This is a genomic window from Pseudomonas sp. B3G-3 (assembly GCF_028640915.1).
Classification (GTDB): Bacteria; Pseudomonadota; Gammaproteobacteria; order Pseudomonadales; family Pseudomonadaceae; genus Aquipseudomonas; species Aquipseudomonas chlororaphis_I.
The window spans coordinates 1-57671 of the sequence record NZ_JAQZAB010000067.1 but is presented as its reverse complement, the minus strand read 5'-3'; the positions used below and the strand labels follow the sequence as shown (position 1 = coordinate 57671).

Annotated in this window: 46 protein-coding genes and 1 pseudogene (1 of these 47 running past the window's edge); 15 read left to right on the top strand and 32 right to left on the bottom strand. The window is 64.5% G+C overall.

Annotated elements, in window-relative coordinates:
- The 5 genes from PVZ80_RS06580 to PVZ80_RS06560 all read right to left on the bottom strand — a co-directional run.
- Positions 1-531, bottom strand: partial view of a type I secretion system permease/ATPase gene (locus PVZ80_RS06580; protein ID WP_273863563.1) — the 5' end (the start) only. The gene continues 1296 nt to the left of window position 1, outside the view; the window shows 531 of its 1827 coding nt (coding positions 1-531); its start codon is at positions 529-531; the stop codon falls past the left edge of the window.
- A 238-nt stretch (positions 532-769) separates the two neighbouring features.
- Complete coding sequence (locus PVZ80_RS06575; RefSeq protein ID WP_009049219.1) at positions 770-1153, bottom strand: AprI/Inh family metalloprotease inhibitor; 384 nt, start codon at positions 1151-1153, stop codon at positions 770-772.
- A 105-nt stretch (positions 1154-1258) separates the two neighbouring features.
- Positions 1259-2707: a serralysin family metalloprotease gene (locus PVZ80_RS06570; protein WP_016705117.1), complete on the bottom strand. Its 1449-nt coding sequence runs from the start codon at positions 2705-2707 to the stop codon at positions 1259-1261.
- Positions 2708-3006: 299 nt separating this feature from the next.
- Positions 3007-4107 carry a DmpA family aminopeptidase gene (locus PVZ80_RS06565; RefSeq protein WP_273863562.1) on the bottom strand — a complete coding sequence of 367 codons (1101 nt, stop codon included), beginning with the start codon at positions 4105-4107 and terminating at the stop codon, positions 3007-3009.
- Between the two features lie 9 nt (positions 4108-4116).
- Positions 4117-5481: an APC family permease gene (locus tag PVZ80_RS06560; protein WP_273863561.1), complete on the bottom strand. Its 1365-nt coding sequence runs from the start codon at positions 5479-5481 to the stop codon at positions 4117-4119.
- Positions 5482-5711: 230 nt separating this feature from the next.
- Between PVZ80_RS06560 and PVZ80_RS06555 the strand changes: the two genes are divergently transcribed.
- Positions 5712-6515, top strand: a complete 804-nt coding sequence (locus PVZ80_RS06555; RefSeq protein ID WP_009049223.1) for a helix-turn-helix transcriptional regulator — start codon at positions 5712-5714, stop codon at positions 6513-6515.
- Positions 6516-6684: 169 nt separating this feature from the next.
- Here the strand turns inward: PVZ80_RS06555 and feaR are convergent, their stop codons facing one another.
- The 4 genes from feaR to PVZ80_RS06535 form a co-directional block, all read right to left on the bottom strand.
- Positions 6685-7623, bottom strand: a complete 939-nt coding sequence (gene feaR, locus PVZ80_RS06550; protein ID WP_038632688.1) for a transcriptional regulator FeaR — start codon at positions 7621-7623, stop codon at positions 6685-6687.
- A gap of 148 nt (positions 7624-7771) precedes the next feature.
- On the bottom strand, positions 7772-8365 hold the full coding sequence (locus PVZ80_RS06545) for a DUF3156 family protein (RefSeq protein ID WP_273863560.1): 594 nt from the start codon (positions 8363-8365) through the stop codon (positions 7772-7774).
- Positions 8331-9857 (bottom strand): APC family permease, encoded by a 1527-nt coding sequence (locus PVZ80_RS06540; RefSeq protein WP_273863558.1) that lies wholly within the window; start codon positions 9855-9857, stop codon positions 8331-8333. Before PVZ80_RS06540 ends, PVZ80_RS06545 begins: the two co-directional genes overlap by 35 nt.
- A gap of 224 nt (positions 9858-10081) precedes the next feature.
- Complete coding sequence (locus PVZ80_RS06535; RefSeq protein ID WP_016703853.1) at positions 10082-11569, bottom strand: aldehyde dehydrogenase family protein; 1488 nt, start codon at positions 11567-11569, stop codon at positions 10082-10084.
- Positions 11570-12160: 591 nt separating this feature from the next.
- Here PVZ80_RS06535 and PVZ80_RS06530 point away from each other — a divergent pair.
- The 6 genes from PVZ80_RS06530 to PVZ80_RS06505 all read left to right on the top strand — a co-directional run bounded on the left by PVZ80_RS06530 (position 12161) and on the right by PVZ80_RS06505 (position 19061).
- Positions 12161-13495, top strand: a complete 1335-nt coding sequence (locus PVZ80_RS06530) for an aspartate aminotransferase family protein (RefSeq protein WP_009049228.1) — start codon at positions 12161-12163, stop codon at positions 13493-13495.
- 161 nt (positions 13496-13656) lie between these two features.
- Entirely contained in the window at positions 13657-14346 is a 690-nt protein-coding gene (locus tag PVZ80_RS06525) for a helix-turn-helix transcriptional regulator (RefSeq protein ID WP_124340263.1), read from the top strand.
- A 91-nt stretch (positions 14347-14437) separates the two neighbouring features.
- The gene (locus tag PVZ80_RS06520; protein WP_273863556.1) at positions 14438-15253 is read left to right on the top strand and encodes a molybdenum cofactor biosynthesis F family protein; all 816 of its coding nucleotides are present in this window, start codon (positions 14438-14440) and stop codon (positions 15251-15253) included.
- A gap of 220 nt (positions 15254-15473) precedes the next feature.
- On the top strand, positions 15474-16856 hold the full coding sequence (locus PVZ80_RS06515; protein ID WP_273863555.1) for an aspartate aminotransferase family protein: 1383 nt from the start codon (positions 15474-15476) through the stop codon (positions 16854-16856).
- Entirely contained in the window at positions 16853-17617 is a 765-nt protein-coding gene (locus PVZ80_RS06510; RefSeq protein WP_273863554.1) for an SDR family oxidoreductase, read from the top strand. Before PVZ80_RS06515 ends, PVZ80_RS06510 begins: the two co-directional genes overlap by 4 nt.
- Positions 17618-17858: 241 nt before the next feature.
- Entirely contained in the window at positions 17859-19061 is a 1203-nt protein-coding gene (locus PVZ80_RS06505) for an MFS transporter (RefSeq protein ID WP_273863553.1), read from the top strand.
- Between the two features lie 44 nt (positions 19062-19105).
- On the opposite strand, the gene PVZ80_RS06500 is transcribed toward PVZ80_RS06505, so the two are convergent.
- The 4 genes from PVZ80_RS06500 to PVZ80_RS06485 are packed head-to-tail and all read right to left on the bottom strand — an operon-like array spanning position 19106 to position 22917.
- Positions 19106-20200, bottom strand: coding sequence for a polyamine ABC transporter substrate-binding protein (locus tag PVZ80_RS06500; RefSeq protein WP_009049234.1), 1095 nt, complete (start codon positions 20198-20200; stop codon positions 19106-19108).
- A 47-nt stretch (positions 20201-20247) separates the two neighbouring features.
- Positions 20248-20589, bottom strand: coding sequence for a cupin domain-containing protein (locus tag PVZ80_RS06495; RefSeq protein WP_096374420.1), 342 nt, complete (start codon positions 20587-20589; stop codon positions 20248-20250).
- 54 nt (positions 20590-20643) lie between these two features.
- Positions 20644-22050 carry an NAD(P)/FAD-dependent oxidoreductase gene (locus PVZ80_RS06490; protein ID WP_273863552.1) on the bottom strand — a complete coding sequence of 469 codons (1407 nt, stop codon included), beginning with the start codon at positions 22048-22050 and terminating at the stop codon, positions 20644-20646.
- A gap of 51 nt (positions 22051-22101) precedes the next feature.
- Complete coding sequence (locus PVZ80_RS06485) at positions 22102-22917, bottom strand: helix-turn-helix domain-containing protein (RefSeq protein WP_009049237.1); 816 nt, start codon at positions 22915-22917, stop codon at positions 22102-22104.
- 278 nt (positions 22918-23195) lie between these two features.
- On the opposite strand from PVZ80_RS06485, the gene PVZ80_RS06480 reads away from it, so the two are divergent.
- Positions 23196-23465, top strand: a complete 270-nt coding sequence (locus tag PVZ80_RS06480) for a DUF1652 domain-containing protein (RefSeq protein WP_007924808.1) — start codon at positions 23196-23198, stop codon at positions 23463-23465.
- Positions 23466-23527: 62 nt separating this feature from the next.
- Here PVZ80_RS06480 and PVZ80_RS06475 read toward each other — a convergent pair whose 3' ends face one another.
- A complete protein-coding gene (locus PVZ80_RS06475; protein WP_273863551.1) occupies positions 23528-25987 on the bottom strand; it encodes a UvrD-helicase domain-containing protein in 2460 nt (819 codons plus the stop codon).
- Between the two features lie 278 nt (positions 25988-26265).
- Here PVZ80_RS06475 and PVZ80_RS06470 point away from each other — a divergent pair, with 278 nt between their 5' ends.
- The gene (locus PVZ80_RS06470) at positions 26266-26961 is read left to right on the top strand and encodes a pirin family protein (RefSeq protein ID WP_009049239.1); all 696 of its coding nucleotides are present in this window, start codon (positions 26266-26268) and stop codon (positions 26959-26961) included.
- A gap of 207 nt (positions 26962-27168) precedes the next feature.
- Here PVZ80_RS06470 and pgm read toward each other — a convergent pair whose 3' ends face one another.
- The gene (gene pgm, locus PVZ80_RS06465; protein ID WP_273863550.1) at positions 27169-28812 is read right to left on the bottom strand and encodes a phosphoglucomutase (alpha-D-glucose-1,6-bisphosphate-dependent); all 1644 of its coding nucleotides are present in this window, start codon (positions 28810-28812) and stop codon (positions 27169-27171) included.
- Between the two features lie 237 nt (positions 28813-29049).
- On the bottom strand, positions 29050-30072 hold the full coding sequence (locus tag PVZ80_RS06460) for a zinc-dependent alcohol dehydrogenase family protein (RefSeq protein ID WP_009049241.1): 1023 nt from the start codon (positions 30070-30072) through the stop codon (positions 29050-29052).
- 269 nt (positions 30073-30341) lie between these two features.
- Here PVZ80_RS06460 and PVZ80_RS06455 point away from each other — a divergent pair, with 269 nt between their 5' ends.
- On the top strand, positions 30342-31256 hold the full coding sequence (locus tag PVZ80_RS06455; RefSeq protein WP_273829383.1) for a LysR family transcriptional regulator: 915 nt from the start codon (positions 30342-30344) through the stop codon (positions 31254-31256).
- A gap of 223 nt (positions 31257-31479) precedes the next feature.
- Here the strand turns inward: PVZ80_RS06455 and PVZ80_RS06450 are convergent, their stop codons facing one another.
- From PVZ80_RS06450 to PVZ80_RS06440, 3 genes are read right to left on the bottom strand one after another with little or no spacing between them, the layout of a single operon-like run.
- Positions 31480-32820 carry an MFS transporter gene (locus tag PVZ80_RS06450; RefSeq protein WP_101282596.1) on the bottom strand — a complete coding sequence of 447 codons (1341 nt, stop codon included), beginning with the start codon at positions 32818-32820 and terminating at the stop codon, positions 31480-31482.
- A 44-nt stretch (positions 32821-32864) separates the two neighbouring features.
- Positions 32865-34406 carry a class I adenylate-forming enzyme family protein gene (locus tag PVZ80_RS06445; protein ID WP_273863549.1) on the bottom strand — a complete coding sequence of 514 codons (1542 nt, stop codon included), beginning with the start codon at positions 34404-34406 and terminating at the stop codon, positions 32865-32867.
- Positions 34407-34408: 2 nt separating this feature from the next.
- Complete coding sequence (locus tag PVZ80_RS06440) at positions 34409-35587, bottom strand: acetyl-CoA acetyltransferase (RefSeq protein ID WP_028682599.1); 1179 nt, start codon at positions 35585-35587, stop codon at positions 34409-34411.
- Positions 35588-35737: 150 nt separating this feature from the next.
- On the opposite strand from PVZ80_RS06440, the gene PVZ80_RS06435 reads away from it, so the two are divergent.
- On the top strand, positions 35738-36310 hold the full coding sequence (locus tag PVZ80_RS06435) for a LuxR C-terminal-related transcriptional regulator (protein WP_038632737.1): 573 nt from the start codon (positions 35738-35740) through the stop codon (positions 36308-36310).
- Here PVZ80_RS06435 and PVZ80_RS06430 read toward each other — a convergent pair.
- The 3 genes and pseudogenes from PVZ80_RS06430 to PVZ80_RS06420 all read right to left on the bottom strand — a co-directional run bounded on the left by PVZ80_RS06430 (position 36303) and on the right by PVZ80_RS06420 (position 38279).
- Entirely contained in the window at positions 36303-36455 is a 153-nt protein-coding gene (locus PVZ80_RS06430) for a hypothetical protein (protein WP_158250317.1), read from the bottom strand. The two genes, PVZ80_RS06435 and PVZ80_RS06430, sit on opposite strands and share 8 nt — an antisense overlap.
- A 91-nt stretch (positions 36456-36546) precedes the next feature.
- Positions 36547-37606 (bottom strand): annotated as a pseudogene (locus PVZ80_RS06425) (chitinase).
- A gap of 37 nt (positions 37607-37643) precedes the next feature.
- The gene (locus PVZ80_RS06420) at positions 37644-38279 is read right to left on the bottom strand and encodes a lytic polysaccharide monooxygenase auxiliary activity family 9 protein (protein WP_038632739.1); all 636 of its coding nucleotides are present in this window, start codon (positions 38277-38279) and stop codon (positions 37644-37646) included.
- A 352-nt stretch (positions 38280-38631) separates the two neighbouring features.
- On the opposite strand from PVZ80_RS06420, the gene PVZ80_RS06415 reads away from it, so the two are divergent.
- Complete coding sequence (locus PVZ80_RS06415) at positions 38632-39543, top strand: LysR substrate-binding domain-containing protein (protein ID WP_028682595.1); 912 nt, start codon at positions 38632-38634, stop codon at positions 39541-39543.
- A 59-nt stretch (positions 39544-39602) separates the two neighbouring features.
- Here PVZ80_RS06415 and PVZ80_RS06410 read toward each other — a convergent pair whose 3' ends face one another.
- The 10 genes from PVZ80_RS06410 to PVZ80_RS06365 all read right to left on the bottom strand — a co-directional run bounded on the left by PVZ80_RS06410 (position 39603) and on the right by PVZ80_RS06365 (position 51101).
- Entirely contained in the window at positions 39603-40643 is a 1041-nt protein-coding gene (locus PVZ80_RS06410; protein WP_273863548.1) for an ABC transporter substrate-binding protein, read from the bottom strand.
- 54 nt (positions 40644-40697) lie between these two features.
- Entirely contained in the window at positions 40698-42080 is a 1383-nt protein-coding gene (locus tag PVZ80_RS06405; protein WP_053269179.1) for an aspartate aminotransferase family protein, read from the bottom strand.
- The gene (locus PVZ80_RS06400) at positions 42077-43513 is read right to left on the bottom strand and encodes an APC family permease (protein WP_273863547.1); all 1437 of its coding nucleotides are present in this window, start codon (positions 43511-43513) and stop codon (positions 42077-42079) included. The genes PVZ80_RS06405 and PVZ80_RS06400 overlap by 4 nt, the downstream gene beginning before the upstream one ends.
- Positions 43514-43570: 57 nt before the next feature.
- Positions 43571-45094, bottom strand: coding sequence for an aldehyde dehydrogenase (locus PVZ80_RS06395; RefSeq protein WP_435307285.1), 1524 nt, complete (start codon positions 45092-45094; stop codon positions 43571-43573).
- The gene (argE, locus tag PVZ80_RS06390) at positions 45091-46254 is read right to left on the bottom strand and encodes an acetylornithine deacetylase (protein WP_273863545.1); all 1164 of its coding nucleotides are present in this window, start codon (positions 46252-46254) and stop codon (positions 45091-45093) included. Before argE ends, PVZ80_RS06395 begins: the two co-directional genes overlap by 4 nt.
- On the bottom strand, positions 46247-46921 hold the full coding sequence (locus PVZ80_RS06385) for a DUF1028 domain-containing protein (protein ID WP_273863544.1): 675 nt from the start codon (positions 46919-46921) through the stop codon (positions 46247-46249). The genes argE and PVZ80_RS06385 overlap by 8 nt, the downstream gene beginning before the upstream one ends.
- Before the next feature lie 10 nt (positions 46922-46931).
- Positions 46932-47342, bottom strand: coding sequence for a RidA family protein (locus PVZ80_RS06380; protein WP_007924833.1), 411 nt, complete (start codon positions 47340-47342; stop codon positions 46932-46934).
- Complete coding sequence (locus PVZ80_RS06375; protein WP_273863543.1) at positions 47342-48658, bottom strand: flavin-containing monooxygenase; 1317 nt, start codon at positions 48656-48658, stop codon at positions 47342-47344. The genes PVZ80_RS06380 and PVZ80_RS06375 overlap by 1 nt, the downstream gene beginning before the upstream one ends.
- 144 nt (positions 48659-48802) lie before the next feature.
- Positions 48803-50122: an LLM class flavin-dependent oxidoreductase gene (locus PVZ80_RS06370; protein WP_273863542.1), complete on the bottom strand. Its 1320-nt coding sequence runs from the start codon at positions 50120-50122 to the stop codon at positions 48803-48805.
- Between the two features lie 16 nt (positions 50123-50138).
- Positions 50139-51101, bottom strand: coding sequence for an ABC transporter substrate-binding protein (locus PVZ80_RS06365; RefSeq protein ID WP_028682587.1), 963 nt, complete (start codon positions 51099-51101; stop codon positions 50139-50141).
- A 506-nt stretch (positions 51102-51607) separates the two neighbouring features.
- On the opposite strand from PVZ80_RS06365, the gene mexE reads away from it, so the two are divergent.
- The 3 genes from mexE to PVZ80_RS06350 are packed head-to-tail and all read left to right on the top strand — an operon-like array spanning position 51608 to position 57477.
- A complete protein-coding gene (gene mexE, locus PVZ80_RS06360; RefSeq protein WP_009049255.1) occupies positions 51608-52864 on the top strand; it encodes a multidrug efflux RND transporter periplasmic adaptor subunit MexE in 1257 nt (418 codons plus the stop codon).
- A 15-nt stretch (positions 52865-52879) separates the two neighbouring features.
- On the top strand, positions 52880-56059 hold the full coding sequence (locus PVZ80_RS06355; RefSeq protein WP_273863540.1) for an efflux RND transporter permease subunit: 3180 nt from the start codon (positions 52880-52882) through the stop codon (positions 56057-56059).
- Positions 56056-57477 carry an efflux transporter outer membrane subunit gene (locus PVZ80_RS06350; protein WP_009049257.1) on the top strand — a complete coding sequence of 474 codons (1422 nt, stop codon included), beginning with the start codon at positions 56056-56058 and terminating at the stop codon, positions 57475-57477. Before PVZ80_RS06355 ends, PVZ80_RS06350 begins: the two co-directional genes overlap by 4 nt.
- Positions 57478-57671: the final 194 nt, after the last annotated feature.

Genomic DNA, 57671 nt, shown 5'->3' with positions numbered 1-57671 from the left:
CATGGCCTCGTTGAGGTACGCCAGGGCGATCAGCAAGACCGCGCCCGCAGTGGCGAACACCCCCAACCAGGTATTGAACAGGAAGATCACGAACAGGTAGACGGGGAACCAGGGCGCGTCGAAGAAGGCGAACAACGCAGGTCCGGTGACGAACTGGCGGATATGGGTCAGATCGCCCAAGGACTGCCCGGCATGCCCTTCGCCGCGAAACAGGTTGCGCTCGAACGCCGCCTGGTAGACCCGCAGGTTGAAACGCCGCTCCAGCTGGCTGCCGATGCGGATGACGATGAAGCTGCGCACCACCTCCAGCAGGCCGATGAACGCGAAGAACCCGACCACCATCAGCGACAGCATCGCCAGGGTGGTTTCGTTCTGCGAGGAAAGTACCCGGTCGTAGACCTGGAGCATGTAGATCGAGGGGACCAGCATCAGCACGTTGATCAGGGCGGTGAAACACCCGACGCTGATCAGAATGCCTTTGTAATCGCCCAGTGCCTTGAACAGCGGTGCAGTGGTCTTCGCCATCTTCATTGGTCTTTCCTGAGCTGTATATCCCGTGCCAGGGGCGCAGGACAAATAAACCGCCCGTACTTGAGTCGGGACATTATTGGATTATTGTGGCGGACAGGCGAAAGGACTCTACCGCCAGACGAAACGGAGTTCTAGTTATTTAGTTGTCTTTAATCGAACGAAGGACATCGCGTATATGGCACTGCCTTATACGCTTATCCATACAGATACATTTAAAGATGCATACAGCCGCGATTGTTCAGGGGGCTCGCTGCAATATAATCGTTATGCCTGATTTCAAAGTGCCTTGATATAAGCCTTCTTTCTGGCGACTTAAAAAGATGATCTTCGAGCCCTCTTTGCCGGTCACGGCAATACCGTCCGGCTCGGGAAACCAGCCGATGGCCGAATCGCCCAGCCAGGCGGAAAAACACTCGGCGCCGGCGCCCAGGGTGCCGTTCAGCTCAAGGTCCAGGGCACAGTGGCTGGCAGGTTGTGCCGGCTGCGACAGTTGCCAGTGTCCGGCCAGTTCCGCGGGGTCCGCCAATCTCAGGCTGCTTGCCATGCTTGTCTCTCCATAAAACATCATCAGCGTCGCGATCAGGTACGCGCCGGCCTTAGCGATCAAGGCAGTTCGAATCATAAGGGGGTCACTCCGGGGCACAGCCTCAGGCAGTTCGCCAGTCAATGCAAGGTCGGAGGGCGACGCCTGGGCGCCACCCTCCTTCCTTTACTTTACCGCAATGACTCAGGCGACGATGTCGGTGTAGGCCGCCTGGCCGACGGTGCTGACCAGGAAGTCCGCCACGCCGTGCCCGGAGAAGTCCACCGACAAGGTGCTGTTGCCAGCCGAGGTGCTGAGGATCGCGTCGCCGGCATTACCGGTGAACGCGTTCACGAAGTGCAGCCCGGCGCCCTTGGTGATGCCGGTCAGATCGATCTTGTCCAGGCCGCTGACAAAATCCAGGATCTGGTCGGCGGCACCCGGAGCGGAGTCCGAGCTGGCACCGAAGACGAAGGTATCGGCACCCGAGCCACCCCAGAGTTTGTCCGCCCCACCACCGCCGTAGAGGATGTCGTTGCCGGCACCGCCCTTGAGCTCGTTGGCCACCTTGTTGCCGATCAGCAGATCGCTGCCGGAACCGCCGATGGCGTTCTCGACGGTGACGCCCTTGGCAATGGACACGTTGCCCACCAGGCCGCCAACGTCGGAGAACGAGGTTTCATTGAGGTTGATCTTCTGGTTCTGGGTAAAACCGGAGAAGTCCAGGGTGTCCTTGCCGCCCGCGTCCCATACCGAGAACACCAGCTTGTCCGCCGACGAGGTCGCGCTGAGGAAGTCGCGGCCGGTGTTGGAGTTGAAGCCGTAGGTGGTGTCGCCGGTACGGGTGGTGGTGTTGGCCCCGTAGAGCTTCTGGATCGCCGCGATATCGTCCATCAGCGGGCCGGACGAATAGGCTTCGACGCCGGCCTTGCTGAAGTTCTGGCTGGTATTGCTTTCGCTCCAGTAGCTCATGACGCTGTAACCGCGCGTGTCCTGTCCGTAGGTCGCGTCGTTATAGGTCGGGTTGCCATTCCCGGCGTTGTAGTCGCCAGGGTGAGCCAGGCCCAGGGTGTGACCGATCTCGTGGGTCAGCGTCTGCCGGCCGTAGTTGTTCAGATCGGGGTTCTTGTTCTGGGTGTAGCTGCTGTTGATCAGGTACCAGGACGTCCCGTCGTAGCCGGCACCGGTGCCCGGCAGGTAGGCGAAGGCCGCCGCGCCGTCCTGGCCGCCGCTGTAGTTGCCGAAGGTCATGTGACCGTCACCACCGGAAGCCTTTTCGGTGAAGGTGACATTGGCCACATCCGCCCAGGACTGCATGGACAGCACGGCCTGGGCCTTCTGCTGGGCGCTGAACTGGCTGAACCCGGAGATGCCATGTTTGTACATGGTGCTCGAGGACGCCGAGGTCAGGAAGGTATAGGTCAGTTCGATCTTGCCGCTGCCGTTGAGGTCCTGGTACGCAGCACCGTCGCGCAGTATCTGGGTAGCGGCTTGATCGACCGTGTAGGAGGGTTTGCCATTGACCGTCAGATTGCCGCCCCGGTCATACTGATGGCTGAAGCTATTGATCTGGTTGTAAGCCGAACTTGCCGCGGCCAAAGGCACGAGTTCTTGTTCGGCGGTCACAATAGCTTTCGATTTAACTTTCGACATAAACACACTTCCTTGTAATCAATGGAACAGTTTTTGTCCGATAGCGACAATCCCTGGCGAGATCGTCCTATCACTCGCCCTATCCGGGCGTAAGCAACCTGACACAATTTGAAATCAGGCGTCCACTACTTTTTGACGCCTGATTTTCGCTGTTCCAGCAAACTCCCGAAAACAATGACTGGTGAGTCGAAATATTCTTTAAGCCTCAATACCCGTTGATAATTGTCCGACAATCTCGAATTTAAATATTAAATAACAGTACAGATAGTTTTGCCGACTACGTCGCAGTTTTTAGTTCATCAAAGTTTGTTCCATCCAGTTAGTTTCATGGCTTCCAACAAGGTTTCCCCGGTCAGTGCCGGAACGCTTGCTCCACTGTCCGCGGTCATCGGTTCGCCGGCCAGCAAGGCGTTGACGATGGCCTCCTCCACCGCTTCGGCGGCGGCGCTGAACAGCGCCGAGATGTAATCGTTGTTGAGCATCGCCAGGGGCGTGCTGAAGGGCACGCCCTCGCGCCCATAGGCAGAAGGCGGCAGGTCGCGGTTGCCGGTGGCGAAGGCCAGGAAGATATCGCCGCTGGAATCCTCGGTGCCGCCGCCGGTGCGGGCGATACCGATCGACGCGCGCTGCGCCAGGCGCTGGCACTGGTGCGGCAACAAGGGCGCATCGGTGGCCAGGATCACCACGATCGAACCCATGCCCGGCGTACCGCGCTGGGCGAAGGGCGACGGAATGCCAGTCAATTGCCGCCCCACCGGATAACCGTCGACCCGCAACTCCTCGCGCTTGCCGTGGTTGGCCTGCACCAGCGCGCCGACCGTGTAGCCGCCCTGCTCCCCCGGCACCCGGCGCGAAGCCGTGCCGATCCCGCCCTTGAACTCATGGCAGATCATGCCGGTGCCGCCGCCCACCGCGCCCTCGCGCACCGGCCCGGACTCGGCATTGGCCAGCGCCTCGCGGACCTGCTGCGGGCCGACATGCTGGCCCCAGATGTCGTTGAGCAGGCCGTCGTAGGTCTCCATCACCACCGGCATGCACCAGTATTCCGAAGGGTCCGCCAGGCTTGCGTGTTCCTCGGCGATCAGCGCATCGCGCACCACGCCGACGCTGTGGGTGTTGGTGATGGCCAGCGGCGTGGTCAGCAGGCCCGCCTCGCGGATCCACTCCAGCCCGGTGGCATCGCCGTTGCCGTTGAGCACATGGCAGCCGGCGAAACAGGGTTGCAGCCGGGCAAAGCCTTCGCGGGGCTGGATCAGGGTCACCCCGGTACGCACCTGCTTGCCGTCGATCGTGGTCCTGAGGGTGCTGTGGCCTACCCGTACCCCCGGAACATCGGTGATGGCATTGAAGGGGCCGGGAGTACCCAGGCCCAGGCTGATCCCCAATTGACGTGCGCGCATGACTTCTCCTTAGAGTTTCTGGAACGCCGGGCTGAACCGGCCGTTGGTGCCATACAGGATCACCGACAGCGCCAGCAGGCCGACGATCACCATGATGTCCCTGAGCGAAGCGTCCAGGAACAGATTGAACAACAGATAACCGGCGCCGATCACCGCCAGCAGCGCCGGTAACGGCCACATCGGCATGCGGTACGGGTGGGCGCGATCGCGCAGCAGCACCCTGCTCATCAGCGCGCTGAGGGCGACGATCAGGTACACCAGCATGATCAGCAGCACGCTGAACGAGGTCAGGTCGGCCAGGTTCGAGCTGAAGCTGAGCACCGCCGAGGGAACGGCCAGGAACAGCGTGGCCAGCCATGGCGAGTCCCAGCGCGGATGAATCCGCGTGAACAGGCGGTTGATGCCCGGCGTCCACAAGGCATCGCGGCCGCTGGAGAACACCACCCGGCCGATCTGGATCACGATGGCGACAATCGCATTGAACACCGACAGGAAGATCCCGGCGCTGACCACCCGCGACAGGGTTTCGTTGCCGTGGCTGGTGAGCAGGTAGCCAATGGGATCGGGGCTGGCGAGCATGGCGCTGAGGGACGGCGCGCCGATCAGCAGCGCGGTCAGCGGCACCAGTTCGATGATCACCACCAGCACCAGCGACCAGAGCACCGCCTTGTGCACGCCCTGCCCCTTGCATTTCATGTCTTCGGCCAGCAGCACCGCCGGGCCGTAACCGTTGTAGGAAAACAGGCCGATACCCACCGCGCCGATCACCAGGGCCCAGGGCGCCATGTGCAGCACGCCGTTCTCGACGATCTGCGGTTGCAGCAGGATGCTCGCCGGCTGCGAGGCGTTGCCGAAGCCCAGGAACACGATCACCAGCAGCGCGGCAATCTCCAGCAGCAGGCAGGTTCCGGTGATCCAGGCGTTGAGCTTGATATTGAGGATGCCCAGCGCATAGCTACAGACCACGATCACCAGGGCCACAGTCTGCGAATCGAAACGCGTGCCCAGGGCGTTGTTCAGGTAAGTCGCCGCGCCGGTGGCCAGCACCGGCGGAATGAACAGCAACATCACCAGCACCGTGAGAAAGGTCGCGTAACCGGCCATGCCGCCGAACACCCGCTTGGCGTACACGTACTCGCCGCCGGCGCTGTTGTGGGCGCGGCCCAGTTCGGCATAGCAGAAGGCGAACATCAGGGCCAGCAGCCCGGCCATGACAAAGGCCAGGAACACCCCGCTGCCGGCCTGGTGAATGGCGAACGGCGCGATGACGAAGACCGAACTGGCCGGGGTCACGCCCGACACGGTAATGGCCACCACATCGAACACGCTCAGCGTGGGTTTCAGGGCGCCTTGCGGCGCACAGGGAGAGCTCATGTCGTTATCCTCGTGGTTATTTTTGGTCTGAGGCAGAAACGAAGAATGTCAGGCGGATGCGCTCTGGGTCGCACTTGATGGAGGCCACTTTAGGTAGCCGGGGGTACAGGGCCAATTCCCCTATTGGAGTACTCCCCCTTGACGTGGCCGGGCAAATCGCCGAAACCGTGCTTCCAGCTGGCGCAAAGCAGCACGCCAGGCCACAGCAACATCGACGCGGAGCCACCTATTTGATCACTCTGTTCAGGGAAATCGGCATGCATGCCGGACTCGGGCGCACCCTCTCGCAGATCGGCGGCGAGCGCTTCTGGAAGCAACTGGTGCTGTTGCTGCACCAGGCCTTGCCGTTCGATAACGCCCTGGCGATCTTCTATCCCCACAACGGCCTGCCCATCGCCCTCGAGGAATACGATGCCGAGCCCTCGGACAAGCCAGCGTCGATGCTCACCTACCTCAACGGCCTGTACCTGCTGGACCCGTTTTTCCAGGCCTGCCGCGAGGGCTACCCCAACGGCCTGTACCGCCTGGAAGAAGTGGCGCCGGACCATTTCCGGCAGACCGAATATTTCTCCAGCTACTTCCACGACAACGTGCTGGAGGACGAGCTGCAGTTCATCCTGCAGATCCCCGAGGCCGGCACCCTGTCCCTGTCGCTGGGCATGCAGCGACCGTTCAGCGCCGAGGAAATCGGCCAGCTCACCACCTTCTCGGCCTGGGTCCTGCCGCTGATGCAGCAGCACTGGCAGCAAAGCAACCAGCGTCCGCCAGCGCCCGCCGCGGAAGAAATGGCCAGCCAGATCCGCGACGCCCTCAGTCATTTCGGCTGTGGCGTTTTGTCGGATCGGGAAGTGGAGATCGCCCGGCTGATCCTCCGCGGTTTTTCTTCCAAGGCCATGGCCGAGCGGCTGAAGATCTCGCCGGACACCATCAAGGTGCACCGGCGCCATCTCTACGCCAAGCTGGACATTTCTTCACAGCCGGAACTGTTCTCGCTGTTTATCCAGTCCCTGGGGCACGACCTGGAGAATCCGTAAGGCATCACCGGTTTTGTCGCGAGCAAGCTCGCTGGCTCCTACAGGCAAACCAGCCCAACTGTAGGAGCGAGCTTGCTCGCGATGGCAATCCTGCGGGCGACAACCCTGTTGAATGCACCGGCCCTATCGCGAGCAAGCTCGCTCCTACAGGATTGGGGTTGATCGGACCTCAGGCGTTCAGCGAACGAGCCCGGTAATCCCGCGGCGACTGCTCGAAATGCTTCTTGAAGGTGCGGCTGAAGTGCGCCGAGTCGGTGAACCCCCACTTGAAGGCAATGTCGGTGATCGACGCGTGGCGCAGGCGCGGGTTGCTCAGGTCCGCCGCGCTGCGGTCGAGGCGCGCGCGCTGGATGAAACGGCAGACGCTGTCGCCCTGCTCTTCGAACAGCCGGTACAGCTGGCGCACCGAGATATTCATCTGGCTGGCCAGTGATACCGGGGTCAGGTTGGGCTCGGTGAGGGACTGGTTGATCAACTGCCGGGCCTGGCTGCGCAGGCAACCGCCGTGCTGGCTGTCGTAGCCGTCGAGGCTCGCGCCGGGCGTCTGGCGCAGGGTCGGGCCGAGCAAGGCGATCAGCGCTTCCTGCAACGCCTGGCCTTCCTGCTGGGCGGCGCAACCTTGCAGCTCGTCGCCACAGATCTGCTCCACCAGCAGGCGCATCAAACGGCCACTGGCGCAATTCTGCGAGAGCTTGCCGAACTTGCGCTGCTGCGCCGGCAGATGGCGATACACCTCGTCCCGGGACAAATGCAGCGAGGCATGTTCGATCAGGCCGTGAGGAACGATTTCACAGGCCCCGGCCGAGTCCAGCAAGGCCATTTCCCCCGGCGCCAGCTCGATGCGCTCGCCGCCCTGGCTGAGCTGAGCATGGCCGCTGCGCTGCATGATCAAGAAGCAGAAGCGGTCGTCTTCGTGATCGACGCTGGTGCTTTTGCGCGAGATCAGTCCGGCATTGGTGCGGATCTGCGCCACTTCGAGGCCGGCGTAGTCGCGCAAGCCGACTTCGCCGATGAACAACGCCGAGTTCAACGCCTGGCGAGCGTCGAACCGACCACAAACCCCCTGCAATGCGTCAATCCAGGAACCGAAACTTTGCGAAGCAAGCACTGTGCACCTCCAGAAGCCGGCTGAAACCGCCTTTGTTGTTATGGCGATATCATTAACATGTTATCTATTTGCCGGGCAAGGAAGCGCGGCGCAATGGATAGTCCGTTATAGCCTAAGCACGGGCTGTGCCAGCACGGGTGGGCATGGTTCAGTGATTGCACAACAGGGAATGCAGGCGCTTGAAAGCCGCCAGCAAGGCGCCACGCTGCTCGGCGCTCAGGCGGATATAACGGCGGAAACCGGGCAGCCGGTTGACCACCTCGCTGGCGCCGAAATGCTCCAGGCGCACCAGCCAGCCCTGCTCGTCGCGCTGCAGTTGCAGGCGCTTGAAGTCCAGCGGCAGCAGCGCCGCCAGCAGCTGCGGGTCGCTGTGCAACTGCTGCAACAGCCCCGCCCACTCTTCCTGAGCGCCCTGCTTCAGGCCAGCAGCGACGCCCTGGCGACGGATCGCGCCGGTATGGCGGATATCGATCCGCGCCTGCGGCCCCGGCGAACCGGGGACGCGCAGGCGAAATTCGCAGACCACCAGGTGCATCAGGAACTGCGCCTGTGGCAACTCCTCGACTTCGAAGCCCAAGCCCTCCTCAGCCCAGGTGAAGTGCGCCAGCCCGGGGGCCTGCGTGGCACAGTCGAGCCCCGGCAGGTCGCGGCGCAGCTGGCTCAGGGTCACCCCCGGGCGATAGCCCGAGGGTGGCCGCCGCCAGAACTCAGAGAGGTTTTGCCGCCAGCTTGTACTGTTCATCGGGCTTGGCTCCAGGCAGGTTCTGCGCTTGGATTTCAGGGGATTGCAGGTTGAAGGCATTCTCCAGCACCTCTTCCACCGGCACCGGGCGGAACGGGTTGACCTTCTGCACGAAGACCGTCCAGACCAGCGCATAGATCGCCGTCAGGCCGAGCATGCTGCCAAAGGGCACGTAGATGTCCCGCGGGTTCATGCCCGGCGGCGTGATGAACCACATGCCCAGGAGGATGCCGATCGACGAGACGATCTGCGGCAGCGGGAACCAGGGCGACTTGTAGGCCCGTGGCAAATCCGGACGACGGATGCGCAGCACCACCACCGCCAGGGTCACCAGCAGGTAGGCGGTGCTCCAGGCACAGACCGCGGCCAGCACCAGGTGCATGATGTTGTCCGTGCTGCCGCCCAGCCACCAGGCGTGCAGGCACGGGATCAGCACCGCCACGGCGATGCACAGCAGCGGCGTCTTGAAGCGTGGGTGCAGGTAGGTGAAGGCCTTGGGCAGCGCGCCGTCCAGCGCCATGCCATAGAGGATGCGCGGCAGCCCGGCCATCAGCGTGTTGATGGTCGCCGCCCCGGCGAACAGCAGGCCGACGCCCAGCCAGATCCGCCCGTACGGCCCCATCACCTGCTCGGCGAACTGCGGGATGGCCATGGGCGTGTCCAGCAGGTGCACGCTGCCGTCTTCGCTCAGCGCAGTGTTTGCCACCTGGCGCTTCATCGCCGCGCCGTAGATGAACATGCAGGTGGCTACCCCCACCAGGCCCAGGGCCATGGCCCGGGGAATGGTTTTCGCCGCCTTGCGCACCTCCGGCGTCAGCGGCGTGACGAATTCGCAACCGACGAACATGAACATGGCCATGCCCACCAGCGAAAGAATGGTGGTCAGGTCGGTGCCGACCATCGACTCGCCGAACCAGCCGCTCAGCTCCACCGCCGGCGCCTTGAACACCCCGACCACGCCGAAGATGATCAGGGTGGTCCACATGCCGAAGGTGAGGATCACCTCGGCCCGGCTGAACGCGGTGATGCCCACGGCGTTCAGCAGGCCGAAGAAGATCACCAGCCCGACACCCACCAGCCAGGCGCTGCCGCTCTGTTCCAGCAGGGTGTTGAGGGACTCGAAGTTCACCAGGGCCATGACGCCGCTGAGGATGGTTTCCGCCGTGCCGGCGAACACATGCACGATCAGGTAGGCGGAAATGGTCCCGGTGATCGCGAAGAAGCGTCCCAGGCCGCAGGCCAGGTAGTCGTACACCGAACCGGTGGTGGGAATCATGCACGCCGCCTCGGCGAAGGTCGTCGATTGCGCGAGCATCATCAGCATCGCGATCAGCATGGCCGCGGCGAACGCCCCGCCACCGATGCCGAAGCCGGTGGTGGCGGTGAGGATCACCGGGCTGGCCATGATCAGGCCGACGGCGCTGGCCAGGGCCGTGGGAAAGCCGACCACGCCCTGGTTCAGGTGGCGGGTGAGTCTGTCGTTGAAAGACATGGTGCTAAACCTCGAAAGCATGGGTGATGTTGTTGTTCTAGGCATTTCAAGGGCACGCCGGGCGGGCGTGTTTTACCTGGCTGTCTGCGCAGCCTGGAGTCGCCGGATGACTGCATCCGACTGTAGCCGCTGGCGCAGGCTGCGATAAGGCCGAAGGCCTTCGGCGATCTTGAGATCTTGCGCACCCTGCGGGCGCGATCGCAGCCTGCGGCAGCGGCTACAGGTCAATAGGCGATGCACACCGACTTGTTCTCGGTGTACGCCTCGATCGCCGCATGGCCCATTTCGCGACCGATGCCCGATTGCTTGTAGCCGCCAAACGGCATCGACGGGTCGAGCATGTTGTGGGTATTGACCCAGACCGTGCCGGCCTTGATCCGCGGGATCAGGTCCATGACCTTGGCCAGGTCGTTGGACCAGATGCTCGCCCCCAGCCCGTACTGATTGTCGTTGGCCAGCGCCACCACCTCGTCGATAGCGTCGAAAGGCGTGGCCACCACCACCGGGCCGAAGATTTCCTCGCGCACCACCTGCATGCCCGCGTGCACGTCGGCCAGTACCGTCGGCCGCACATAGAAGCCCTGCTCGCCATAGGCGACCCCGCCGCACAGCACCCGGGCGCCGTCGGCCACGCCCTGGCCGATCATGTCCAGCACGCGCTTCTGCTGCTTGGCGGAAATCAGCGGGTTGATCTGTGCCTGCTCGTCCAGCCCGGGGCCGATGCTCAGGGAGCCGGCGATGGCCGCCAGGCGTTCCAGCACCTGGTCGAAGATCGCCCGCTGGATATACAGGCGCGAACCGGCGGTGCAGACCTGGCCCTGGTTGAAGAAGATCGCCCCGGCGGCGCCGGCGGCCGCGGCCTGGGGGTCGCAGTCATCGAGCACGATCACCGGCGACTTGCCGCCCAGCTCCAGGGAAAACCGGGTCATATTGTCCACCGCCGCATGGCCGATGACCTTGCCGATCTGGGTCGAACCGGTGAACGCCAGCTTGTCGATGCCCTTGTGCGCGGACAAGGCCGCGCCGGCCTGGGCGCCGCTGCCGGTGACCACATTGACCACCCCCGGGGCGATCCCGGCGTCCAGGCACAACTGGCCCAGGCGCAAGGCGGTCAGCGGGGTTTCGTCGGCCGGCTTGAGCACCACGGTGCAGCCGCAGGCCAGGGCCGGGACGATTTTCCAGATGGCCATCAGCAAGGGGAAATTCCACGGCACGATGGCCCCGACCACGCCCACCGGCTCCGGCACCGTGTAGGCGCGGTAGCGGGCGCCCGGGACGGCGGCGATGGACAGGTCCAGGCTCTTGCCTTCGATCTTGGTCGCCCAGCCCGCCATGTAGCGGGTGAACTCGGCGGCGGCGCCAACTTCCAGGGCTCGGGCCAGGTGGATCGACTGGCCGTTGTTGAGGGTTTCCAGCTGCGCCAGCTCCTCGCCGTGGGCTTCCAGCAGATCCGCCAGCTTCAGCAGCAGGCGCTCGCGATCCGCCGGGCGCTGCGCCGCCCATGGGCCCTCGAAGGCCCGTCGCGCGGCGGCCACGGCCAGGTCGATATCGGCGTCGGCGCCGGCGGCGACGCGGGTCAGCTCTTCGCCGGTGGCCGGGTTGAACACCGGCATCTGCGCGCCGGACAAGGCCGGTTGGCTGCGCCCGTCGATCAACAGGCCGTGCTGGCTGTCGATAAAGGCGGCGACACGTGGGTCGATGGCAATACTCATGGGCAATCCTCGCTAGTTGGCCTCATGGATCGAACTCTGAGACCAACGCCGGCCAGCGTCTTGATCCTGGCTGCCGCGAAACTTGCCACTGGCTGCCAGGGAAACCGCGACACACGCTTTTGCCGCCACTGGCGTATCTATCCAGATAGACCGCGGACTCAGCATTTGCGATTGCTTCGCAACCGATCGCAGCCTCGCGAGCTCGGCAGCGGCTACACAAGCGCCGCGTACCCTGTAGCCGCTGGCGCAGCCTGCGATCGGCGGCGCAGCCGTCGCCAAACCTGCCAACGCGTTTTTCCAGACAGATTGCGGACTCAGGATTTACGGTTGCTCCGCAACCGTTCGCAGCCTCGCAGGCTCGGCAGCGGCTACAAAAACACCGCGCACCCTGTAGCCGCTGGCGAAGCCTGCGCTCGGCCGCGCAGCGGTCGTAAATCCTGCCAACACGGTTTTCCAGGTGGACAGCGGAATCAGGGACAGCGGGTCGATGGCAGTGGCGATCAAGTACCTGGCACACAGAGGCAAGCACGCATCCGGTAAAGGGCGCACTACTATGTCCCACGCTGTCCGTGCGTTTTCAGGAGACTCAACGTGAGCGAACCAAGCCGCTTCTGGCATCCCATGCTGCACCCCAACGAAATGCAACAACGCGAGCCGATTCGTATTGTCCGCGGCGATGGCTGCTATGTGTACGACGACCAGGGCCACCAACTGGTGGATGGCGTCGCCGGGTTGTGGAACGTCAACGTCGGCCACAACCGCAAGGAAGTGAAGGCGGCGATCACCGCCCAGCTGGACGAGCTGGAATACTTCCAGCTGTTCGACGGCGTCAGCCATCCGCGCGCCGAAGAACTGTCGCGGGTGGTGATGAACCTGCTGGAACCCGAGGGCATGCGCCGCGTGGCCTTCAGCTCCGGCGGCTCGGACGCCATCGAGACCGCGCTGAAACTGGCCCGCCAGTACTGGAAACTCGAAGGCCAGGCCGATCGCACCAAGTTCATCTCGTTGCGCCAGGGCTACCACGGCACCCATTTCGGCGGCGCATCGGTCAACGGCAACACGGTGTTCCGGCGCAACTACGAGCCCCTGCTGCCCGGCTGCTTCCACGTCGACACCCCGTGGCTGTACCGCAACCCCTACAGCCAGGACCCGGAAGAACTCGGCAAGATCTGCGCCGACCTGCTCGAGCGGGAAATCCAGTTCCAGAGCCCCGACACCGTCGCGGCCTTTATCGCCGAGCCGATCCAGGGCGCCGGCGGCGTGATAGTGCCGCCGGCCAACTACTGGCCGCTGATCCGCGAGGTCTGCGACAAGTACGGCGTGCTGCTGATCGCCGACGAAGTGGTGACTGGTTTCGGCCGCAGCGGCTCGATGTTCGGCAGCCGCCTGTGGGGCGTGAAACCCGACATCATGTGCCTGGCCAAGGGCATCACCTCCGGCTACATCCCGCTGGGCGCCACGGTGGTCAACGAGCGGATCGAGTCGGCGTTCAGCAAGAACGCCAACTTCACCGGCGCGATCATGCACGGCTACACCTACTCCGGGCACCCGGTGGCGTGCGCGGCGGCCCTGGCCAGCCTCGACATCGTGGTCAAGGAAGACCTGCCGGCCAACGCCGCGAAAATGGGCGACTACATGCTCAATAAGCTGCTGCCGTTCGCCGAGCGCTTCGACAGCGTCGGTGAAGTGCGCGGCAAGGGCCTGATGATTGCCCTCGACCTGGTGGCCGACAAGAGCACCCGCGAGCCGATCGACCCCATGGGCGGTTATGCCAACCAGGTGGCGCAGATCGCTCGCGACAACGGGGTGATGGTGCGTCCGGTGGGGACCAAGATCATCCTGTCGCCGCCGCTGGTGATCCAGCCACCGCAGATCGACGCCATAGTCGCGGCCCTGGAGCTGGGCTTCACCCAGGCCCGCCGCTGAGGCCCTGATAGCCGCTGCCGTGTCCCTCGCCTCCCGGGCGTTGGAACCGGCAGCGTTTTTTTGCCCTCCGACATTCCCGACAATGTCCATACTGCATCGCGACTTGCCCGCTTCTTCTGCCCATTGACGCGAAGCCGTCAGTATCCGCCAGGAGCCCTTCGATGATCAGTACCCATAGCCTCAACAGCCCCCTGCCCAACGCCCATGAACTCGGCCAGCGCTGCATCGGCGCCTTTACCCGGGTGGTGCCGGCGACCCTGTGCGCCTTCTACCGCATCGACGCGCAGCTGCAGGCCGAGCATTTCTCGCTGTATCACATGAGCCAGCAGATGCATGAGGCCTACCTGCAACGCTACCGGCACTACGACCCACTGCGCCCGCGTAACTGCGTGGCGGCGGGCCGCCCGGTGCTGTCGCTGCACATGGGCATGGCCCAGCAGGGTCGGCATGAAACCGAGGTTTACCAGGGCTTCCTGCAACGCCATGGGGTGCTGGATGTGGTGGAGATCCTCGCGCGCAATGCCAGCGGCAGCCCGATCGCCGGCCTGTCCCTGCTGCGCGACGCCAGCCTGGGCCCGTTCCAACCTGACGAACTGAGCACCCTGCAGGCGCTGCAAGGCCTGCTGGAAATCGCCGCCCAGGCGCCCTATTCGCGCCACGACGAACGCCTGGAGGCCCTCACGCCCCGGGAGCGGCAGATCGCCTGGCTGCTGCGCGACGGCGCCTGCAACAAGACCATCGCCCAGCAACTGGCGCTGGGCCTGCCGACGGTCAAGACCCACCTGATCAACCTGTTCCGCAAGGTCGGGGTGAACAACCGCACCGAGCTGGTGAGCGCGCTGTTCCTGTAAAAAACCGTCGCGCCTCAACCATTCGGTTGATGGGCAACAACGGCTTGCACGCTGAACATGAGGTTCTCCTTCATCGACAAGAACCGCCCTCATGAACCTGCAACCCGAATGGATTACCGTTGGCGCCCTGGCCGAAGGCTTTGCCGCCGACAACCATGTCCTGCCCAGCCTGGATGACCTCAACGGCCGTAGCCTGACCCTGCATTTCGCCAACGGCTGGCGCATCGAACACCTGTTCGGCTCACAGACGCTGCATTGGCGGGACACTGAAAGCCAGACCTGCGGCGAGGCTATTTATCGAGCTACTTCAATACGTTCCGGCATTTACCTGGTGGACTTTCTCAAGTCGGAGAACGGCCAGGTCCACTCGGTGAGCCTGATCCTCGACCTGGGCCGGAACCTCTTCACCGCGGTGATCGGGCAGCTGCCGAGCCAGGCCGAGACCCGGGTCGATCTGTTCAGTCGCGCCCTGTCCGGCCGCGAGCTGACCAGCGTCCAGGCCCAGTTCATCCATGGCAGCATCGACGCACCGCACAGCGCCAGCAGCCCGCAACACGCGCTGACCGAGGAACTGGTCGGCCTGCGCAACCAGTACATCTACAGCGCCACCGAGGCCTACGAGCACCTCTACCTGAACCGCAATTTCTACAGCTGGCAGTGCCTCAAGGGCGTCGAGCAGGGCCTGGCGGACACCGATCGCTGCCATTACTACAAGATCGCCGAACAGCTGTACCTGTTCGTCTGGCGCGAAAAGATCGTGCCGACCCTGGGCCTGGTGCTGATCGACCTGCAAGCGGGCAGGACCGACGGCAAGATCTTCGGCTACCAGGGCAGCGACTTCGCCACCCCCAGCAACTTCCCGGTAGGCGCCCTCGCCCATGTGCTGAACCGCACCGATTACACCTGATGCCAACCCGTAGCCGCCTGTAGCCACCTGTAGCCGCTGCCGAGCGACAGCGAGGCTGCGATCGACCGCGCAGCGGGCGCAATCCGGGCAACGCGTTCCGCCTGACGCACCGCAAGCGCAGGTTTCGCGGCAACTGCGTTGCCGATCGCAGCCTCGCGTTGCTCGGCAGCGGCTACCCAGGTACCCGCCTTCCTCCTCTAAATCCCACAGGACTCCAATCATGACCCTCGGCCTCAATCTCGACCGCGTCGCCAGCCGTTACCAATCCGAGCTGCAACTGTTCGCCGAACGCCACCCGCGCTCCGCCGGCTTCTACCGGGAAAACCTCAAGCACTGGCTGTACGGCGCGCCGCTGCACTGGATGCAGCAATGGCCGGGGCTGTACCCGATCCTGGTAGCCGACGCCCAAGGCGCGACGCTGACCGACTGCGACGGCAACCGCTACGTCGACTTCGCCCTGGGCGACACCGGCGCCATGTTCGGCCATGGCCAGCCCGCCGTGGCCGACGCCATCGCCCACCAGGCCCGGCACGGCTCGACCCTGATGCTGCCGACCGCCGACAGCCTGTGGGTCGGCGAGGAACTGGTACGGCGCTTCGGCCTGCCGTTCTGGCAGGTCACCACCTCCGCCACCGACGCCAACCGTTTCGTGCTGCGCCTGTGCCGGATGATCACCGGCCGGGAGAAAGTGCTGGTGTTCAACTGCAACTACCACGGCAGCGTCGACGAGTCCCAGGTCGAGTTCGACGCCGACGGCCAGATGATTCCCCGCGAAGGCGTGCACGCCAATGGCCTGCGGCACGACGCCACCACCCGGCTGGTGGAGTTCAACGACCTGCCGGCGCTGGAGGCGGCACTGGCCCGTGGCGACGTGGCCGCGGTGCTGACCGAGCCCTTCATGACCAACGTCGGCATGGTCCCGCCCGCCCCCGGCTTCCACGATGGTTTGCGCGAGCTGACCCGGCGTTTCGATGTGCCGCTGATCATCGACGAAACCCACACCATCTCCTGCGGCCCGGCCGGCTACAGCGGCGAACACGGCCTGCAACCGGACTTCTTCGTGCTCGGCAAATGCATCGCCGGCGGCATCCCCACCGCCGTCTGGGGGACCAGCCAGGCCATGGCCGAGCGCATCTGGCAGGTGCTGCCGCACTTCCAGCCCGGGCAGGCGATCAATCACTTCGGCTTCGGCGGCACCCTGGCCGGCAACGCCCTGCAAATGGCGGCCATGCGCGCCACCTTCAGCGAGGTCATGAGCGCGGCCAACTACGCCCACATGATCACCCTGGCCGAGCGCCTGCGGGCCGGGGTCCAGGCGCTGATCGCCAAGCACCGCCTGCCCTGGCACGTGACGCGGATCGGCGCCCGGGTCGAATACCTGTTCATGGACCACGCGCCGCGCAACGGCGGCGAAGCCCACCATGCCCGCCATGGCCTGATCGAGGCCTACCTGCATCTCTACCTGCTCAACCGCGGGGTGTTGCTGACCCCCTTCCACAACATGGCGCTGCTGTGCCCGGCGGCCACCATCGACGACGTCGACCTGCACAACCGTCTGCTGGACGAATGCCTGGGCACCGTCACTCAAGGAGAAACCTCATGATGCTCGACCTCACTGGCCGTATCGCCCTGGTCACCGGCTCCGGCCAAGGCATTGGCCGCGCCATCGCGCAAGTCTTCGCCGCCCAGGGTGCCAAGGTGCTGCTCGCCACTCGCAGCGAAGCCTCGGGCGCCGAAACCCTGCGCCTGATCCGCGAAGCCGGCGGCAGCGCCGAGCTGCTGACCGTGGACCTGAGTACCCGGGCCGCGGCGAACCAGGCGGTGGCCGCCACCCTCAGGGCCTTTGGCGGGCTGGACCTGCTGGTGCACAACGCCGCGGTGTTCCCGATGGAGAACCTGCGCGACCTGAGGGACGAAATCCTCGAGTCGACCCTGGCGGTGAACCTCAAGAGCTGTTTCTGGCTGACCCAGGCGGCGCTGCCGGCGCTGTGCCGGGCCGAGCATCCGCGCATCGTCATCACCTCTTCGGTGACCGGGCCGCGCACGGCGATTCCCGGGCTGGCCCACTACGCCGCGTCCAAGGCCGGGGTCAACGGCTTTATCCGTGCGGCGGCCCTGGAACTGGCCGAGCACCGGGTCACCGTCAATGGCGTCGAACCCGGCCTGATCGCCACCCAGGCCATGGCTAACCTCGGCGACTCCCCGGCCCTGGCCGAGAGCATCCCGCTCAAGCGCCTGGGCAGCCCGCAGGACATCGCCCACGCCATGCTGTTTCTCGCGTCCGAACAGGCCGGCTATATCACCGGGCAGACCCTGATCGTCGATGGCGGCGCCCTGCTGCCGGAAAACACCCAGTTCACCTGAAGCCTGACGCCTCACCCACGGCGCCCGACCGGGCGCCGGCACTATCACCGCCCCGCTTCTGGCACCGTTCCGCCCGGGCATTGCGCCCGGCGGGACCGGCCGCTGAATGACGTCATGGACAGAACGCAACATCCCGTTTTTGTCGATTGACTTGAAGTCAACTTTAACTTTTACAGTCAGCTCCGACCCAGTGGCGCGCCGCACCCCGACCATCCTCGCGCGCCTGCCTTCGGAGAAGCCCATGACCTCAACCAAGCCAGACACCCTCAGCTACGCCGTCGCCGATACCGCCTATTGGCCCGCGGTGTTCAATGTGCTGTTTGCCGGCATTGCCGCGGCGCTGCATATCGGCAAGGCCACCATCGCCTTGCCCGAGTTGCAGCAGGAATTCGGTCGCTCCCTGGAGTCCCTGAGCTGGATCATGTCGGCCTTCCCCTTGGTCGGGGTGTTTGGCGGCATCGCCGCCGGCATCCTTGTGCAGCGCTGGGGCGACCGTTATCTGCTGGCCCTCGGCCTGCTGATCATGTGCGCCGCCAGCGCATTGGGTGCCAGCCTGCATGACTTCCACGGGCTGCTGGCCACGCGTTTTGTCGAAGGCCTGGGGTTCGTCATGGTGGTGGTCGCGGCACCGGCGGTGCTCAACCGCCTGGTCCCGGCGCACAAACGCAATCTGGTGTTCGGTATCTGGAGCACCTTCATGGCGTTCGGTATCGGCACCTCGATGCTTATCGGGCCATTGCTGGGGGGCTGGCAACAGGGCTGGATCGCGGGCGCGGCCCTGACCTTGCTGGCGGCCCTGCTGTTGCCGCTGACCACACCCAGGGACTCGCTGGCGCTGCGCCACCAACTGCAATCCGGCTTGCGCCACTCCCTGAGCAGCGTGCTGCGCGCGCGCCAGCCGCTGCTGATGGCGCTGATGTTCACCGCCTACAACCTGCAGTTCTTCGCGGTGATGGCCTTCCTGCCGGTGTTCCTCATGCAGCGTGTGGGGTTGTCGATCACCAGCGCCGGGCTGGTCAGCGCCACGGTGGTGGCGGTCAATATCATCGGCAACATCGGCGCCGGCCTGCTGCTGTCACGCGGCGTCCGCCCGCAAGTCCTGCTTGCCGGCACCAGTATCGTCATGGGGCTTTCCGGGATGGGCATCTTCCTCTCGGCCACGCCGACCGATCTGGTGATCCCCTTGTGTTTCTTCTTTTGCGCGGTGGCCGGCATGCTCCCCGCCACCATCCTCGCCAGCACCTCGCTGACCTCGCCGCAGCCCGCGCTGGTCCCGCTGTGCCTGGGCCTGGTGATGCAAGGCAACTACCTGGGCCAGGTGCTCGCGCCCATCGCCCTGAGTGCCGCCGTCGCCTATGCCGGCTGGTCCGCCCCGGCGGCGCTGGTGCTGGCGGCCGCGCTGCTGGGCGTGCTGCTGGCGATGCGACTGAAGATAACGCAATAAAGGCAGCGCTCCCCGGTCGCCAGATCGGGGAGCGGCGCAATGTCTCAGCTACCGGTACGGATCTTGTTCCACACCCGGGTGCGGATCCGGTCGATATTCAGCGGCATGGCTTCCAGGGCGAACAGCTTGCCCATCATGTCTGGGCTCGGGTAGACCTTGGTGTCGCTCTTGATGGCCGGGTCGACCAGGCTGTCGGCCTGCTCGTTGCCGTTGGCGTAGTGCACATGGTTGGTGATCTCGGCCATCACCTCCGGGCGCAGCAGGTAGTTCATGTAGGCGTACCCGGCCTTTTCGTCCGGCGCGTCGTTGGGCATGGCCACCATGTCGAACCAGATCGGCGCGCCTTCCTTGGGAATCGCATAGCCGATTTCCACGCCGTTCTTGGCCTCCTTGGCCCGGCTATCGGCTTGCAGCACATCGCCGGAGAAGCCCACCGCTACGCAAATATCGCCATTGGCCAGGTCGCCGGTGTACTTGGAGGAATGGAAGTAGCTGACGTAAGGCCGGATCTTCAGCAGCAACGCTTCGGCCTTCTTGTAGTCCTCGGGGTTCTTGCTGTGGTGCGGCAGGCCCAGGTAATTCAGCGCCGCCGGCAGCAGCTCGGGGCCGTTGTCGAGGATCGCCACCCCGCACTTCTGCAGCTTCTGCATGTATTCGGGCTTGAAGATCAGGTCCCAGGAATCCACCGGCGCGTTGTCCCCCAGCACCGCCTTGACCTTGGCGACGTTGTAGCCGATCCCGGTGCTGCCCCAGAGGTACGGGAAGCCATGCTCGTTGCCCGGGTCGTTGGTCTGCAAGGCCTCGAGCAGCACCGGGTTGAGGTTCTTCCAGTTCGGCAACTGGCTCTTGTCGAGCTTCTTCAGCGCCCCGCCCTCGATCTGCCGGGCCATGAAGTGGTTGGAGGGAAACACCACGTCATAACCGGAGCGACCGGTCATCAGCTTGCCGTCCAGGGTTTCGTTGCTGTCGTAGACGTCGTAGCTGAAACCGATGCCGGTTTCCTTCTGGAAGTTCTTCAGGGTGTCCGGGGCGATGTAGCTCGACCAGTTGTAGATCTTCACGGTCTCGGCCGCCTGGCTGAAGGAAGCCACCAGCAGCAACGGCACGCACAGCGATAAAGCCGGTTTTTTACGGATCATGGGGCGATTCCTGTGTGGGTTGTTTTTATTGGCAGGCAATCAAAGGATCAGAAAATCAACACGTAGGTCTTGCGCACGGTTTCCTGGATGTCCCAGGTCCCGGTGCTGTTGGCCGGCAACATCAGTGCATCGCCGGCTTCTATCAGCAGGGGTTCGCCGTTGTCCGGAGTGAAGGTGCAACGCCCCTGGATGAAATGGCAGAACTCCTGGGCAACGATCTGCCGCCGCCAGCGCCCGGGCGTGCACTCCCAGATGCCGGTTTCGACGCCGTCGTTGCGCTCGACGCAGGTCACCGAAGTCACGGCGACCGGGCTGCCCAGGGGCACGGCCACCGGAGTCGATTGCTCCAGGGTGGCGTGGGCGGTGTTCTTGAATTGAGTGATGCTCATGGCGCTACCTGTCGATGGAAAAACCGCTGTGGAAACTGCTGTAAAAAACCTGGCTCAATGCATCAACCCTTCCATGAAACCCGCCACCCGGCTGGCCAGCCGGCGGCGCCAGGGCGGCGTGGCCGGGTTGGCCAGGGTCTGGTCTTCATGGACGAAGCTGCGAATGATCGCGTTGTAGCCCAGCCAGCGGCACGGCTCCGGCTCCCAGGCGCGCAAGGCGTCGAGGCCGCCCTCGGGGATCACCCAGGGCTGGCGGGTCAGCTCGCTGTCGCGCTCGAGAATCAGCTCGGCCAGGGTCCGCCCGCCCAGGTTGCTGGCGCCCACGCCTTCGCCGCCGTAGCCGCCGGACAAGGCGATACCGTGCCGAGGGTCGCAGAGCATGTGCGGCCGGAAGTGCCGCGACATGCCCAGGTTGCCGCCCCAGGAATGGGTGATCCGCACGTTTTTCAGCTGCGGGAAAAGCTCGCTGAACAGGTAGCGCCGCAGCTCGACTTCGCTGCGGGTCAGGTCGAAGTCGTGGCGCAGCTTGCCGGCGAACTGGTAGCCGCCGCGGGCGCCGAACACCAGGCGGTTATCCGCGGTGCGCTGGCCGTAGGTGACCTGGCGGCTGCTTTCGCTGAACGCCTGGCCCTGGCTCAGGCCAATCTCGTCCCAGGTCGCGGCTGGCAAGGGCTCGGTGGCCACCAGCAGGCTTTGCACCGGCAGCTGGTAACGGCCCAGGGGCGGCAGGGTTACCGAATAGCCCTCCACCGCCGGCACTATCCAGCGGCAACGCACGCTGGCCGTGGCGGTTTGCAGGCTGCCGGACTGCCAGTGGCTGACCGGGCTGTTTTCGTAGATGGGCACGCCCAGGCGCTCCACGGCCCGCGCCAGGCCACGCACCAGCTTGGCCGGCTGGATGGTCGCGCAATGGGGCGCGTAGATGCCGCCGTAGGCCTTGGCCACGCGAATCTGCCGGGCCAGTTGCTCGGGGCTCAGCCAGCGGTAGTCGCGCTCGTCGAGGCCCTGGCGGTAGAGCTTGTCCAGGTAGCGGCGCTGGGTGATTTCCTGCTCGGGGTAACGCGCGGCGCAGTACAGCACCCCGCCCTTGCGGTAATCGCAGTCGATGCCTTCACGCTCGAGGACGCTGGCCACTTCATCGGGAATGCCGTGCAGCAGGTCGAAGGAGGCGCGGCGCTGCTGCGCGCTGAGCCCGGCCAGCAGCCGGTCCTCCCCCAGCAGGTTGCCCATCAGCCAGCCGCCGTTGCGCCCGGAGGCACCGAAGCCGGCGGTCTGCGCCTCGACGATGGCGATGTTCAGGGTCGGCGCCAGGCGCTTGAGGTAATAGGCGGTCCACAACCCGGTATAACCGGCGCCGATGATCGCCACGTCGACATCCAGGTCCTGCTCCAGCGACGGCCGGGCCAGCAGCGGCTCGTCGAGCTGATCCATCCATAAACTGATGTTGCGCCACGCTGGCATACACGCACTCCGCCACCCGAACTTCGAATGCGGCGATCCTAGTGCCTGGGCTCAGGGGCTGTCTTGCGCGCGTGCACGCAAAGAAATTTGCTTGGCATAAGCCTTGGGCGACAGGCCGGTGTGCTGGCGGAAACAGCTGTAGAACGCCGACAGCGAATTGAAGCCGGCGGCGAACGCCAACTCATCGATACGCACCGGCGGCGCGGCCTGGTCCAGCGCCGCCAGCAAATGCTGCAGGCGGGCCTGGTTCACATAGCGGTAGAAACTCTGCCCCAGCACCTGGTTGAGCAGGTAGGAGATCTGGTTGCGACTGTAGCCGCACTCCTTCGCCACCCGCTGCAGGTCCAGCTCCGGGTCGAGGTACGGCTGCTGGCGCTCGAAGTACTGCTGCAGGTCCTCGGCCATGAAACTCAGCTGGCGCGGCGACAGGCCCAGGCGACTGGCCGCCGGCCGCGCGCCGCCACCGGCCTTGCTCGGCGCCGCCTCGCGCACCAGGGAAGCGTATTCGTTGACGCGCCAGATCAAGCCGTCGCGCACGGTGATCGCCTCGCTGGCGCGAAACGACACCAGACCCTGTCCGCCGCGCAGGGTCACCTGGTATTGAATGAACGCGGTATTGCCGTCCAGGCGGATGCGGTCACTGTGCTCCAGGGCCTCGTCGGGCGCGCGCGGCATGCTGTTGCGCACGTATTCGCGCAACTCGTCCAGGCCCAGGGTGCGGTTCTGGAAAAAGTCGTTGTATTGGATTTCCGGGTGATACAGCGCCATGACGCCATCGAGGTCGCGGTGCTTCCAGCACAGGTGATAGCGCAGCACCGTCTCGCCGGTGGCCTGGGTTTGCGCCGGGCCATCATCAAGGGCAGACATTAAGGTACTCGGGGGACGGAAAGGCGCAGCTTGCCGAAGTTCGTCCAGCGCTTCAATGGCCAATGCATGGCCCCTGGATACTGGCGTTTTGCCTAAACCGCTAGCGGAAATGACCTGCATCAAAAAAGTGCAAGGCAATTGCCAAACGGCCTGAAAAAAAGCCGTTGAATGTCATATCCCGGTGCTATTTTTAAAAGCTCCACAGGTTGGTCCATTGACGGTCCTTCCATACCTACCGCGAGCACAAGGAAGCGCTCAATGAACAAGGTGGGCAATCCATGAATAGAGTCTCCGCCAGCAAAGTCACCTTTCCCAACGCCTGCCAGCTGATGCGCTGGCATTTTCACCCCATGGGCTTCGAGGCCAGCATGGATGCACCCGGCAGCATGATCGCCCGGCTCTTCGATCGTGCCAGCGGGGAGACCATGATCGCCATTGCCGGCATCCCCTGCGCCACCGTGATGAACGCCACCGATGTCGAACGAATAATCGAGGCGGTGGAAGACGAGTTGGAGGCCTTCATGCCGCCACTCGCCCTGAAAGCCTAGGGCCGCTCTCTTTTCTTGACCCGCCCCAGGTTGTCCTCAAGCCCGCCGTTGTGCGGGCTTTTTCATGCCCGCAGGTCGGCGAAGAACGGCTTGCCCTGGGGAATCCGGTCCGACGCCTTGGGCGCGTTGGCCGCCTGGGTGTCCGGGCTGTCCACATACCAGTAGCAATGTTTCACCGCCCGGGTGATGCCGACATAGGCCAGGCGCAGGGTCTCGTCCTTCTGCGCATTGTCGTAGGGCTCACTGTCGCCATCCTTGCCCAGCCCGGCCATGCGATAGACCTGGTTCTTGTAGGGCGAACTGGTCAGGTGCTGGCAGTCACCGAGCAGGAACACCGCATCCGCCTGCAAGCCCTTGGAGCTGTGGTAGGTCAGCTGTTTGAGGCGTCGCTCTTCCGCCGGCAACCTAGAATCAACATTAACTATTGGTAAAATATGCTCTTCTATCAATAACTTATCGCTACTTTTTCGAAACAGCATCAAGATTGAATCACCGTTGCGATAGTGCTCCGCCAGCCGCGCCGCCAGCCCCTGGTCGTCGCGGTCCAGCACATTCACCGGCAACACTTCCTTGGGTTCGCCGCTGGCCTTGGCCTTCTTCCCGGCAATCGCCGGCGCCGCGCGGACGATATGTTCCGCCGCGTCGATGATGTGCTGATGGCTGCGATAGTTCTCACTGAGCATCACCCGGCTGGTGGCCGGCGACGGGAATTCCTTGTTGAACTCCATGAAGTACTTCGGCGAACTGCCACGCCAGCCGTAGATCGACTGCCAGTCATCCCCCACGCAGAGCAACGAAGAGCGCTGCGCCCCGCGACCGACATGCATCGCCGGCCCGCGACTGCGGATCTCGCGCAGGCTGGCGCGAATCCACGAGACGATCTGCGGCGAGACGTCCTGGAATTCGTCGATCATCAGGTGCGACATCGGCCGCAGCCGCTCATCGCTGAGCAGCTTGAAGTTCTCCGGAGTGTTCTCGCCGAACAGCGAGAACATGCGGTTGTAGCTCATGATCGGCGGCGACTGGTCGAGCAGATGGTCGTCCAGCGCCCGCCAGAACAGGCTCAGGGCCTCGAAGAAGTAGCGATCCGGGTCGTCCTGGGGGAAAACCATCTGGCCCACGGCCACCGACACATCCAGCCCGAGGTTCTCGATAAACCCGGCCGCGGCGACAAAACAGTCCAGCAGCGGCGCCGAAGCCAGCTCGCCCTTGACCTTGTAATCGAAGCCCGGCCCGGCCGTGGCGTCGCCGGCCAGGGACGATAAAACCCGCTTTACTGAATCGTAACTATCCAGCCAAATCATAGGTTTACGACAGAAAGCTTGAAACAGGGTGCGCTTTACCGCCCACTCCGCACGTACCGAAAGCTTCGATCCGGGGCGACTCAGCTGCGGGTTTTCCCGAGGATCGAACCCCAGCACCACCCAGGCATCCAGCTCGGCGATGTAGCCATGGCAGTGGAATTGCGAGCCGTTGATCTCCACCATCTGCCGGTTCGGCTCGATGCCCTTGATCGGCCAGGCCCCGGCGCGAAACCACAGGTCTTCGAGAGTGTCGCACAGCTCTTCGTCGCGCTTGGCCGCCAGCTCGGTCACGGCCATGCGTTTTTGCACGTCCGGGTGATCGCGTTCCAGCTCCTTGAGCTGCAGGGCGTGGCGCAACAACGGCTTGATCGCCTCGCGGAAACGTCCGTCGCGCCGGTGCAAGGCGTGATAACAGGCATTCAGGTGCTTGCGCTGGGCGTCGTTGATCCGCAGGTCGAAGGGATTGCTGTCGACCTCCAGATCCCCCGCCACCGGGCGATCGCTGAGGTTCTCGAACGCCTGCAGGCGCTCGAAGCCCGGCAGGCTGCGGACCATCGGCAGGATGCGCGAGTGGAAGGTGCGCACCAGTTCCCGCGCCTCCTTGAGACCCAGGGGCCGGCCCCAGAGCGCGAACACCTCCATCAGCTTGTTGATGAAGTCCTTGCGCGACTCGCGGGTGAAGGTCACCACGGTCATCGAGTCGAGCTCGAAGCCCAGGTAATGATTGAGCAGCAGGATGCGCAGGACCAGGGAGGTCGACTTGCCCGCGCCAGCCCCGGCAATCACCGAGGTCGACGGGGTTTCGCTGAAGATCATCTTCCATTGCGCGCTGCTGGGCTGGGCATGGGCCGGCAGCAGGCGGCCAACGTCGGCCTTGATGCGTTTCTTCAGCTCGGCGCTCAGCGGCAGGCGCCAGTCGTCGAACAGATGATCGTCGACCCCGGGCGCCGGATGCTCGGTGGAGCGGCTGTCGCGAATCAGCAATACCTGACGGCCCTGCTCCAGGCCTTCGGCCTTGCCCTCCTGGTAACCGTACTCCACCCCGGCGGTGTGCCCGCTGCGAAAACCGTCCGCCTGGCCATGCAACCAGGACGCGCGATGCTGGGCGCGCAGGCGACTGAGGCCGTGACCGAAGAACCTGGCCGCCAAGCGCTTGAGCAGCGGCATTTCGGCCAGGGGCAAGAGTTCGGGAGGAAGATCGGGGGTGTGTTGCGGCACGCTGACTCCAGGGTGTGAGGCTGTGTGGGGCGGTATGGTCGCTTCATTCGTCGATGACTTCTAGTGAAATGCTTACAGGTCATTCACTTAAGCCATCAATTGAATGTTTGAAAGCAAAAGAAAGGCCACAAAATATATCTACTTATTAGATCGGATTACGGCATTTTTTGCGCTTTTTATCGATGTTTGGCTGATGGATGATGAGCGCCATCAACCCACCGGTCTCGTTCTGCGGCTCCACCAAGACGCCCCATGACGAACCCTGACAGGAGACGATCATGCTTGAACTCAGACCCTTCAAATCCCTGGGCGGCGCCCATCATGGCTGGTTGGATGCCCACCACCACTTTTCGTTCGCCGAGTACTACGACCCCAAACGCATGAACTGGGGCAACCTGCGCGTGTGGAACGACGACGTGATCGCCCCCGGCAGCGGTTTCCCGCAGCACCCGCACCGGGATATGGAGATCATCACCTACGTCCGTGAAGGCGCCATTACCCACCAGGACAACCTGGGCAACAAGGGCCGTACCGAGGCTGGCGACGTGCAGGTGATGAGCGCCGGCACCGGGATCGCCCACAGCGAATACAACCTGGAAGCCGGCGCAACCAAGATCTTCCAGATCTGGATCATCCCCAACGAGGCCGGCTCCGCGCCGTCCTGGGGCGCCAAGCCGTTCCCCAAAGGCCAGCGCGAGGGTTTCGTGACCCTGGCCAGCGGCAAGCAAGGCGATGACCAGAGCCTGCGGATCCGTGCCGATGCGCGGCTGGTGGCCGCCAACCTGAAGGCCGGCGAGTCTGCCGAGTACTCGCTGGACAACGGGCGCCGAGCCTACCTGGTACCGGCGACCGGGGTGATTGAAGTCAACGGCTTGCGCGCCGAAGCTCGAGACGGTGTCGCGGTCGAGGATGAACGCCTGCTGCGGGTCACCGCCATCGAGGACAGCGAAATCGTCCTGGTGGACCTGGCTTGAGACAGCGAAGAAACGGTCGGCTTCTGTAGGAGCGAAGCTTGCTCGCGATGGGCGGCAAAGCCGCCCTTTCCGTACTAGCTGAAGATCGTTGTCGCTCAAACGGCAGCCATCGCGGGCAAGCCTCGCTCCTACAAGACACAGCAGCAATAAAAAGGGGCGACCATCTGGTCGCCCCTTTTTTGTCCGGCTTACGGGTCTTATCGCGGATCAACCGCTGATCGCGCCGTCCACCAGGGTCTGCGCTTCCTGCACCAATTGCTTCAGGTGCTCGTCGCCAATAAAGCTCTCGGCGTAGATCTTGTAGATGTCTTCGGTGCCCGATGGACGCGCGGCGAACCAGCCGTTCTCGGTCATGACCTTGAGGCCGCCGATCGCCTGGTCGTTACCCGGCGCATGGCTGAGGATCTGCTGGATGCTTTCGCCGGCCAGCTGGGTCGAAGTCACCTGCTGCGGCGACAGCTTGCTCAGCAGCGCTTTCTGCTGCGGATTGGCCTTGGCATCGACGCGCACCGAGAACGGCTCGCCCAGGTCGTCACACAAGGCGCGGTAGGCCTGGTTCGGGTCGCGACCGGTGCGGGCGGTCATTTCCGCCGCCAGCAAGGCCGGGATCAGGCCATCCTTGTCGGTGCTCCAGACGCCGCCGTCCTTGCGCAGGAACGAAGCACCGGCGCTTTCTTCACCGCCAAAGCCCAGGGAGCCATCGAACAGGCCGTCGGCGAACCATTTGAAGCCCACCGGCACTTCGTACAGGCGACGGCCCAGGCGCGCGGCCACGCGGTCGATCAGGCCGCTGCTGACCACAGTCTTGCCCACGGCCGCGTCGGCGCGCCATTGCGGGCGGTTCTGGAACAGGTAGTCGATGGCCACCGCCAGGTAATTGTTCGGCGCCAGCAGGCCGCCAGTCGGGGTCACGATACCGTGGCGGTCGTGGTCCGGATCGCAGCCGAAAGCCACGTCGAAACGATTCTTCAGGCCGATCAGGCCCTGCATCGCATAGCCGGACGACGGGTCCATGCGGATCTGGCCATCCCAGTCGACGGACATGAAACGGAAAGTCGCATCGACTTCCTTGTTGACCACTTCCAGGTCGAGGCGATAGTGCTCGGCAATCGCCGACCAGTAGCGCACCCCTGCTCCGCCCAGCGGATCGACGCCCAGGCGCAGCTTGGCGTTGCGGATGGCATCCAGGTCGATAACGTTGATCAGGTCGGCGACATAGGTGTTGACGTAGTCATGACGATGGGTGGTGTCGGCTTTCAGCGCCTGCTCGTAGCTGATGCGCTTCACGCCGGCCAGCTTGTTGGCCAGCAGTTCGTTGGCCTTGGCTTCGATCCACTTGGTGATGTGGGTGTCGGCCGGGCCGCCGTTGGTAGGGTTGTACTTGTAGCCACCGCTTTGTGGCGGGTTGTGCGACGGGGTGATCACGATGCCGTCGGCCAGGCCGCTGGTGCGACCACGGTTGTAGCAGAGAATCGCGTGGGACACCGCCGGCGTCGGGGTGTACTCGTCGCCCGCGGCGATCATCACGGTCACGCCGTTGGCGGCCAGCACTTCCAGGGCGCTGGCGCCGGCCGGGGTGGACAGCGCGTGAGTGTCAATGCCGACAAACAGCGGGCCATCGATGCCCTGGGCCTGGCGATACAGGCAGATCGCCTGGCTGATGGCCAGGACGTGCCATTCGTTGAAACTCAGATCGAACGAGCTGCCACGATGCCCCGAGGTGCCGAAGGCGACCCGCTGGGTAGAGATGGCGGCATCGGGCTGGCCGGTGTAGTAGGCCGTTACCAGTCGCGGAAGATCGACCAGCAATTCTGTCGGTGCCGGTTTGCCCGCAAAAGGACTGAGTGTCATGCAAAACCTCGGGAAATGGATGGTTCGGTGAGTGCTGCGCAGTTTACTGGCAGTTTGACCGCAACGCGACGGGATCTATCCGTGGCGGCTCGCACAATAGGCAGCTATGGCCAGCTTGATACAGGCCATGGTCGGCAGCTGCGCGCGAGCCTCTCAGGATCGAGGCAGGAATAAAGAAGGGAGTGACCGCAAAGACAGAAACGCCAGAGTGCGCGATGGCGAACCCTGGCGTCAGGATCAGGCCGGTTCGACCTGCAGTGCGACCCGTTCGCGACAAGGACACTCGTCCATGTAGCGATGGGCTTCGACGAACTCGTTGAACGGGAAGACCCGGGTCTTCAGCGGCAGCAGCACACGGTCCGCCGTCAGCTGGTTGATGTCGCGCAAGGCGCGCTGCAAGGCCACCTGGTCCTGGATGATGCCCAGCTCGGGCTTGCCGGTGAAGTTGCCGATGCAGTGCACGAAGAACTGGATGTTCTTCTGGAACGCCGCGCAGGCCGGGAACGGTGTCTGGTTGCCGCCTTGCAGGCCATACAGCACCAGGCTGCCGCGCGGCGCCAGGACGTCGCCGAGCATCGACATCTGCGGACCGCCCAGGCCATCGAACACCACGTCGACGCCACGGTTGTCGGTGTATTTGTTGATCTGCATGAGCAGGTCCTGCTCTTCGGTGACGATGACTTTCTCGGCACCCAGGGACAGCAGGTACTCACGCTCTTCAGCGGTCTTGGTCGCGGCAATCACCCGCACCCCGAGCGCCTTGCCCAGCTGGACAAAGGACGGACCGGCGCAGTGGCTGGCATCGGTAACCAGGGCGAACTGCCCGGGCTTGACCCGCGCCAGGTCGACATAAGCGAAGTAGGCCACCAGCAGCGGCGTGTAATGCACCGCCGCTTCGATCGGGCTGAGCACATCGGGATAGCGGGTCAGCGCCGAGCGTGGCAGGACAATCAGTTCGCCATAGACCGGATAATCGTTCGGGCTTTCGGCCGGGAAGCTGGCCACCTTGTCGCCCACGGCCAGGTCGTCGACGCCTTCGCCGACCGCGGTCACCACGCCGGCCATCTCATGGCCAAGGCCGGAAGGCAGGCGGGCATGGGAGGACGCCAGGTTCTGGCGCCAGAGCACGTCGTACCAACTGATGCCGATCGCTTCGACACGCACCTGCACTTCGCCTGGCGCAGGCAGAGCGGCCGCATGCTCTTCGCACTTGAGCACCTCGGCCGGACCAAACTTGTGAAAACGGATCGTGCGGGACATCGCAAACCTCGTCAAAGTAACCTCTAATGCCCTGAACTCTATCTGGGCTTTCTGGCCAAGACCATCAGTGGCTATTAATAGTCGACATGCCTGTCATTGATTCCGCGGCACCTGCAACAACGATAAACAGCGTGCCAGAGCGCAGGGCTCCTTACAGGAAAAAACAATTAGCCGGTGCAGAGTAGCAGCCTTTCCCCGTAAGATTCATGCCGGCCATTGTTCTCATATGGTCGCTCTCGTCAAGTTTACTGACTCTGCCAGGACTCAAGATGAATCGTAATGACCTGCGTCGTGTCGACCTGAACCTGTTGATCGTGTTCGAAACATTAATGCATGAACGCAGTGTGACCCGGGCGGCGGAGAAACTCTTCCTCGGCCAGCCGGCCATCAGTGCGGCGCTGTCGCGCCTGCGCAGCCTGTTCGACGACCCGCTGTTCGTGCGCACCGGGCGCAGCATGGAGCCGTCGGCCCGGGCGGTGGAAATCTTCGCCCTGCTCTCGCCCGCCCTCGACTCGATCTCCACCGCGGTCAGCCGCGCCGCCGAATTCGACCCGGCGACCAGTACCGCGGTGTTCCGCATCGGCCTGTCCGACGACGTCGAATTCGCCCTGCTGCCGATGCTGCTCAAGCGCCTGCGCGCCGAAGCGCCGGGGATCGTGCTGGTGGTGCGCCGCGCCAACTACCTGCTGATGCCGGCCCTGCTGGCCTCCGGCGAAATATCCATTGGCGTCAGCTACACCCAGGACCTGCCGGCCAACGCCAAGCGCAAGGTGCTGCGTCGCAGCCTGCCCAAGCTGCTGCGGGCCGACAGCATGCCCGGCGCCCTGAGCCTCGACGACTTCTGCGCCCGCCCCCACGCCCTGGTGTCATTCGCCGGCGACCTCAGTGGCTTTATCGATGAAGAGCTGGAAAAACTCGGGCGCAAGCGTCACGTGGTGCTCGCGGTGCCGCAGTTCAACGGCCTGAGCACCCTGCTCACCGGCACCGACATCATCGCCACCGTGCCGGACTACACCGCCGAAGCCCTGACCGCCGCCGGCGGCGTGCGCGCCGAAGACCCGCCCCTGCCGGTACGCACCTTCGAACTGCACATGGCCTGGCGCGGCTCCCAGGACAACGACCCGGGCGAACGCTGGTTGCGCTCGCGGATTCAGATGTTTTTTGGCGACCCTGACAGCCTTTGATCCATAAACCGGATCCCCTGCCATAGACAAAAGGGGCCAGTCCTGACTGGCCGCTCGCGGGACTTTCCTGTTTCCGGGCTGACACCGAGCGTTGCAGCTATGCGCTTGTTCGACCCGCCCGATGCCATTGCCCACCACTGCCCCATACCGACGTCCTGGCCGCCAGGCCGCGACGCGCGGCCGGGTGGCGTCAGTCAGCCGGGGCCGGCGCCGGCAGGTGGGCTCAAGCTTGCGGATTGACCAGGAGTTGCGCAGCCCCGCGGCCCTGGGGCCGGGCGTCGTGGGTACAGGCGACGAAATCCTCCTTGCGCAGCACTACCAGGGCCAGCAGCGACGCGACTCCGGTCGCCACGTAGAAGTACCAGGGCGCGGTGATGTCGCCAGTGAGCTTGATCAGCCAGGTTGAAATCAGCGGTGCACTGCCGCCGAACACTGCCACCGGGATGTTGTAGGCCACGGCGATGCCGGTGGAGCGGATGCGGGTCGGCAGCAACTCGCTCATCAGGGCGTAGGTCGAGGACGCGTAGAGCCCGAACAGGATCGCCACGGCCATCAGCGGCCAGAACAGGGTGGCCGGGGTGGCGTTGGGCGCTGTCTTGAAGAACCAGTACATGGCCAGGGTCGCCAGGGTACCGATCACCATCAGGAACGGCTTGCGCCCGTAGCGATCGGTGAAGGCGCCACCGAAGGGCATGACCACCGCCGCCGAGAGGCTGGCGACGAAGACATAGAGCAAGGTGGTGCCGCTGTCGAACTTGAGGGTGTTGGACATGTAGGTCGAGGCGAAGGTCAGCACCAGGTAGAAGATCGAGCTGTGCAGGGTAATGATGAAGAACACCAGGGCGATCGAGCGCCTCCACTGCCAGACCTCGCGCAGCGGCGCCTTGGAGGTCTGCCCGGCCTCTACCAGGGCGAGGAACTCCGGGCTGTCTTCCAGCTTCAGGCGGATATACAGCGAGATGAAGCCCAGGGGACCGGCGAGCAGGAACGGGATCCGCCAGCCCCACTCCTGCATCAGCTCGGCGCCCAGGGCCCAGGTCATGCCATTGGCCACGGCGCCGCCCAGGAGCAGGCCGAGCACAGCGGTGACCATCAGCCAGCAGGTGGCGAAACCCCGGCGCCCGGGGCCGGCGTATTCGGAAATGAAGCTGGTGATGGTGCCGATCTCGCCCCCGGCGGAGAAACCCTGCACACAGCGGATCAGCACCAGGATCACCGGCGCAGCGATGCCGATGCTGGCGTAGGTCGGCAACAGGCCCAGCAGGCAGGTGGAGCCGGCCATCATCACCAGCACCGTGATCAGGGTCTTGCGTCGGCCGATCTTGTCGGCCAGGGGGCCGAAGAACAGGCCGCCCAGGGGCCGGATGAAGAAGCTCAGGGCAAAGGCCGCGAAGCTCGCCAGAAGGCTGCTGGTGGGATCGTCGGAGACGAAGAAGGCTTTGCCTATATACAAGGCCAGGAAGCCGTAGACGCCATAGTCGTACCACTCGATCAAGTGGCCGGAAGTGGCGCCGATGAAGGCTCGGCGCCGCTGGCGCTGGAAGTTGGAAGGTGACACATCCATGTCGGGGGACTCCTGTCGTCGTGTTATCCATGAAATGCAGCGCTTCAGAGGTTGTTCAAAGGCCCCGTGGGGTCCTGCAACCACTGGCGCAATCGGGTCTTGAGAATCTTGCCATAGCTGTTTTTCGGCAGCTCGGCGCAAAACAGGTACTTCTTCGGCTTCTTGAACGAGGCCATGCGCGCCAGGAACCACTGGTTGAGCGCCTGCGCATCGAGGCTGCCGGCCGTGCGCAGGACCACGAAGGCCACCACCGACTCGCCCCACAGGGCGTCGGCCTCCCCCACCACGCACACATCGAACACCTCGGGGTGCTGGATCAGCACTTCCTCGACTTCCCGCGGGTAGATGTTGCTGCCGCCGGAGATGATCACATCCTTGCTGCGATCGGTCAGGGTCAGGTAACCCCGCTCGTTCAGGAAACCGATATCGCCGGTGAGCAGCCAGCCGTCCACCAGGGCCTCCCGGGTGGCTTGCGGATTGCCCCAGTAGCCCTGCATCACCACAGCCCCACGCACGGCGATCACCCCAGGTTCGCCGGGGGCCAGGGGTTGGCCGGTAGCATCCACCACCCGCACCTCGACACAGGCGTGGGCGCGCCCTACCGAGGCGGCAATGGCCGGCCAGTCGGCATGCCCGCGGTCGGCAATCGCCTCCCGCGACAGGGCGCTGATGGTCATCGGGCATTCGCCCTGGCCGTAGATCTGCACCAGGCGCGGGCCGAAGGTATCCAGGGCCTGGGCGAGGTCCGCCAGGTACATCGGGGCCCCACCGTAGACGATGGTCTTGATGCCTTCGCCGCAATAGCCCTGCTGCCGGGCCTGCTCCACCATGCGCTTGACCATGGTCGGCGCGGCAAACAGGCTGACCTGGCCCAGCGCCTGCGCCAGCTCGAACAACTCCGCCGCCTGGAACCCCCGGGACGCCGGCACCACGTGCCGGGCGCCACAGCGCACATGGATGAAGTTGTAGAGGCCGGCGCCGTGGGACATCGGCGCGGCATAGACCACGGCGTCATCAGCGGCCACCGGATCCACGTCCAGCGGATAGCACAAGGACATGGCGATCAGATTGCCATGGGACAGCATCACACCCTTGGGGCGCCCGGTGGTGCCGGAGGTGTAGAACAGCCAGGCCAGGTCGGTGTCCTCCCGCAGGTGCGGCTCCACCAGCTCATCGCCCGGCGCCCGGCCTTGCATGGCCAGCCCGGGCGCGGCCAGTTCGCGGCAGCCGGTCGGCAGGGTCGCAGCGTCGAAGCTTCGGCCCTCATCGGTGTAGATCAGCCGGGCCCCGGCATTGCCGGCAATCCAGGCGGCTTCCTGGGTGTGCAGCTTGCTGTTGATCGGAACCGCCACCGCCCCGCTCCACCAGATGGCATACAACAGTTCGAGATAAGCGCAGCTGTTCTGCATCAGCAGCGCCACCCGGTCACCAGGCACAATGCCGTACGCGTGGCGCAGTTGCAGCGCGCGGGCCCGGGCCTGCGCGGCAAACGCCTGGTAGTCGGCGACCTGGCGGCGCCCCTCGAACAGAGCCGGCCGCCGAGGCCAGCGCTTGGCCGCATCGCGCAGCCAATGGGCGATGTTCATCCTCAGACCTTGACCGCTTGCAGGACGCTGGCGTAGTTGGCCACCGCCATGCCGCCCATGTTGAACAGCAAGCCGAACTCGGCACCGGGCACGCCCAGGCCGATGGGTTTGCCGATCAGTTGGGCAAAGCCCAGGGCATGCATCGATACCCCGGTGGCGCCCACCGGATGCCCCTTGGCCTTGAGCCCGCCGGACAGGTTCACCGGCAGGCGTCCGCCCTGGCGCACGGTGCCGTCGTCGAGGGCCCGGTGCCCCTCGCCCCTGGGCGCCAGGCCCATGGCTTCGTAGATCAGCAGTTCGGCGATGGTGAAGCAGTCGTGTACCTCGGCGAAACTCAGGTCGCCGAGGGTCACGCCCGCCTGGCGCAAGGCCCCGTGGATCGCCCGTTTCGGCCCCTCGAAGGCCAGCACGTCGCGGCGCGACAAAGGCAGGAAGTCGTTCACCTGGGTCATGGCGCGGATCGCCACCTGGCGTCGCATCGAACGGGCGCGCTGCGGCGAGGCCAGGATGATCGCTGCCGCACCGTCACTGATCAGCGAGCAGTCGGTCAGGCGCAGTGGCGGTGCGATCAGCGGGTTGCCCTGGGAAACGTTGTTGCAGTGTTCAAAGTCCATCACGCGGTGCATCTGCGCCAGGGGGTTGGCCATGGCATTGGCGTGGTTCTTCACCGCGATCATGGCCATCGAAGCCATTGGGCTGTGGTAACGATCGGCGTACTGCTGCGCCACCTGGCCAAACAGTTGGGCGAAGCTCAGGCCGGCCTCCTGGAGAGCGTTCTGGTAGCCGGCGCCGGCCAGGGCGCGGGTGACTTCGACGGTGCTGTTGCCGGTCATTTTCTCCGCGCCGACCACCAGCACCAGCTCGGCGGCGCCGCTGCGGATCGCGTGGATCCCGGCCTGGATCGCCGCCGAACCGGAGGCGCAGGCATTCTCGCAGCGAGTGGCGGGCTTGAAGCGCAGTTGCGGGTCGGCCTGGAGCATCAGCGAGGCGGGGAAACCGTCCGCTACCAGGCCGGAGTTGAAGTGCCCGAGAAACAGCGCGTCGATTTGTCCAGCGTCGATCTCAGCGTCTGCCAGGGCCTCGCGGGTAACCTGGACGATCAGGTCCTCGAGGTTCAAGCCGTCCAGGCGACCGAAAGGGCTATGGGCGGCAGCGACGATGGATACGGAATCGTGAGTCATGGTGATTTTCTTCTGTCCTTGAAGCGGGTATTCCATACAATGATTCAGCACCCGAATCACACGCTAGTTGGGGCAACTACGTACGGCAGTAAGTAGTACGTATCCCCCCCAAAAAAGGGACGCGCCGATAAACCCGAGGCAGGATGCCTGATGACCGTATACGCCCAGCAATTCCAGGACCTCGAGCGCCTGGCCTTCCAGGTTTCCCCCGCACCGCAGATGATCACCGGGCATCGCCGGATGCTCGACTGCAACCAGGCCTTCGTTCGCCTGTTCGGCTATGAACGCGAACAGTTGCAGGGCCACCTGACCCTGCTGTTGTACCCCTCCCAGGCCGACTACCAGAGCATCGGCGAACGCAGCGAGCACTGGCTGCGCAACGGACCCGGCGCCTTCTACTCCGACGAGCGCTTCATGCAGCATCGCAACGGCGAGGTGTTCTGGGCCCGCGCCCACGGTTTTTCCCTGACGGCCGAGGATCCCTTCAAGCTGATGGTCTGGCATTTCGAGCGCCTGGACCGCCAGCCGGCGCCGATGATCCAGTTGACCCCGCGCGAGCGGGAAATCTCGCTGCATATCGTCAATGGCCTGACCTGCAAGGAAGTGGCGCGCAAGCTGGGCATTTCCCACCGCACCGTGGAAGTCCACCGCGCCCGGCTGATGAAGAAGCTTCAGGCCAAGAACAGTGCAGAGCTGGTGTCGAAGATCATCTTCATCAGTTGAGCGCCCAGGCAAGCCTGTCGCCGGCACTGATGCGCAGCAGCTGCAATGACCCGGTAGCCGGGTCCTCCACGCTGCCGTCCTCTGCCAGGACCTGGTGGACGGCACCCATCTTGAAAGCCAAAAAAAATCCGATGCCGGAAGGCATCGGATTTTCATTGCTTGCCCTCATCGATCAGTCAACAGGCTTGACTGTTGGAGCACCAGGCACGTCTGCCGGATGTTTCCTTGACCGAGTACTAGCGGGCGGTCTGCGGGAGGGGCTCATCCTGCGTTGACGGGGACTGCTTGCCACCGCTGATCAACGGCCCGTAGCGCCGGCTGAATTCCTGGTTGTAGGGCACGTGGTCCTTGTTGAACCCGTTGTCCCAGTTGACCGACCAGGTCATCAGGCCCTTGATCGACAGCCCTTTGGCATGGAGGCGTTTGAACGCATTGGAAACGGCCGTCGGGTTGACCACGTACCCGGTGGCAGCGGCATCGACGTTGGCGGGCAGGCCAATGACGAATTTGTCAGGCGCAATCCGGGTGAAACCGCGAGTACCACTCACCAGGCTTTCGGTCAGGTAATAGAGGAAGTCCTCTTTCATGGCCTCGTTGTTCTGGGCGATCCAGGCCCCCTTGCCGTTGTTGGCCTCCTGAACCCAGAGGCCATCGCCGCCCTGGTTGTAGAACTGCGGCGCGATGAAGTCGTAGTAGCCCTCCAGCGCCTTGAGGTAGTCGACGTATCGACCGGCAGCGGTCAGGTAGGGGAACTCCGGCGCCATGCTGATGATGAAATGCTTGCCCTCGGCAGCATAGTGATCCTTGACCAGCTTCAGCGCGGCAGGCAGGACGGTCTTGTTGCCGGCAGCGTCAATCGCGCTCTGTTCAAGATCGATGTCCAGCCCGTCAAAGCCGTAGGTTTCCACCAGACGGATGATTTCATTGGCCAGGGGCTGTTCGTGGCCCGGGTTCAATGCGATATGAGCGTCAGCCCCCCCCCAGGGACATCAGCACCGCCCTGCCCTGGCTGTTCAGCACGCCCACCTGGCGACGAAACTCGGCGTCGGACAGGTTGTACGGCTTGAACGTCGGAATACCGCTGCCTTTCATGAACGCCACGACCACCACGTTGTAGTCGCGGGGCACATCCTCCAGGTTCATATTGGCAAACTGCCCGCGCTGGTAGCCGTCCGAGGGGCCGGCCGGCCAGTTGTGCCAGTAGCCCATGAGGATTTTCTTGCCATCCAGGCTCGGCATCCGCGACGCGGCATCGTCCTGCGTCGTTTTCAGTTGGGTAAAGTCAATCTGTGACATGTTCTAATCCTTCAGAACGTTTGAATGATCCGCAGACTTATTTGAAGTCGACGTCGAAGGCCTGATAGAAGGCGTTGCCGGTATTGGCCACGATCCACATCAGGACAATCACGTGACGGCCCTTTTTGTTGGCCGGCAGCTTCACCTGGTGATCGACCTTGGCCTTCAATTCGCCGGCATGGCTGTAGTAAGGCACCTGCGGATAGAAGTCCTCGGCGAAAGGTTGGGCCTCCAGTTGGGCGCGGGTGATGCGCTGTTTCGGGTCCCAGCCGTCCTTGGTGATCAGCCAGCGATAGCCACGGGTGGTATGCGGCGCGGTGTACTGCCAGGTCACCTTGAAGATCTGGCCGGGGTCGACGTTGAGCAGCGGCCAGGTGAAGGCGCGGTTGAGCTTCTTGCTCATCTCCGCATCGGTGAAGTTGACGCAGTCCCGGGCATCGGCCTTGCCACCGCTGAGGATGAAGCCATCGGCCGGCGGCGCGACGCTTGGGTTGTCCGAGTCGAACGGTGCAGGGAACGGACCGGCGGCCAGGGCCGGGAAGTTCTTGCCGCCTTCCATCTCATTGACCTGCCAGCCGCCCAGCAGGCCCAGGTCGATGGCGACTGCGCCACGGGAGGCTGGGGAGGTGACGCGACCATGGCGAAGCGGTGATTGGGTTTGTGGTTGGTTCATGTTTATTACTCCATTGATTTAAGAAACTCTCCCTTTCCAAAGGAGAGGTCTGCAAATTAACCGAGCTGGAATTTCTGTCCACGCGCCCATTTTTCGTTCTGCATCACGCTGGTAGAGGAATCGCCCGAAAATACTGGATATATAACCAGTACCCCCAGATTTCTCCTACCCAACTTGAAGTAAAAGTCCTACATGTCCAGGCGGCACCTGGAAGCTGTACCTCTACCCGCAAGCCTTTGCGGCACTGCGCGCCTACCCAGCGAAAATATGCCCACTACCGAGCAAAATCCGCTGCAGTGCCAGCCCGCGGAGCGGGTATCGTGGGAGCCAAACAATCAGCCAGAGGTGCACTGTGGCGTCCTATTCCTTGCGTCAATTGAAGTATTTCGTCACCACCGTCGACTGTGGCAGCGTCGCCGAGGCGTCGCGCAAGCTGTATATCGCCCAGCCGTCGATTTCCACGGCGGTCAAGGGCCTGGAAGACAGCTTCGGCGTGCAGTTGCTGATCCGTCATCACGCCCAGGGCGTGTCCCTGACGCCCGGCGGCGCGCGTTTCTACCGCAAGGCCCAGGAACTGCTGCGCATGGCCCATGAGTTCGAGCAGAACGCCCTGGCCGACAACGACGTGGTGAGCGGGCAGATCGATATCGGGTGCTTCGAGACCGTCGCCCCGCTCTACCTGCCACGGCTGATCGCCGGTTTTCGCGAACGCTTTCCGGGGGTGGAGATCCGCCTGCAGGACGGCGAGCAGCAGGAACTGGTGCAGGGTTTGACCGGCGGGCGCTTCGACCTGGCGATCTTCTACGAGCACGACCTGGACAGCACCATCGAGACCGAGGCGCTGATGGCGCCGCAACGGCCTTATGCCCTGGTGCCGGCCGGGCACCGTTTTGCCGGGCAGGCCCAGGTGTCACTGCGCGACCTGGTGCTGGAGCCGATGATCCTGCTGGATGTGCAGCCCAGCCGCACCTACTTCGTGAGCATCTTCGAGGAGCTGCAACTGACGCCGAATATCGTCTTCGGCTCGCCGTCGATCGAGATGGTGCGCGGCATGGTCGGCCAGGGGTTCGGCTTTGCCTTGCTGGTGACCAGGCCCCATGGCAACAGCACCTATGACGGCCAGGAAGTGGTCTGTGTGGAGATTGCCGAGGATGTCACCGGTTCGGCGCTGGTGGCCGGCTGGCTGAAACGGGCGCAGCTGACCAAGCCTGCGCAGTTGTTCGTCGATTACTGCAAGGAACAGTTCAAGGCCTGGCTGGCCTGAAATAGCCAGCTTGCGGGAGCGGATTTACCCGCTCTCGCAAGCCCGGCGATGCCGCAATTTCAGCGCGCCGCCCAGGCATTGAAGCGCTGCTCCAGTTCCTCGCCATGGTCCACCCAGAACTCCGCGTCCACGGCCCGCGCCCCGGCCAGGTTGGCTGCAGCGGTGGGCAGTTGCTGTTGCACCGCCGCCGGCAGCAGCGCCAGCGCGTCACGGTGCACCGGCCCGTAGGGGATCTCCTCGGAGAACACCTTCTGGGTCTGCGGCTGGCTGGCGAAGGCGATGAAGTCTTCGGCCAATGCCTTGTTCGGCGTGCCCTTGACCACCGCCCAGTACTCCGGGTCGTACAGGCTCTGCGGCCAGACGATGCTCAGTTTCATGCCTTCCTTCTGCGCCGAGGCGATCCGGCCGTTGTAGGCCGCGCTCATCACCACATCGCCGGCGATCAGCCATTGCGGCGGCTGCGCGCCCGCCTCCCACCACTGGATATTGCCCTTGATCTGGTCGAGCTTGGCGAACGCCCGGGTCACGCCCTCGGGAGTGCCCAGCACCTTGTACAGCTGCTCCGGCTTGACCCCGTCGGCGAGCAAGGCGATTTCCAGGGTGTACTTGGCGCCCTTGCGCAAGCCGCGCTTGCCGGGGAAGTCGGCAACATTCCAGAAATCCGCCCAGGAGGTCGGGGCCTTGGCCAGCTTGTCCTGGTCGTAGGCCATGACCATCGACCAGACATAGGTGGCCACCCCGCATTCGCTCAGGGTCCCCGGCACGAACTGCGCCGGATCGCCGAAGCGCGCCGGGTCGAGGCGTTCGAACAGGCCTTCGTCACAGCCACGCAACAGCTCCGGGCTTTCGACTTCGACCACGTCCCAACTGGTATGGCCGACATCGACCATGGCCTTGATTTTCGACAGCTCCCCGTTGTATTCGCCGGCGACCACGCGTCCTGCGCCGCTGGCGGTGAAAGGTTGGAAGTAGGCCTTGTCCTGGGCCTGCTTGGTGGCACCGCCAAAGGAGATGACGGTGAGGCTCTGCGGTGCGGCCGCAACAGCGCTGCACAACAGGGCCAGGGCAAAGGGAACACAGCAACGCAAGGATCTGGACATGTAGCGGTTCCTCTAACAGGCCGACGCGCCCGCGCGCGCCGGCCGCTTTTGGGCCTACAGACGACCGTATTCGCGGGCGGTCCTGTCTACGGCGGTACGGGTCTTGTCGACCAGTTCATCGATGTCGGCGTGGCTGGCCACCAGGGCCGGGGCCATGATCATCCGGCCCAGGGTCGAGCGGATGATCAGGCCCTCTTCGAAGCCGATGGTGCGGCAACGCCAGGCCATGTCGTTCTCGTTGGCGAAACGCTTGCGGCTGGCCTTGTCTTCGGCGAACTGCAAGGCCGCCACCAGCCCGGCGCCCTGCACCTCGCCAATCAACGGGTGGTGGTCGAAGACTTCGCGCAGGCAGCGCTGCAGGTAAGGCCCGGTGTCCTGCTTGACCCGGCTGACAATGCCTTCGTCGCGCAGAGCCTTGAGGTTGGCGATGGCCACCGCCGCCGCCACCGGGTGGCCGGAATAGGTCAGGCCGTGGGCGAACACCCCGCCCTGCTCCACCAGCACCTCAGCCATGCGCCTGGAGAGGATCAGCCCGCCCATGGGGATGTAGCCGCTGGTCAGGCCCTTGGCGATCGACAGGGTGTCGGGCTCGAAACCGAAATGCTGGTGGGCGAACCACTCGCCGGTGCGGCCGAAACCGCCGATCACTTCATCGGCGCACAGCAGCACATCGTACTGGCGGCAGATGCGCTGGATCTCCGGCCAGTAGCTTTCTGGCGGGAAGATCATGCCGCCGGCGCCCTGGAAGGGTTCGGCGACGAAGGCCGCGACATTCTCGGCGCCCAGTTCGAGGATCTTCTCTTCCAGCTGCCGCGCGGCACGCAGGCCGAACTCGACCGGGGTCAGGTCGCCTTCGTGGGCGAACCAGTACGGCTCGTCGATGTGCGCCACGTCCGGGATCACCCCGCCCATGTCGTGCATGAACTTCATCCCGCCCAGCGCCGTGGCGCCGAGGGTCGAGCCGTGGTAGCCGTTCCAGCGGCCGATCATGATCTTCTTCTGCGGCTTGCCGAGGATCTGCCAGTAGCGACGCACGGTGCGGATCAGCACCTCGTTGGCCTCGGAGCCGGAGTTGGTGTAGATCGCGTGGCTGTAGTGCGCAGGCAGCAGGCTGAACAGCAGCTCCGACAGCTCGACCACCGCCGGGTGGGTGGTGTGGAAGAACATGTTGTAGTACGGCAACTGTTCGAGCTGCTGGCTGGCGGCGGCGGCCAGGTCCTTGCGGCCGTAGCCGAGGTTGGTGCACCACAGGCCCGACATGCCGTCCAGGTAGCGCTTGCCGTCGTTGTCCCAGAGCGCCAGGCCCTCACCCCGCACGATCACCCGCGGCCCTTCGGCGTTCAGCGCCTTCTGGTCGAGGAACGCATGAATGTGGTGCGCGGCATCCGCGGCCTGGTAGTCGCCGGTGCTGCGGACGGGTTTCACTTGAACGGTCATTGCGAGTCTCCTTGCGGTTTTTTATCGAGGCTGCCGAGCACGCTGGCCAGCGGCTCCGGCTTGAACAGTGGCTTGCCCATCACGCCCTTGATCCACAGCACGGCGATGATCGAGACGATCAGCAGCACCAGGCCTGCGTAGGCAAAAATCGAAAAGGTCATCTCCGGGCTGGGCGACACGTTGCAGATCGCAAACAGCATGCCGGCGATACCGAACAGCTGCGGCAAGGGGTAGAACGGCGTGCGGAACGGCCGCGCCACCTGCGGGTAGCGGCGGCGCAGGGCGATGACGTTGACGTGGGTGATGATGTAGGCCAGCAACCAGGCCAGGGCCGCCGAGAGCAGCAGTTGGTTGATCGCGTCGGCATGGTCGTGCATCAGCAGCAACGGCAGGCCGGTGACCGCGGCAATGAACAGCACCGCGACCCAGGGCGCGCCGGTGCGCTTGCCCTGGCGCTTGAACACGCCGAAGGCCTGGCCGTTACGGGCCATGCCGAACAGCATGCGCGGGATCGCCGCCAGCGAACTGTTGAGGGTGCTGCAAGTGGCGGTGATCGCCGCGGTCACCAGGAACACTTTGCCCGCCTCGCCGAACACCGTGGTGGCGAACAGGTAATGCGGCAGGCCGTTGCTGGCCAGTTCCGCCTGGGGCACGGTGAGCAAGGCGCCCAGGGCGTACAGGCTGATGATCACGAAGATGATGGTCAGGCCGAGCATCATCGAGCCCGGGATATTGCGCTCCGGGCGCCGGGTTTCTTCCACCAGCGGGCAGACGAACTCGGCGCCGACGAAACCCCAGACCGCCATCGCCGTCAGGGCGATCACCCCCAGGCCCATGGGGTTCCAGTGGGCGCTGTCGAACAGCGTCGGGTTGGGCGTGACGATGTCGCTGTTCATCGCGCTCAGGCCCATCACCAGCAACACCACGGTCATCACCACCGCCAGCACCGTCTGCAGGCGGGCGAAGATGTCGATGTTGAACAGGTTGAGCACGGTGAACAGCGCCAGTACCGCCAGGGCCACGGTCAGCGGCGGCATGGAGTGCGGGTAGACCTTGTCGATGATGAATTCCATCAGCAACAGCTCGGCCGACAGGGCGAACATCGCCACCACCACGTAGCCGGAAAAGGTCGCCAGGATCGCCGGGAACTGGCCGATGGCGACTTCGGTGTAGGTGCTCAGGCTGCCGGCGCGGGGGATCATCAGCGCCAGCTCGGAGAACGAACAGGCGTAGCTCAGGGCCAGCAGGTAGGCCAGGCCCAGGGGCACGATAAAGCCCAGGCCGGCGATGCCGACGCCTTGCAGCATCAGCACCATCACGCCTTGTGAGACCACCAGGCCGATGGCCACCGCCAACAGCGCGGTAAGGCCGAGTTTCTTGCGACTCGCGGGCGGCGCCAGAACGCCGGTTTGCACGCTTGCATTGCTGTTCATCGGTTGCTCCGTCTTGTTGTTCTATTTTTTGGAAGATCGGTGCTGCGCTCGGGGCCCTCAGCCCCGCAATTGAATCCAGGTGGTTTTCAGCTGGGTGTACTTGTCGAACGAATGCAGCGACAGGTCGCGGCCAAAGCCCGACTGCTTGCCGCCGCCAAAGGGCACGGTCACGTCCAGCGCGTCGACGGTATTCACCGACACCGTCCCGGCATTCAGCCGCCGTGCCACCCGGTGCGCGCGGTTCAGATCGTCGGTCCACAGCGACGCGGCCAGGCCATAGATGTGCTCGTTGGCCAGGGCCACCGCCTGGTCTTCGTCGTCGAACAACGTGACCGCCAGCACCGGGCCGAACACTTCTTCGCGGGCCAGGGTCATGTCGGCGGTCACGCCCGTGAAGAGGGTCGGCTCGATGAAGTTGCTCGAGCCGTCGAAGCTCAGTTGCCGACCGCCGCACACCAGTTGCGCGCCCTCGGCCCGGGCCTGTTCGATGTAGCGCTTGATGCGCTGCGTCTGCCGCGCATCGACAATGGCCCCGGCCCGGCTCGCCGGGTCCAGCGGATTGCCCGGCTGCCACTGGCGCGCCTTGGCCACCAGGCGCTCGATGAACCCGTCGGCGATCGAGCGCTGCACCAGCAGGCGCGAGTTGGCCGAGCAGACCTCGCCCTGGTTGAAGAAGATGCCGAATGCGGCTTTCTCGGCCGCCAGGTCCAGGTCCTGGCAATCGGCGAACACCAGGTTCGGGCTCTTGCCACCGCACTCCAGCCAGACCTGCTTGAGGTTCGATTGCGCGGCGTACTGCATGAAGTACTTGCCCACCTCGGTGGAACCGGTGAACACCAGGGCATCCACCTCCATGTGCAGGCCCAGGGCACGACCGGCCTCCTCGCCCAGGCCCGGCACCACGTTGAGCACGCCCTTGGGAATCCCGGCTTCGATGGCCAACTCCGCCAGGCGCAGGGCCGAGAACGGCGACTGCTCGGCCGGCTTGAGCACCACGCTGTTGCCGGCGGCCAGGGCCGGGGCCAGCTTCCAGGCGGCCATGTCCAACGGGAAGTTCCACGGCACCACCGCGCCGATCACCCCCAGCGGCACCCGGGTAATGGTCGCCAGGACATTGCTCGCGCTCGGCGCCACCTGGTCGTAGAGCTTGTCGAGGCTTTCGCCGTACCAGGCGAACACCTGCGCGGCGCCCGGCACGTCGATGTTCCAGGCATCCATCACCGGCTTACCCATGCTCAGGGAATCGAGCAAGGCCAGTTCGTCGCGGTGCTCCAGCATCAGCCGCGACAGGCGCAGCAGGATCGCCTTGCGCTCACCCGGCGCCATCCTGGCCCAGGGGCCCTGCTCGAACGCACGACGGGCGCTGCGCACCGCCCGGTCGACCTCGACCTCACCGCAGGCGGCCACCTGGGCCAGGAGTTTCTCGGTGGCCGGGTTGACCACAGCGAAGCGCGCGCCGCTCTCGGCCTGGCACGCCTCGCCGTCGATAAAGGCGCTGTCGATCAGGCGTTGGCGTTGCGCCAGGGCTGTCCACTCGTTGAAATCGTTCACCGCGGATTCCTTGTTCTTATGAGTTGTCATGAAGGGTTGCAGAGGTATTCGGCCAGGCGCTCCATCAGCCGGTCGCAGGCCGCCATCTGCTCGACGCTGACGAATTCGTCCGGCTTGTGGCCCTGGTCCATGCTGCCGGGGCCGCAGACCACCGCCGCAATCCCGGCCTGATGGAACAGCCCGCCTTCGGTGCCAAAGGCCACGGTGCTGAAGGCCGCGCTGCCACAGAGTTGCGCCACCAGTTGCGCGGCGGCGCCTTCAGGGGCAGTCGCCAACCCCGGATAGGCCGAGATCGCTTCGAAGCGGATCGCCGTGTCGGCCTTGATTGCCTGCATCGCCGGCAACAGCGCCTGTTCGGCATAGCCTTGCAGTTCGTCCACCACCGCCTGGGGCTCGAAGGCCGGCAAGGCACGCACCTCGAAGTCGAAGCGGCAATCGGCCGGGACGATATTCAGCGCCGTGCCACCCTGGATCACCCCGACCTGCACGGTGGAGAACGCCGGGTCGAAGCGGGCGTCGTGATGCTCAGGGGCCGCCAGGCGCTGGCCGATCTCCCCCAGCCGGCCGATCAGCCGCGCCGCCTGCTCGATGGCGTTGACCCCGTAAGGCGCATAGGCCGAGTGGCACGGCGCGCCGTGCACATGGCAACGCATGGCCAGCTTGCCCTTGTGGCCGAGCACAGGCTTGAGCTCAGTGGGCTCGCCGATCAGGCACAGCGCCGGTTGGGGAATGCGCTGTGGCAACAGCTCCAGCAGGCTGCGCACACCGAGGCAGCCGACCTCCTCGTCATAGGAGAACGCCAGGTGCACCGGCCGGCGCAGCGGGCTTGCGAGAAACAGCGGCACTGCGGCCAGCACCGAGGCCAGGTAGCCTTTCATGTCGGCGGTGCCGCGCCCGTAGAGCTTGCCGTCGCGCTCGGTCAGGCTGAAGGGTTCGAACGTCCAGGACTGGCCGTCCACCGGCACCACATCGGTGTGGCCCGACAGCACCACGCCGCCTTCCAGCGCCGGGCCGATGCTGGCCAGCAGGTTGGCCTTGGTCCGCTCGGCGTTGTAGATCAGCTCGCAGCTCACCCCCAGACCGTGCAGGTAGTCGCGGACGAACTCGATCAGGGCCAGGTTCGAATCGCGGCTGACCGTGGCAAAGCCCACCAGCCTGGCCAACAAGGCGCGGCTGCGCAGCTCACTCATCGCCCGGCACTCCGTAGCTCGGCGCCAGGGTCGGGTTGAGGGCGCGGGTCAGGTAGTCCTGCAACTGCGGCTCGTAGGCGCTCCAGAGTTTCTGCAACTCGCCGATGGGGTTGGCCTCGGCCCAGTCCACCCGCAGGTCGACGATCGGCCAGACCAGCTCGCCGACCACCGACAGCGCCGCCGAATGCACCGCGCCCGCCTCGCCCCCGGCATCCTGCCCGGCCTGCAGCGCGCTGAGCAGCCGCGCCGCCAGGCAGCCTTCGCTGCTTTCGAAGGCCTCGACCATGCGCTCGATCACTGTGCTGTTGGCCAGCAGGTTGCCGGCCGCCACGCACTGCTCACCGGCCACCGCATTGTTAATGCCCAGTGCATGATTGCCGCTGAACAGCGCCGTGCGCCCCTGGGCATCCACCACCGCCACCTGGCGGTACTGGCTGTAGCCGTTGCGGGTCAATGCCTGGTCCAGGGCCTGCGCGGGCGCCAGGCCTTCGCCCAGGCCGTCGAGCACCTGCGGGCCGAGGGCCGGCAAGGTGATGTTCTGGCTCGACACCGCGCCCACCCCGCTGCGCAGCCAGGGGCAACGGGCGCCGACGGCGATGCTCGACGAGCTGATGGCGATGCCCAGCTGGCCGGTTTCGACGCAGCGGCCGACGATGGAGAAAGTCATGGCGAACTCCTTATTCGGGGATGACCGCGATCACGTCGATTTCCATCAGCCACTGCGGCTGGCCCAGGGCGCTGACCACCAGCCCGGTGGAGATCGGGAACACGCCCTTGAGCCACTTGCCGACCTCCTGGTAGACCGGCTCGCGGTAACGCGGGTCGATCAGGTAGGTGGTGGTCTTGACGATATGGCTGAGGTCGCTGCCGGCCTCTTCCAGCAATTGCTTGACGTTGCGCATGGCCTGTTCGGCCTGGGCCCGCGGATCGCCGAGGCCGACCAGCTGGCCATTGAAGTCGGTGCCGACCTGGCCGCGCACATACACGGTGTTGCCGGCGCGCACGGCCTGGCACAGGTCGTTGTCCAGGCTCTGGTTCGGGTAGGTGTCTTTGGTGTTGAACATGCGGATGCGGGTATGCGTAGGCATCAGCGGGCTCCCATGAGGCTGGTGGATTCAATGGAGGATTCGCACTCGACTTGACGCTGCGCGGCGTCGCGGTAATCGAAGTAGAGGCGCTGTTTGACGATGTGCTCGGCGATGTGCCGGGCGTCGTGCCACACGCCCCAGATAAACGCCGAGCCACGGCGCGACAGCCACGGCAGGCCGACGAAATAGACCCCGGGCTCGCTGGACACGCCGCGCTGATGGCGGGGCTTGCCGTTGTCCTTGAAGGCATCGACCTGCAGCCAGCTGTAGTCCACCGAATAACCGGTGGCCCAGATGATGGTGCCGACGCCGGCCTTGGCCAGGTCGAGTTCGAGGATCGGCTGGGTCAGGCACGGCGGGTCCGGCAGCATCACCCGCGCTTCGGGCTCTTCCGGCAGGTCCAGGCCGTTGCGGGCGATGTAGGCGTCGGCGGCGTCGAGCAGCGCCAGGTAGTTTTCGTCGCCGCGGGCAATGTTCTCGGCCAGGTTGGCCTCGAAGCGGGCCACGCCGTTCTCGAAGGCCTTGGTCAGGCCGACCAGGGTCATGCCCTGGTGGGCCAGCCGGCGGAAGTCCACGGTATGCCCGCCACGGGCGCCGCTGACGGCGATGGTCACGTGCTCCTTGCCCGGCTGCATGGTCTCGGCATCCCACTCGCCGAGCACCCCCAGCCACCAGCAGAAATCACGGTTGCGGTAGGCCCGCGGCGGACGGTCATGGGCCCCGACCGAAAGGTAGACCTGCTTGCCGGCGCGTTGCAGCTCATCGGCGATCTGCACCCCCGAGGAGCCCGCCCCCACCACCAGCACCGCGCCTTCGGGCAACTGCTGCGGGTTGCGGTAGGCCGCCGAGTGCATCTGCAGCACGCGCGGATCCTGCGGGGCGATCGGCGGGATCACCGGGCACTGGAACGGACCGGTGGCCACCACCACCTGGCGGGCTTCGATCACCCCGTCGCTGGTGTCCACGGTGAAGCCCGGGCGGTTAGCGTTACGCACCACCTTCCTGACTTCGACGCCGGTGCGGATCGGCGCATTGAACTTGCGGGCGTAGGTTTCGAAGTAGTCGGCCACCTGGTCCTTGCCGGCAAAGGCATCGGGGTCCAGGCCTTCGAATTCCAGGCCGGGAAAGCGGTCGTGCCAGGCCGGGCCGTTGGCCACCAGCGAATCCCAGCGCCCGGTGCGCCAGGCTTCGGCGATGCGGTTGCGTTCCAGCACCAGGTGCGGCACGCCCAGGCGGCTCAGGTGTTCGCTCATGGCCACGCCGGCTTGGCCGGCGCCCACTACAAGCGTATCGATTGTTGTTTTATGGGTTGTCATGTCTGCGCCCTACTGAGTGATCCCACGTAGGCAGCCGTGGGAGGTGTAGGACGCATTCTGGGAGAAGGCGGGAAATGCCGAAATTATGATTTTTGTGGTTGCTAGAGAGTAAAAAACTCTCTGGCTATCTGGGGTTTCTGTGCATCAGCGCAGGTTGCGCGGAATCGTCAGCCCGAGGTTTTCGCGCAAGGTGCTGCCCGGGTATTCGCGGCGATACACCCCGCGCTCCTGAAGCAACGGCACCACCTCCTCGGTGAACCGGCGAAACTGCCCCGGGTGGCCGATGTAGAGGTTGAAACCGTCCACGGCCCGCGCCTCGAACCATTCACTCATCTTCGCCGCGACGGTTTCGGCGCTGCCGACAAAGGCGCCGGGGCGCAGCTGTCGGGAGGCTTGCACCGCCTGGCGCAGGCTGAGTCCTTCGCTGACCGCGCGCTCGGTGATGCGCTTGGCCAGCGTGAAAAAGCTGCTGCGGGCGAACTCCAGGGCCTGCGCCGGGAAAGGTGCATCCAGCTCGTACTGGCTGAAGTCATGCCAGCCAAAGGAACGGCCGAACTCCAGCAGGGCCTGCTCGAAACTGTGATCGGCCGCGTGGTAATGACGTTCGAGTTCCCGCGCCTGCTCATCGCTGTCGCCGACGAACACCTCGGCCCCCGGCAGCACCAGCACCTGTTCCGGATCGCGGCCCTGGCGCAACGCGCGTTCCTTGATTTCCCGGTAGAACGCCTGGCCCTGCTCCAGGCTCGGCGCATGGGTGAAGACCACGTCGGCAATCGCTGCGCCCAGCTCACGGCCTTGTTCGGAGTCCCCCGCCTGGAAGATCACCGGCTGGCCTTGCGGCGAGCGTTGCAGGTTGAGCGGCCCGACCACGGAGAAATGCTCGCCCTTGTGGTTCAGCGCGTGCAGCTTGGCCGGGTCGAAATAACGCCCGGTGGCGCGATCCCGGACAAAGGCGTCGTCCTCCCAGGACTGCCACAAGCCCTGCACCACCTGCACATGCTCCCGGGCCCGGCCATAGCGGGTGTCGTAGTCGTAGTGCTCGTCGCGCCCGTAGTTGCCGGCGGTGCCGGCGTCGCCGCTGGTGACCACGTTCCAGCCGGCGCGGCCCTTGCTGATCAGGTCCAGCGACGCCAGGCGGCGGGCGACGTTGAACGGCTCGTTATAGGAGGTGGTGAGCGTGCCCACCAGGCCGATATGCCGCGTGCTCACCGCCAGCGCCGAGAGCAGCGTCAGTGGCTCCAGGCGGTTCAGGTAATGGGGCGGCGAGCCCGGGGTGATGAACTGGCTGTCGACGATGAAGATCAGGTCGAACAACGCCGCCTCGGCCTGGCGCGCAATGTCGATGTACCAGTCGATATTGACACTGGCGTCAGCCGGCAATTCGGGGTCCAGCCACAGGTTGTGCCGCCCGGGGCCACCGACGCCCATGGTCAGGGCGCCCAGTTTCAGTTGTCGTGTGCTCATGGAAGGTCCTTGATGGTTACGGCGCGGCCTGAACCGTCACAGCAGGATTCTGCAAGGCGGCATTAAAGGAGGTGTCGAACAGGCTGGCGGCCGGGTAGGACTTGATCAGGCCGATGCCACTGAAGAAATCCACGGTCTTCTGGGCGTCGGCGATGTTCTGCGGGCTGATCGGCCCCACGTCGGTTTGCGCCCGACGGAACCAGGCACGGGCGATCTCCCGGTCGGCGCGGGTGCGCTCGGCCCAGGCATCGGCATAGGCCTCGCTGTGGGCAGGATCGTTGACGCTCCAGGCCCGGGCTTTTTTCAGCCGTTGCAGGAAGTCGCCGATGGCCGCGCGTTTTTCTTCCAGGGAACGGTTGTTGCCGACCACGAAGCTCTGCGCCGGGATCAGCCCTTGCGCCGTGGCGATCACCCGGCCACCGCGCCGCTCCTGTTGCGTCACGTAGGGTTCCCAGGTGGCGATCACATCCACCGAGCCGCCTTCCAGCGCATGGAAGGCATCGAGGGCGCTGAGGTAGCGGATGTCCACCGCGTCACGGGGCACGCCAGCCTGGTCCAGCGCGCTGAACAGCAGTTGCTGGCTCCAGGAGCCCTTCCAGATCGCCACGCGTTTGCCACGGATGTCGGCGACGGTCTTGATCGGCGAATCCTGGTTGACCACGATGGCCACCCCGGAAAGATTCTGCCGGGTGACCGCGATCACCTTGATCGGCGCCCCCAGGGCACCGAGGAACAGCGGTGGCGCATCCCCCAGCAGCCCGAGGTCGAGGCTGCCGGAGTTCAGCGCTTCGGCCACCGGCGAGCCGGCGGTGAACTGCTTCCATTCCAGGGTGTATGGCAGGTTGTCGAGCACGCCGGCGGCATCCATCACCGCGCGGGTGTTGTAGCTTTGGTCGCCGACGGTGAGGGTGAGCGCCGAGGCACCGAGGCTGATGGACGCGGCCAGCGCGGCGGCGGCCAGTTGCAGAAGTGTACGCAAGGCAATCTCCAGGAAGTCGAAAGTCGGGGCTGTCATTTATTTGGTTATATAAGGAGAAATCTTAAAAACCACAGCCTATAAGCTAACGACACCAAGGAGCGCTGTAAAAGTCATTTTAGGAATAACTTAATATGCAAAATTTGCATTTAAAGACAGCCCTGGCGTAACGCGCTTGCCCAAGCCCTCTTCCTGGCAACCCAGGCGCACTGCGAGCAGGCTCGCTACAGCAGGGGTAAAGGATGCTTTTATCAGTCCGGTACAGCAGCAATGGGTCGATGCTCGATGGCTCGCGATGAGACTCGTCCCCTCTTCCCACCCTTACAATCCGGGAAACAATGAAATTCCATTTAAGGAATTGATAGCACCCTAACGAAAGGTGCATGCTAGAGGGCTTTCATCGCGCTTATATCATTCCGAATGATAGTTACCTTCGGCTCATTCGATTCGTGCGATACAACCCCTGCCGAGCATCATCCGCCCATCTCAAATACATTGGCGGATGATCCATGGAACAGTCACTCAAACACTTACGCTTCCCTCTCGCATTATTGGCTGTGCTGGTGATGAGCGCCTGTGGCAAGGCACCGCAAACGGCCGCCAACATGCCCGCCGCCAAAGTCAGTGTGGCCAAGGTGCTGGAGCAACCGGTCAACGAATGGGACGAGTTCACCGGGCGCCTCGAGGCGCCTGAAACCGTCCAGATCCGCCCACGGGTTTCCGGCCAGATCGACCAGGTGGCCTTCACCGAAGGCGCCCTGGTGAAGAAAGGCGACCTGCTGTTCCAGATCGACCCACGGCCGTTCCAGGCCGAAGTACGCCGCCTGGAAGCCCAGCTGCAACAAGCCCGCGCCACCGCCACCCGCAGTGCCAATGAAGCCCAGCGCGGCCAGCGCCTGCTGACCAGCAACGCGATTTCCGCCGAACTGGCCGACACCCGCACCAGCGCCGCCCAGGAAGCCCGCGCCGGGGTCGACGCGATCCAGGCGCAACTGGACGTGGCCAAGCTCAACCTGAGCTTCACCCGGGTCACCGCGCCCATCAGCGGTCGCGTCAGCCGCGCGGAAATCACCGCCGGCAACCTGGTGACCGCCGACGTCACCCCGCTGACCAGCGTGGTCTCCACCGACAAGGTCTACGCCTACTTCGACGCCGACGAGCGTGTGTACCTCAAGTACACCCAGCTCGCCCGCCAGGGCCAGCGCGGCCAGACCACCCCGGTCTATCTCGGCCTGTCCAATGAGGATGGCCACCCGCACCTGGGCCAGATGAACTTCGTCGACAACCAGGTCAACCCGCAGACCGGCACCATCCGCGGTCGCGCGGTGTTCGACAACAGCGACGGCAGCTACACCCCGGGCCTCTATGCGCGCCTGAAACTGGTGGGCAGCGGCACCTACTCCGCCGTGCTGATCAACGACGAAGCGGTGGGGACCGACCTGGGCAAGAAGTTCGTGCTGGTGATGGACGCCGACAACAAGCCGGCGTACCGCGCCGTCGAGCTGGGGCCGAAGATCGAAGGCCTGCGCATTGTGCGCAACGGCCTGAACAAGGACGACACCATCATCGTCAAGGGTCTGCAGCGAGCCCGTCCGGGCGCGCCGGTCAGCCCTGAAGTAGTGCCGATGGCCAGCAAGGAAACCCTCGCCGCCCTGGCGCAACAACGACAAGCCCTGGAAGCCAGCAACCTGCCTCAAGTCGCCCCCGCCAAGGGCGCGCCTGAAGCGGCTGCGAAACTGGCCAGCGCTGCGACTCCACGCGGTTAAGGGAAAAGACTCAAGATGAATTTCTCCCAATTCTTCATTTCACGGCCGATCTTCGCAGCGGTGCTGTCGCTGCTGATCCTGATCGCCGGCTCCATCTCGCTGTTCCAGCTGCCCATCAGCGAATACCCGGAAGTGGTACCGCCGACCGTGGTGGTACGCGCCAACTTCCCGGGCGCCAACCCGAAAGTCATCGGCGAAACCGTGGCCGCGCCCCTGGAGCAGGCCATCACCGGCGTCGAGAACATGCTCTACATGTCCTCGCAGTCCACCGCCGACGGCAAGATCACCCTGACCATCACCTTCGCCCTGGGGACCGACCTGGACAACGCCCAGGTGCAGGTGCAGAACCGCGTGACCCGGACCGAGCCCAAGCTGCCTGAAGAGGTGACGCGCATCGGTATCACCGTGGACAAGGCGTCGCCCGACCTGACCATGGTCGTGCACCTGACCTCGCCGGACAAACGCTACGACATGCTCTACCTGTCCAACTACGCCATCCTCAATATCAAGGATGAGCTGGCGCGCCTGGGCGGCGTCGGTGACGTGCAGCTGTTCGGCATGGGCGACTACTCGCTGCGGGTCTGGCTCGACCCGAACAAGACCGCTTCGCGCAACCTCACCGCCACCGACGTGGTCACCGCCATTCGCGAGCAGAACCGCCAGGTCGCCGCCGGTACCCTGGGCGCCCCGCCCGCGCCGAGCGCCACCAGCTTCCAGCTGTCGGTCAACACCCAGGGTCGCCTGGTGACCGAGGAAGAGTTCGAGAACATCATCATTCGCGCAGGCGACAACGGTGAAATCACTCGCCTGAAAGACATCGCCCGGGTCGAGCTGGGCTCCAACCAGTACGCCCTGCGTTCGCTGCTGAACAACCAGCCGGCGGTGGCGATCCCGATCTTCCAGCGCCCAGGCTCCAACGCCATCGAGATCTCCAACGAAGTGCGGGCCAAGATGGCCGAGCTGAAGCAGAGCTTCCCGCAAGGCATGGACTTCAGCATCGTCTACGACCCGACCATCTTCGTCCGCGGTTCCATCGAGGCCGTGGTGCATACCCTGTTCGAAGCACTGATCCTGGTGGTGCTGGTGGTGATCCTGTTCCTGCAGACCTGGCGCGCCTCGATCATCCCGCTGGTGGCGGTGCCCGTCTCGCTGATCGGTACCTTCGCCGTGATGCACCTGTTCGGCTTCTCGCTCAACGCCCTGTCGCTGTTCGGGCTCGTCCTGGCCATCGGTATCGTGGTGGACGACGCCATCGTGGTGGTGGAAAACGTCGAACGCAATATCGGCCTCGGCCTGAACCCGGTGGAAGCCACCAAACGCGCCATGCGCGAAGTGACCGGGCCGATCATCGCCACCGCCCTGGTGCTTTGCGCGGTGTTCGTGCCGGCGGCCTTCATTAGCGGCCTGACCGGGCAGTTCTACAAGCAGTTCGCCCTGACCATCGCGATCTCCACGGTGATCTCGGCGTTCAACTCCCTGACCCTGTCGCCGGCTCTGGCCGCGGTACTGCTCAAGGACCACCACGCACCGAAGGACGGCTTCTCCAGGTTCCTCGACAAGTTGCTGGGTGGCTGGTTGTTCAAACCCTTCAACCGCTTCTTCGACCGCGCCAGTCATGGCTACGTCGGCACCGTGCGCCGGGTGATCCGTGGCAGCGGCATCGCCCTGTTCCTCTACGCGGGCCTGATGGTGCTGACCTGGTTCGGCTTCGCCCACACGCCGATGGGCTTCGTCCCGGCCCAGGACAAGCAATACCTGGTGGCCTTCGCCCAACTGCCGGACGCCGCGAGCCTGGACCGCACCGAGGACGTGATCAAGCGCATGTCCGACATCGCCCTGAAGCAACCGGGCGTGGAAAGCGCGGTGGCCTTCCCGGGCCTGTCGATCAACGGTTTCACCAACAGCCCGAACAACGGCATCGTGTTCGTGACCCTCAAGCCCTTCGACGAGCGCAAGGACCCGAGCATGTCCGCCGGGGCCATCGCCGGCGCCCTGAACGGCAAGTACGCCGATATCCAGGAAGCCTACATGGCGATCTTCCCACCGCCGCCGGTACAGGGCCTGGGGACCATTGGCGGTTTCCGCCTGCAGGTCGAGGACCGCAGCGGCATGGGTTACGAAGAGCTGTATAAGGAAGTGCAGAACGTCATTGCCAAGAGTCGCAGCGTGCCGGAACTGGCCGGGCTGTTCACCAGCTATCAGGTCAACGTGCCTCAGGTCGACGCGGCTATCGACCGGGAAAAGGCCAAGACCCACGGCGTGGCCATCAGCGATATCTTCGACACCCTGCAGGTCTACCTGGGCTCGCTGTACGCCAACGACTTCAACCGTTTTGGCCGTACCTACCAGGTCAACGTCCAGGCCGAACAGCAGTTCCGTCTCGAGGCCGAGCAGATCGGCCAGCTGAAAGTACGCAACAACAAGGGCGAGATGATCCCGCTGGCGACCTTCATCAAGGTCAGTGACACCGCCGGTCCCGACCGCGTGATGCACTACAACGGCTTCGTCACCGCGGAAATCAACGGCGCGGCCGCACCGGGCTACAGCTCCGGCCAGGCGGAAGCGGCGATCGAGAAACTGCTCAAGGAAGAACTGCCCAACGGCATGACCTACGAATGGACCGAGCTGACCTACCAGCAGATCCTTGCCGGTAACACCGCGCTGTTCGTCTTCCCGCTCTGCGTGCTGCTGGCGTTCCTGGTACTGGCGGCGCAATACGAGAGCTGGAGCCTGCCGCTGGCGGTGATCCTGATCGTGCCGATGACCCTGCTGTCGGCCATCACCGGGGTGATCCTGTCCGGTGGCGACAACAACATCTTCACCCAGATCGGCCTGATCGTACTGGTGGGCCTGGCCTGTAAGAACGCGATCCTGATCGTCGAGTTCGCCAAGGACAAACAGGAAGAAGGCCTCGACCCGCTGGCCGCGGTGCTGGAAGCCTGCCGCCTGCGTCTGCGGCCGATCCTGATGACCTCGTTCGCCTTCATCATGGGTGTGGTGCCCCTGGTGTTCTCCAGCGGCGCCGGTGCGGAAATGCGTCATGCCATGGGTGTCGCGGTGTTCTCCGGGATGCTCGGGGTGACCTTCTTCGGCCTGCTGCTGACCCCGGTGTTCTACGTCCTGATCCGCAACTATGTGGAGCGCAGCGAAGCCCGCAAAGCGACCCGTGCCCTGAAACTGGAGGCGCAACAATGAGCCTGAAAGTCTTCCTGCCGAGCTTGCTGGTACTGGCCCTGAGTGCCTGTGCCGTCGGCCCGGACTATCAGACCCCGACGACCGAGGCGGCCAACATCACGGCCGCCACCGATGGCGCCGCGGGCCAGAAGAATTTCGACCGCGCGCGTTTCGAAGGCATCTGGTGGCAACAGTTCGACGACCCGGTGCTCAACCAACTGGTGACCAGGTCCCTGCAGGGCAACCGTGAGTTGCGCGTGGCCTTCGCCCGCCTGCGGGCCGCCCGGGCGATTCGCGACGACGCCAGCAACGATGCGATGCCGACCATCACCAGCCGCGCCAGCAGCGACCTGGCCAAGGGTCAGATCCCCGGCCAGACCACTCGCCGGGTCAACAGCGAACGCTACGACCTGGGCCTGGACATGGCCTGGGAACTGGACCTGTTCGGCCGCATCCAGCGCAACCTGGAAGCCAGCGAAGCCGACCAGCAGGCCGCCGAGGCCGACCTCTACCAGCTGCAAGTCACCATGATTGCCGAGCTGGTGGATGCCTACGGCCAGCTGCGCGGCGCCCAGCTGCGGGAAAAGATCGCCCTGGCCAACCTGAGCAACCAGCAGGAGTCGCGCAAGATCACCGAAAGCCTGCGTGACGCCGGCGTCGGCGACCAGCTCGACGTGGTCCGCGCCGATGCGCGCCTGGCCGCGGTAGAGGCCAGCGTGCCGCAACTGCAGGCCGAACAGGTGCGCCAGCGCAACCGTATCGCCACCCTGCTGGGCGAGCGTCCGGACAAGCTCAGCGTCGATCTTGCGCCCGCGCAGCTGCCGGCGATTGCCAAGGCTCTGCCGATCGGCGACCCGGGCGAGCTGCTGCAACGCCGTCCGGACATCCTCAGCGCCGAACGCCAGTTGGCCGCCGCCACCGCGCGGATCGGCGTGGCCAAGGCCGACCTGTTCCCCCGGGTCAGCCTCAGTGGTTTCCTCGGCTTCACCGCCGGGCGTGGTTCGCAGATCGGCTCCTCGGCCGCCAATGCCTGGGCCCTGGGCCCGAGCATTACCTGGGCTGCTTTCGACCTGGGTAGCGTGCGCGCCCGTCTGCGCGGCGCCAATGCCGACGCCGACGGCGCCCTGGCAACCTACGAGCAGCAAGTGCTGCTGGCCCTGGAAGAATCGGAAAACGCTTTCAGCGATTACGGCAAGCGACAGCAACGGCTGATCTCGCTGATTCGCCAGAGCGAGTCGAGCCGCGCCGCGGCGGACCTGGCACAAATCCGCTACCGCGAAGGCACCGTCGATTTCCTGGTGCTGCTCGACGCCCAGCGCGAACGCCTGGCCGCCGAAGACTCCCAGGCCCAGGCCGAGGTCGACCTGTACCGTGGCATCGTCGCCATCTACAAGGCCCTGGGTGGCGGCTGGCAGCCTGAGACGGTCGCCAGCAAGTAAGGCTTCAACCGAGCTCCTTTGGTTGGCCGCAACCAACCAAATTTTTGCCCCGTGTTCTCATTCGGTCACGGGGCTTTTTTTGCCTCAAAAAAAGCATCGCGGGCAAGTCGGATCGCCGCCCGCTCGCTCCTACGGCTCAGGCAGCGCAAGCGCCGCTTCGCGGCTGATCGCGAGCAAGCTTCGCTCCTACAAAG

What these genes read in the sequence shown, in the direction of transcription:
- PVZ80_RS06570 (WP_016705117.1), bottom strand. Translation starts at nt 2,707, where the DNA reads ATGTCGAAAGTTAAATCGAAAGCTATTGTGACCGCCGAACAAGAACTC.
- PVZ80_RS06400 (WP_273863547.1), bottom strand. Translation starts at nt 43,513, where the DNA reads ATGAACAGCAATGCAAGCGTGCAAACCGGCGTTCTGGCGCCGCCCGCG.
- PVZ80_RS06495 (WP_096374420.1), bottom strand. Translation starts at nt 20,589, where the DNA reads ATGAGCATCACTCAATTCAAGAACACCGCCCACGCCACCCTGGAGCAA.
- pgm (WP_273863550.1), bottom strand. Translation starts at nt 28,812, where the DNA reads ATGACACTCAGTCCTTTTGCGGGCAAACCGGCACCGACAGAATTGCTG.
- PVZ80_RS06445 (WP_273863549.1), bottom strand. Translation starts at nt 34,406, where the DNA reads ATGAACATCGCCCATTGGCTGCGCGATGCGGCCAAGCGCTGGCCTCGG.
- argE (WP_273863545.1), bottom strand. Translation starts at nt 46,254, where the DNA reads ATGAGTGAGCTGCGCAGCCGCGCCTTGTTGGCCAGGCTGGTGGGCTTT.
- PVZ80_RS06470 (WP_009049239.1), top strand. Translation starts at nt 26,266, where the DNA reads ATGCTTGAACTCAGACCCTTCAAATCCCTGGGCGGCGCCCATCATGGC.
- mexE (WP_009049255.1), top strand. Translation starts at nt 51,608, where the DNA reads ATGGAACAGTCACTCAAACACTTACGCTTCCCTCTCGCATTATTGGCT.
- PVZ80_RS06450 (WP_101282596.1), bottom strand. Translation starts at nt 32,820, where the DNA reads ATGGATGTGTCACCTTCCAACTTCCAGCGCCAGCGGCGCCGAGCCTTC.
- PVZ80_RS06545 (WP_273863560.1), bottom strand. Translation starts at nt 8,365, where the DNA reads ATGAACAGTACAAGCTGGCGGCAAAACCTCTCTGAGTTCTGGCGGCGG.
- PVZ80_RS06490 (WP_273863552.1), bottom strand. Translation starts at nt 22,050, where the DNA reads ATGCCAGCGTGGCGCAACATCAGTTTATGGATGGATCAGCTCGACGAG.
- PVZ80_RS06540 (WP_273863558.1), bottom strand. Translation starts at nt 9,857, where the DNA reads ATGTCTTTCAACGACAGACTCACCCGCCACCTGAACCAGGGCGTGGTC.
- PVZ80_RS06460 (WP_009049241.1), bottom strand. Translation starts at nt 30,072, where the DNA reads ATGTCCCGCACGATCCGTTTTCACAAGTTTGGTCCGGCCGAGGTGCTC.
- PVZ80_RS06455 (WP_273829383.1), top strand. Translation starts at nt 30,342, where the DNA reads ATGAATCGTAATGACCTGCGTCGTGTCGACCTGAACCTGTTGATCGTG.
- PVZ80_RS06485 (WP_009049237.1), bottom strand. Translation starts at nt 22,917, where the DNA reads ATGTCTGCCCTTGATGATGGCCCGGCGCAAACCCAGGCCACCGGCGAG.
- PVZ80_RS06410 (WP_273863548.1), bottom strand. Translation starts at nt 40,643, where the DNA reads ATGTCCAGATCCTTGCGTTGCTGTGTTCCCTTTGCCCTGGCCCTGTTG.
- PVZ80_RS06385 (WP_273863544.1), bottom strand. Translation starts at nt 46,921, where the DNA reads ATGACTTTCTCCATCGTCGGCCGCTGCGTCGAAACCGGCCAGCTGGGC.
- PVZ80_RS06395 (WP_435307285.1), bottom strand. Translation starts at nt 45,094, where the DNA reads ATGACAACTCATAAGAACAAGGAATCCGCGGTGAACGATTTCAACGAG.
- PVZ80_RS06565 (WP_273863562.1), bottom strand. Translation starts at nt 4,107, where the DNA reads ATGCGCGCACGTCAATTGGGGATCAGCCTGGGCCTGGGTACTCCCGGC.
- PVZ80_RS06515 (WP_273863555.1), top strand. Translation starts at nt 15,474, where the DNA reads ATGACCCTCGGCCTCAATCTCGACCGCGTCGCCAGCCGTTACCAATCC.
- PVZ80_RS06520 (WP_273863556.1), top strand. Translation starts at nt 14,438, where the DNA reads ATGAACCTGCAACCCGAATGGATTACCGTTGGCGCCCTGGCCGAAGGC.
- PVZ80_RS06420 (WP_038632739.1), bottom strand. Translation starts at nt 38,279, where the DNA reads ATGAACCAACCACAAACCCAATCACCGCTTCGCCATGGTCGCGTCACC.
- PVZ80_RS06380 (WP_007924833.1), bottom strand. Translation starts at nt 47,342, where the DNA reads ATGCCTACGCATACCCGCATCCGCATGTTCAACACCAAAGACACCTAC.
- PVZ80_RS06350 (WP_009049257.1), top strand. Translation starts at nt 56,056, where the DNA reads ATGAGCCTGAAAGTCTTCCTGCCGAGCTTGCTGGTACTGGCCCTGAGT.
- PVZ80_RS06535 (WP_016703853.1), bottom strand. Translation starts at nt 11,569, where the DNA reads ATGAGTATTGCCATCGACCCACGTGTCGCCGCCTTTATCGACAGCCAG.
- PVZ80_RS06500 (WP_009049234.1), bottom strand. Translation starts at nt 20,200, where the DNA reads ATGATCCGTAAAAAACCGGCTTTATCGCTGTGCGTGCCGTTGCTGCTG.
- PVZ80_RS06525 (WP_124340263.1), top strand. Translation starts at nt 13,657, where the DNA reads ATGATCAGTACCCATAGCCTCAACAGCCCCCTGCCCAACGCCCATGAA.
- PVZ80_RS06505 (WP_273863553.1), top strand. Translation starts at nt 17,859, where the DNA reads ATGACCTCAACCAAGCCAGACACCCTCAGCTACGCCGTCGCCGATACC.
- PVZ80_RS06405 (WP_053269179.1), bottom strand. Translation starts at nt 42,080, where the DNA reads ATGACCGTTCAAGTGAAACCCGTCCGCAGCACCGGCGACTACCAGGCC.
- PVZ80_RS06575 (WP_009049219.1), bottom strand. Translation starts at nt 1,153, where the DNA reads ATGATTCGAACTGCCTTGATCGCTAAGGCCGGCGCGTACCTGATCGCG.
- PVZ80_RS06370 (WP_273863542.1), bottom strand. Translation starts at nt 50,122, where the DNA reads ATGAGCACACGACAACTGAAACTGGGCGCCCTGACCATGGGCGTCGGT.
- PVZ80_RS06440 (WP_028682599.1), bottom strand. Translation starts at nt 35,587, where the DNA reads ATGACTCACGATTCCGTATCCATCGTCGCTGCCGCCCATAGCCCTTTC.
- PVZ80_RS06435 (WP_038632737.1), top strand. Translation starts at nt 35,738, where the DNA reads ATGACCGTATACGCCCAGCAATTCCAGGACCTCGAGCGCCTGGCCTTC.
- PVZ80_RS06375 (WP_273863543.1), bottom strand. Translation starts at nt 48,658, where the DNA reads ATGACAACCCATAAAACAACAATCGATACGCTTGTAGTGGGCGCCGGC.
- PVZ80_RS06355 (WP_273863540.1), top strand. Translation starts at nt 52,880, where the DNA reads ATGAATTTCTCCCAATTCTTCATTTCACGGCCGATCTTCGCAGCGGTG.
- PVZ80_RS06430 (WP_158250317.1), bottom strand. Translation starts at nt 36,455, where the DNA reads ATGCCTTCCGGCATCGGATTTTTTTTGGCTTTCAAGATGGGTGCCGTC.
- PVZ80_RS06510 (WP_273863554.1), top strand. Translation starts at nt 16,853, where the DNA reads ATGATGCTCGACCTCACTGGCCGTATCGCCCTGGTCACCGGCTCCGGC.
- PVZ80_RS06480 (WP_007924808.1), top strand. Translation starts at nt 23,196, where the DNA reads ATGAATAGAGTCTCCGCCAGCAAAGTCACCTTTCCCAACGCCTGCCAG.
- PVZ80_RS06560 (WP_273863561.1), bottom strand. Translation starts at nt 5,481, where the DNA reads ATGAGCTCTCCCTGTGCGCCGCAAGGCGCCCTGAAACCCACGCTGAGC.